A 57141-nucleotide genomic window follows, 5' to 3' on the forward strand; every position below is an offset into this window, starting at 1 on the left:
AGCGGCTGCTGTTAAGAAGCAAGTGGAAGTGACTCCCAAAGAAAAAAAGCGCTTGAATGTTCAGATGGATGAGTTATGGTCATTCGTTGATAGTAAAGGAAATCAGCAGTGGGTCTGGCTGGCATTGGATGCCCAGACTAGGGAAATTGTTGGTGTACATATTGGAGATCGTAGCGCAGTATCGGCTCAATCTTTATGGAATTCAATGCCACCAGTTTACCGTCAATGTGCAGTATTTTATACCGATCACGCTTTGTGCTTATGATTCTGTATTGCCCAGCAAACGTCATCACGCCGTGTAGATAAAGATAGTGGTTTTACTAGCTATATCGAGCGCTTCAACTGTACTATTCGACAACGAGTATCAAGGGTTGGTAAGAAAGAGCTTAGCCTTCTCTAAAAAATTAGAAAATCATATTGCTGCAATTTGGCGCTTTGTACATCATTACAATGATAATTTACAACTCTAAATGTCTACTTTTATTTGAATTCAGTTTTATTCTGTCGATCCTTTCCTTCAGGGCACTACCGGCACGGTGATGCCTTGCAGGGTAAGGCGGCAAAGACGCTGGCTGATGCAATCTTAGATCGTGACGAGGATTAGATGTTAGATGTCAGTGAATTGACGTGTCGTGACAGTTACTGAGAATTAGCTGAGAATCGGCTGAAAGATACATACCCAAAAATTCAGGAAATTATTAAGTTCATTTCAGGCGTGCTTAAAAAACCATTGCGATGATACTAATAACCCAAGTTGCTAGTAGCATTTTTCGAGTGAGAAGTTGGAATTTTGGGAGCATCTATGTTCCCCAGTCCGCCAGTCGAAAACGAACTGCTAACTGACGTTAATAGTCGATCTTCTGCTGTGGATTTATTTTTATGAATGCCAACGATCTATTCTTGCTATTGCATCCTTTTTTCGCCGTTGCCGTAGTTTTCCCCCTCATCGGCATGGTAGTGAGAATGGCATGGCAAACCCGCCAACGACGGCTAGCTGTGGCAACTGGTGGGAAAAGTCAAATTCCTGGAGTTGTAGGCAAAGAGCACGTAGATTTGGGTCGATGGCTGAGCGGCTCGGTTGTAGTGCTGTCCTTAATTGGACTGGCACATCCGATCTTCTCAAAAATACTCGAACAACAAGCTTGGATTAAAGAACCATTTCGGGTGGTATTTATCCTGATGATGTTCGTCGCCACTAGCGGAGCGCTGTTCTTTTTATATCGATCGAGCGAAAAGATTTGGCTGGGCATATTTGCCACATTAACGGGAATGGGCTTAGTAGTGATCGGTTCTCAACCAGAGATCTATCGACGCGAATCTGAATGGTATGTCTCCCATTATTACTATGGGATCGTTGCTGCGATGTTAATGATTTTTTCATTAGCGATTATTCAAGATATTTATCGCGATCGCAGCAATCGTTGGCGCAACGTCCATATCATTCTCAACTGCTTGGCACTACTATTATTTATCGGTCAGGGGTTTACTGGCACGCGAGATTTGTTGGAAATTCCGCTGAGTTGGCAAAAGCCCTATGTAGAATCGCTATACAAATATGAATGTGACAAACAAACCTGTCTGGTACAACCTCAGTCTGCACCATCGATCCCAAAATAGTCGATCTTTATACTCGACTTCACTTCTAATTTTTACAACCCAATTCTAGGATTTACAACATGAAAGCTACTTCTTTTCTGCTGACAACAATCGCTCTGGGTACGATCGCCATCGCCACCGTTCCCTTCCAATCATTCGCTCCTAATTCTCTCCAAGCATCTGCCCAAGAAGTTAAGATCGCTCAAACTGAAACTACGCAAGAAAAGATCGACCAAATTACAGCGGTTAAAGGTAAACCAGGTAGTGGAGACTTACTCCGCAAACTATATCCCAAAGATCTCAATCCAATTGGCGTGCAACCAGGTGGTGCGGGCATGGTAGTTAATCTTTACAGCAAAAACAATGACACTACACTTTCACTCTGTACTGTTTACGATGTGGTTGTGGCAGTCAAAAAAGGCAAAATTGCTAGGTTCAATCCCAGTGAAGTTAAGTAATATCCTCTGCGATCGATTCTAGAATTTAGTATTCTTAGTCTCTCGATCGAACTGGATGGTGGGCATTATCTTAACCAAAATCATCGGGTTTTCCGACGAGCGGGAGCTGTTGCCCACTATCTATATTTTAGCAAAATTTACTGCCATGAAAACTTGGATAAACCTGCTCTGAAGATCGTTGATGCCAACAAGTAATATCTATAACCAAAATAGAATTCAGTCAAATATTTGCCCATTAATTTGATTCTATTGGAAAGAAGCTATACCAACGAGGAATTAGAAAATGCTAGAAAATATACAAAAAATTTCCAATCCCATTATTAGATCGATCGCTGCTGGTATCTTTCTAGGCAGTTTAGTCACAATTCCTGCTGGACTTGCCTTAGAATTACTCAAATCTCCAAAGCAGACAACTCCCGAATCTGCAAGTAAGCTAGTTGTCTACACCTCGTTAGCGAGTTCTGTTATCGGTGCGGCGATCGGTTTGAGTTCGGGTAAGCGTAATAAAGATAATGAAGTTGAGTCTAACGATTTAGGCGATCGAGAATCATTAAATTCGGGATGGCATGATTGGCGAAAATTTATCGTCATGCGGAAAGTAAGCGAAAGCGATAATATTACATCTTTCTATTTACATCCTGAAGATAACGAGCCGATTCCGGCTTTTATGTCGGGACAATTTCTGACGATAAAACTCGATTTGCCAGAGCGAGCCGAGCCAGTAATTCGCACTTATTCTCTATCCGATTATCATCAATCTCCACTTTATTATCGCCTGTCGATTAAGCGAGAAATTGCACCAGTCGGTACCGATCTACCTCCAGGAATTGCTTCTAATTTTATGCACGATCGTATCCAAGAAGATTCGATAATTTGGGTAAAACCTCCGGCTGGCAAATTCGTACTCAATCTTCACCATCCCCAACCTGCGATCTTAATTAGTAATGGTGTAGGAATTACGCCGATGATTAGTATGGCAAAAGCGGCGATGCAACTAAATCCATTGCGACACATTTGGTTTTTACATGGTGCTAGAGATAGCCAAAATCATGCTTTTCGCGATGAAATTAATGCCCTCGCTGCCAGTCATTCTAATTTACATATTATCTACTGCTATAGCCAACCGATGGCAACAGATATCGGACATTATCACCAGCGTGGATATGTCGATGCTGCTCTGATTCAAAATATAGTGGCACCAGAAATGCAGCAATTGTGTGGTTCCACTGAAGCAGATTACTTTCTGTGTGGCTCGGCATCATTTATGGATGCGATTAGAAATGGATTGAGAACGTGGGGGGTAGCAGACGAGCGAGTAATGTTTGAATCCTTTGCCAAGGCAATGCCAAAACCAGCAAAAGCGGGTGAATCTGTAACCACAGCAACTAGCGATACTAAAGAAATTGTCTTCAGTAAATCTGGTCGAACTCATACTTGGAATCCTGCCGATGGGACGATTTTAGAGTTTGCCGAAGCAAATGGTCTGCGACCTGAATATAGCTGTCGTGCAGGGATTTGCGGTACCTGTACGTGCAAGATTGCTGAAGGAGAAGTGGAGTATCAAGAACAACCAAGTGCGACTGTAGAGCGAGGTTCGGTACTCATCTGTATTTCTCATCCCAAAACGGCAAGGGTAGTTCTCGATCTGTAGATTAATCCTATGAAAAAACGTTATTTTTTATCTGCTGGAATTGCGACGATCGGTTCGATTTGGTTGTCGGATTATTTACCGAACAAAGTTCAAGGAAAAACCATAAAAATAGCTGAAAATCATCAGTTTGCAATTATGAAAACAGAGCAAGAATGGCGGAAAATTTTGACACCAGCTCAATTTGAAGTGTTGCGTCAGCATGGCACCGAACGTGCGGGTAGTAGCCCCCTGGATTTGGAGCATGGTAACGGCACTTTTGCCTGTGCTGGCTGCAATTTGCCACTATTTACCTCTACTACTAAATATAACAGTGGTACGGGTTGGCCGAGCTTTTATGCCCCGATCGAGGGTGCTATTGGAACGACGATCGATCGAGCTTTTGCAATGACTCGAACTGAGGTACATTGTCGTCGCTGTGGCGGACATTTGGGGCATGTCTTTGCAGATGGCCCCAAACCGACGGGTAAACGCTATTGCATGAATGGGGTGGCAATGAAATTTATTGCAGCTTGACCAGCTTTTACGCAGTGGGCAGCGGAAGGTGCAGAGACAAATTTGCAGTAAGCTTTGCCCGAATCATACTACTGAGTGTATCAGTCCGATTTGCTGTCAAACTATCAATTCACAATAAAAATCATGAAACTGAATGAAAAAGTTGCTTTAGTCACTGGTAGTAGTGGCGGTATCGGTCAAGGTATTGCAATTCGATTGGCACAGGAAGGCGCGAAAGTTGTTGTCAATTATCGTTCCAATCCTGAAGGCGCGGAACAAACGCTGAAGGCAATTAATGAGATCGGCGGTAATTGCTTGATGGCTGATGGATTTTGCGATCGAGATCGGGGTTATAGTATCGGTGCAGATTTGGGAATGGTTGATGATGTACGGCGTTTAGTTGCTGAAAGTATCGAACATTTTGGCACGATCGATATTTTGGTTAATAATGCTGGGATTGAAAAACATTCTGACTTTTGGGATATAACAGAGCAAGATTTTGATGCGGTTATGAATATCAATTTCAAAGGAGTTTTCTTTGCTACACAGTTTTTCGTCAAACATCAAATCGATACGGGCAAAAATCGCGCCAGTATTATTAATATTAGTTCCGTTCATGAAGAATTACCATTTCCACACTTCACTACTTACTGTGCTAGTAAAGGTGCCGTGAAAATGATGATGCGAAATCTGGCGGTAGAGCTGGGAAGATTGGGTATTACTATCAATAATGTGGCTCCAGGTGCGATCGAAACGCCAATCAATCAACAGCTACTAAATAACCCCGCTCAATTGCAACCTTTGCTTAAAAATATTCCATTAGGTCGATTTGGAAAACCAGATGATATTGCGGCGGTAGTTGCTTTTCTAGCTTCAGATGACGCTCGGTATATCACTGGTTCGACAGTAGTCGTTGATGGTGGTTTGTTGTGGAACTATCAAGAACAATAGAGATGAAAACCATGCTTAACCAACATTACGATGTTATCATTATCGGCACTGGTGCAGGCGGTGGAACGCTGGCACATCATCTGGCTCCTAGCGGTAAAAAGATCTTAATTCTCGAACGCGGCACATTCTTACCTAGGGAAAAGGAAAACTGGAGTGCCTTGGAAGTCTACCAGCGAGAACGCTATCATACCCAAGAACAGTGGTTTGACAAATCCGATCGAGCCTTTCGTCCAGCAACGAACTATTGCGGGCGTTGCTGATTTACGGTATGAAAGGCTAAATATGCCAGTCATAGAAACCAGTATCGACAAAGCTTGGGGATTTTTAACTTATTTTTTTCATACCCTGGACACGGAAATTCGCAGGATGAGGTGAAAATTGAAGTGCGATCGCCGATATGGATTTTCCTCAAAGATATAATGATGGTTGGATCGCACTTTCTTACCCACCACCCAAAAAAACCGTGACCAAAACAGAAATCTTAGCAGCACTCAAAAATCTGACAGCAGAAGAACGCCTAGAAATCATCGAAACAGCTTCGCGGATGATGCGCGACGACATAGAACAAAAAGCCCAGCGCAAAGCCGAGAAAAAGCGCCAACTCAGAGCCGCAGCAGAAGCAGCAGTCAAGGATTATATGCCGGGAGGTGCTTTACATGATTTGTGGTCGCCAGACAGCGAACCATATTTTGAATCCGAGGAAGAATACCTGAACGCTGGGATAAAAACTAATGCGTAGAGGCGAAATCTGGCTGGTTACACTTGAACCTACTGTTGGTGCAGAAATCGGCAAAACCCGTCCCGCAGTTATTGTCAGCGATGAGACGGTGGGAATTTTGCTGCTTGAAGTGATTGTCCCCATCACTGACTGGAAAGAACGATATACAGAGAGAAATTGGATGGTTCGACTAGAACCAAGTAGCGAAAATGGCTTGGCTAAACTCTCAGCCGCCGACACTTTTCAAGTCCGTTCCGTTTCCCAACAAAGATTTGTCCGACAACTCGGAAGCCTTTCGGAAACAATTATGGAAGAAATTGCAGATACACTGACAATTGTGCTGGATCTGGATTGAATAACTAGCCAACAGCGTACAAATAGTGTTATTTATAAATAGATTGTATGGCGCGATGGCCTTAAATGATTCCTATACAACTTACACTCAAAAATTTTCTCAGCTATCGCGAAGCTGCTTTAGACTTTCGCGGACTTCACACTGCTTGCATTTGCGGGCCTAACGGTGCTGGTAAATCTTCTCTCCTAGAGGCGATCGCCTGGTCGCTTTGGGGCAGTTGTCGCAGCGATACAGAAGACGATATCATCCATATCGGCGAAATTGATGTCCGAGTTGATTTCACTTTCTCTACGGGCGGCCAAATCTACCGGGTGATTCGCAACCGCCGGCGCGGACAATCGGGAAGTTTGGAATTTCAAGTTAGCTTGAATTGCGCCGAAACTCAGGATGGACTCAGTTTTCGCACTCTCACTGACAAGGGGCTGAGAAATACTCAGCAGAAAATTCTCGAACATATCAAGCTAGATTACGATACTTTTATTAACTCGGCTTATTTGCGGCAGGGGCGTGCTGATGAGTTTATGCTCAAAAAGCCGATCGAGCGCAAGCAAGTTTTAGCCAACCTCCTCAAACTCGATCGATACGACACTTTATCCGAACAAGCCAAGGAAAAAGCCAGAGATTTTAAAGCCAAAGTCGAAGTCCTAAAACACGGCTTGCAGACAACCCAAGAGCAACTGCAACAAAAAGAAGCGATCGCATCCGAACAAATTCAATTGCAGCAAGCAACCGATTTGCTCTCTTCGCAGCAGCAAGCCGACACAGCACATTTGCAGCAACTGCAACTCCAGCACCACAACCGCCAAACTTGGCAAAAACTCCTCGCCGGCCACCAGCAACAACACTATAATATCTCTCAAGAATGCCGTCGCTTGCAGCAAGAACTCGCAGCCGCCAAGCGGCAGCAACACGAGCTGCAAGCCCTGCTCGCCCAAGAAAATGAGATAACAGCAGGAATTGCCTATTTTCAGAGTTTACAATCCACAGAAGAGACGCAGGCTGGAAAATTCAAAGCTCACCAACAAGCGCAAAATCAGCGCCAAAACTTGCAAGAACAGCAACGGCAAGAATTGAGCCTTTTGCAAAACAAAATTCAGCAGTTGCAAGCTCAATTAGATGTCTTAGAACAAGATGAAAAAGATGTTCTAGATGTTCTCAAGCAGCAGCCGGAGGTTGACAAAGGACTCGCACAGTTGCAAGCAGCCCGATCGCGCCTTAACGAACTAGAACAACTGCAACTGCAAGTTTCGCCGCTACTCCAACAGCAGCAGCAGGCGCAAACTAAGCTCGATCGCGCCCATGCCGGTTTAACCGCCCGCTTAGCCGAAATCAACCGACAGGTGCAAGTTCAGCAACAGCAGCGACAGCCGAAATTGCAGCAGGAAATCTCGGCCATCGCCCATCAAATTGTCCAGTTGGAAAACAAGCGAGTTTATCAGGAACGAGTCCGCGAAAAAGGCCAAGAAAGGCACAGCTTTCTAGAAAATCTGCAAGCTAAAAGCCGCGACTATCAAACCCGACTCGCGGAAATTGACCAAAAACTCCAACTGTTGCGGAAAAATGAAGCAGAAACTAGCGCGGGGGAAGGTAAAGCTGCCCAGTTTGGGGAAACTCAGGAAGCGAATTCGCCTTTAATTGTGCGCGATTCGGGTTTTGGCGCCTGTCCTTTGTGCGATCGACCTTTAGACGAACACTACTGGAATTTGGTAGTCACCAAGCACCACTCCCAACAGCAAGAAATCTGGAATCAACTGTGGGTTGTCCGCGAACAGTTGGCAGTTTCCGAGCGCGAAATTCAAGTCCTCAGACACGAATACCGCGAACTAGAACAGGAATTAGCGCCTTACCAAGAATTGCGGGAACGCCGCAGCCATTTGCAAGCTCAATTGGATGGCCTGGGCCAAGATGAAACTCGACTGCAAAGTATGCGTCAAGATGCTGCCCAAATCGAGCGGTTGTTGCGTACTGGCGAGTATGGATCTGATGATTTGAGGGAACTTCAGCAAATTGAACAGCAACTGCAACAGCTCAATTATAGCGATCGCAGCCACTCCCTCGCCCGCAGCGATGAAAAGCGTTTGCGCTGGGCGGAAATTAAGCAAGCTCAAATCAAAGACGCTCAGCAGAAACTTAATAAAATTAACAGCCGCCGCCCGGATTTGCAAACTCAATTAGCCGCCGTACAGCAACAGTTTGAACAGCAAAAAAATAGCTCGGAAATTCAGCAGCAAATTCTGTCTTTAAATAGATATATCGCGGAAGTTGGCTATAACTTGGAACAGCACGAACACGTCCGTAGCGAAATGCGTAAAACGCAGTTTTGGATCGCCCGTGCTGAAAAATTGCGATCGGCAACTCAGCAATTCCCGCAAGTGCAGCAGCGGGTTAATGAAATCGCCAGTTCGATCGCCGTGCGCGATCGCGATTTGCAAGCTGTCACCGCTCAAACTTCAGCGATGAACCAGCAGTTGCAAGAACATCCCGATCCGATTGCTCAAATAAGTGCGATCGAACAACAAATGGGCCGCCGCCGCCAGCAGCTAGACCAACATTTGGGAAGTCTCGGACGCCTCCAACAACAGCAGCAAAATCTGGAAGCTTTGCAAGTTCAGCTTGTAGCTCAAAAAGAGCAAATGCAGGTTGCTAAACGCCAATACAAAGTTTATCAAGAGTTGGGTCAAGCCTTTGGCAAGAACGGGATTCAAGCTTTGATGATTGAAAATGTTTTGCCTCAACTGGAAGCTGAAACTAATCAGATATTGTCGAGATTGAGCGCGAATCAGTTGCACGTGCAATTTATTACTCAGCGGGCGGCTGCTTCTAAAAAAGCAACTAAATTGATTGACACTTTAGACATTCTCATTGCTGATGCTCGCGGTACTCGTCCCTATGAAACTTACTCGGGTGGCGAAGCTTTTCGGATTAATTTTGCGATTCGGCTGGCGCTGGCGAGATTGCTGTCTCAGCGGGCGGGTACGGCTTTGCAAATGTTGATTATTGATGAGGGGTTTGGGACTCAGGATGCGGAAGGGTGCGATCGCCTAATTGCTGCCATTAATGCGATCGCCTCTGACTTCGCCTGCATCCTCACCGTTACCCATATGCCGCACCTCAAAGAAGCTTTTCAAGCCAGGATAGAAGTCACCAAAACTGCTCAGGGTTCTAGCCTTGCCTTGTCAATCTAGATTGATTATTCGATTTTCGATTTTCGATTTTTGATTGGCGATCGCAGATAATACCAGTTTCAAAAAAGAATGCAACTGCTGTAGATCTGCTCCCCACCCTGAGAATATAAGTCATCGGCGAGAGAAAATCTTAAATCAGAACTCGAAAATGAGATAGCCGTTGAAATTGCCCGATATTATTTGTTTATCGGCTTTTTTTCTGTAGGCTTGGTGGAAAAAGCTAAATTACAATAAGATAATAAATTGACACTCCCCCCTAAAGGGCTAGGATTCTTCGTTCACAGGGAGATGCCTTGTAAAAGCAGTGCCTTTACTTGGTCTTACTCTCCCTCCCGAAGCAGTAACGGTATGCCCTGCCGTCAAAATTCGTAAACCTTCATATAAAATATTCTTAGCAGCATTAATATCTCTATCATGGTTTTCTCCACATTTAGGACATTGCCAACTACGAACATCCAAACTCAAGCTATCCACGCGACTTAAACACTTATTACAAGTCTTAGAACTGGGATAAAACCTATCTACTTCGACATAGGTTTTTCCTGCCCACTGGGCTTTGTACTTCAACATGGTGCAGAATTGTCCCCAACCAGCATCACTAATAGATTTAGCTAGTTTGTGGTTTTTGACCATGTTTCCAACTGCTAGATTCTCGACTACTATGACTTGGTTTTCGTCAACTAATTTACGACTTAGTTTGTGTAAAAAATCTTCGCGACACCGAACTATCTTCGCGTGAACTTTGGCAACTTTAACCCTAGCTTTGTTGCGGTTGCCAGACCCTTTAAGCTTATGACTTAATTGCTTTTGTCTCTTCGCTAATTTCTTTTCATACTTTCGATAGTATTTGGGATTCCCATGTTTGGTTCCATCGGATGTAACAGCATAGTGAGTTAGTCCCACATCTATGCCAATGGCTTTTCCTTCTGTTGATTTCTCAGGTAAGTCTTTGCCGTTATCATAGAGGCAGGCCGCCAAGTATTCCCCCGATGGATTAACTGAAACCGTAACCGACTTTAGAGTCCCCTCTGGTTGTCGTGATACTTTACAACGAACATCACCAATCTTAGGCAGTTTCAATGTATCATCTTTTAATTCACAACCTTGAGGAAATCTAATAGACTGTCTATTTTGTTTCTTTTTGAAGTTGGGATATTTAGCCCTACCCTCGAAGAAGTTCAGGAAAGCACTAGAAAGATTTAAAGCAGCTTGCTGAAGGACTTGTGATGGTGCTTCAGCCAACCACTCATACTCTTTCTTCAGGGAGGGTAGAAGTTTGATTATTTCATTTCTGCTTAACCCCTTCCCCGTTTGCTTGTAAGTTTCAGACGTTAAGTTGAGGGCATAGTTATAGAACCATCTAGTACATCCAAACGACTTGGCAAGCAAAACTGATTGCTCACTTGTCGGATAGATTCTGTACTTGAAGGCTTTTAACATTTTGTTTACCAAACCAGTCTTAACTATGGTAACACAGGACAGCCTAAATGCAAATCAGTCTTAAAAGACGGGTTTTTAGACCCATTTTTTTGATAAAATTTGATAAAATAAGAATGTGTCAAGCTATCGATAAATTTTTATTTTCATGTCCGCTCCCTCGGAGTGTGTGTATTGCCACCGATGACAACAGACTCTTTCCACCTGTCTCTCCTAGAAAGGGCGATCGCAGCGTCGAGCAACAGCATCCTGATCGCAGATGCTGGCAGGCTCGACAGACCTATTATATATTGCAATCCTGCTTTTGAGAAACTGACTGGCTACACCCGGGAAGAAGTCATTGGACGCAACTGCCGGTTTTTGCAAGGCCCGGATACCGATCGCGCCGAATTAGACAGACTCCGCAGCAGTTTGCGATCGGGAACAGAAGTTAAGGTAATTCTCAAGAATTACCGCAAGGATAAAACACCTTTTTGGAACGAATTAACTGTTTCCCCCGTCCTCGATGGCGACGGAAACCTCACTCATTTTATCGGAGTTCAGAACGATATTACCCAAAGAGTCGCAGCCGAAACAGCCCTGCAAGAAAGCGAAGAAAGATTGCGGGCGATCGCTACTGCGACTCCCATTCCTACGATCATTACGCGCCGCTCAGACAGCACAATTTTGTACGCAAATTCTGCCCTCGGAGAAACTTTCGGTTTGAGTTCAGACAAGCTGATCGCTAGCAAAAAGATCGACTTTTATGCTAATGCGGGCGATCGCCATCAATTGCTAGAATCAGTCAAAAAACACGGCTTTAGCGACAGCGATCAAATCTGCCTCAAGAAAGCAAATGGCAGTTGCTTTTGGGCAAAGATGTCGATGCGAGCGATTAATTTTAAGGGCGAAGCATCAATTTTATCGTCATTTTATGATATTACCGATCGCGTAGAAGCAGAAACCGCACTCCGCCAAAGCGAAGCGAGGTTGCAAAAACTAGCCGCCAACGTTCCGGGAATGATTTATCAATTTCAGCTAGCAGCCGACGGCGCTGTGTCATTCCCCTACATCAGTTCTGGCTGTCGCGAACTCTACGAATTAGAACCAGAGGTGCTGCAAAAGTCAGCTATTCCTGCGATCGAAATGATTCACCCAGAGGATGCACAAAACTTCCACGAAACTCTGGCTATCTCAGCTAAAACTTTAGATCCTTGGCGGTGGGAAGGCAGATTAGTGTTACCGGGCGATCGCATCAAGTGGGTTAGCGGGGCTTCCAGACCCGAACTGAGCGAAAAAGGTGACATTATTTGGGATGGTTTGTTGATCGACATTAGCGATCGCAAACTTGCCGAATCAGCACTGCGACAAAGCGAAGCCCGATTCCAAAAAATGGCCGGCAACCTGCCGGGAATGATTTATCAATACTTGCAGCATCTCGACGGTACCAATGAATTCATTTATGTCAGTCCCGGCTGTTGGGAACTCTATGAATTAACTCCAGAAAAAGTTCAAAAAAACTCAAATTCAATGTGGTCGTTGGTGCATTCAGAAGACCTACAACCGATGCAAGAGTCACTCACAATTTGCGGAAAAAATTTACAACCTTGGAAATATGAAGGGCGGATCGTTACGCGATCGGGAAAACTGAAATGGATTCGCGCCATTGCTCGCCCCGAACTGCAACCGGGCGGCGAGATACTTTGGGAAGGGGTGACAATCGATATTAGCGATCGCAAGGTAGCAGAAATCGCCCTCAGCGAGTCAAAAGTTGCCCTGGAACAAGCCAATCAAGAACTAGAAAAGCGCGTCCTAGAACGCACAGAAGCTTTGCAAAAATCCAAAAAAATGCTGTGGTTGGTGATCGACAACATCCCTCAGTTAATCGCCTGGAAAGATCTAGATTCAGTTTACTTGGGAGGTAACAAAAACTTTGCCACAATCGCAGGTTTAAATCATCCCACTGAAATCACCGGTCTCACGGACTACGATATGCCCTGGAAGCCAGAAGAAACAAAATTTTTCCGAGATTGCGATTGCCGGATCATGGCAAAAAATACCGCTGAATATCACATTATTGAACCTCAAATGCAAGCCGACGGCACCCAGCGCTGGATGGATACAAATAAAATACCTTTGCACGACAACTACGGCAATGTCGTCGGCATTTTATGTACTTTGGAAGACATCACCGATCGGCTTTCACTTGAAGCTAAAGTCCGGGCCAGCGAGGAACTATTTCGCAAAATATTTGAAGATGCACCCATCGGTATCTATTTAGCCAATTTAGACGATCGCCAGTTGGTGCGAGTCAATAAAACTTACTGCGAAATGCTGGGATATACAGCAGCAGAATTGCTGAGTACAACATTCATAGAAATTGGGCATCCCGAAGATCGTCAAAACAATCTCGAAGCTGCTGCCGCTCTCAATCGGGGAGAAATTCCGAGCTATCAAATCGAAATTCGCCATATTTCGGCTACAGGTAAAACTGTTTGGGTAAATGTGACAGCTACTTTGATCCGAGACGGGGAAGGAAAAGCTATTTACAACTTAGGGATGATTGAAAATATTACTAACCGCAAAATTTCCGCAGCAGCACTCCAAGCTTCGGAATCTCAATTGAGAAAACAAGCAACTCAATTGCAAGAAGCCTACGAACAACTCCAACATACTCAAATCCAATTAATTCAATCAGAAAAAATGTCTAGCCTCGGGCAGATGGTGGCTGGTATCGCCCATGAAATCAACAATCCTGCAAATTTTATTAACGGCAATATTTCTCACACCAACATCTATTTTAACGACTTAATAGAACTTTTGAATCTCTACCAGCACTATTACCCGTCTCCTGCTCAGCAAATTACCGAAACACTGAAGCAAATAGAGTTTGATTTCCTCAAGGAAGACTTGCCAAAAATGCTAAATTCTATGAAAGTAGGAGTAGAAAGAATTAGTGATATTGTATTGTCGCTGCGGAATTTTGCGCGATTAGATCAATCAGAAATAAAGTTAGCAGATCTTCATGAAGGAATTGAGAGTACGCTGTTAATTGTGCAGCATCGATTGCACCACGACACTCAAGAAAAACGAATTGAAATCATTAAAGACTACGGAACTATATCGAAAATTTACTGTTGTGCGGGGCAGTTAAATCAGGTGTTTTTTAATATTATCAGCAATGCAATTGACGCTGTGGAAAACCGCAAACAACCCCGGACGATCGTGATTCGTACTGAAATGAAAAAAGCTGGGTTGAACAATAGTAAAAGCAATGTCGGCGAGTGCGATCGCGTGGTCATTTGCATCGCCGACAGCGGCCCTGGAATGACCGAAGACGTTAGCAAGCGCCTGTTTGACCCCTTTTTTACCACGAAACCGGTTGGGTCTGGAACAGGTTTGGGATTGTCCATCAGCCATCAGATTGTGGTAGAAAAACATAAGGGAAGTCTGCGGTGCATCTCAGCGCCCGGACAAGGAGCAGAATTCTGGATTGAAATTCCGGTTTCAACAGTTGACAGTTGACAATTGACAGTTGACAGTTTGAGAGCGACCTCTACCCTTAAGTCCGAGGATTGGAGTAATGAATACTCTGATTTTAATTTCTCCCGCTCCGGCGGGCGGGCTTTCAACCAATTCTTTCTGGTAAAGGATGAAAATTTAGATAAAACGTACGGTCTTCTTTTAATCCCCAATTGCCGTCGGTGCTTGAGTTATCAGGGTTTTGAATTAACGGCACTGAGACGCCGAAATTAATCTCATTTGTGCGGTGTGCTCATCTGCTGCCCTTATTCGCTAGGCAATTATGCTGAAAAAACTACCTTTATCCTGGTCTCGCTACATTCCAGCCGGGTTGACACTTGTTTTGGGTGTCGGATTCTCGGCCCTGGCATTTGCCTTGGTTTGGGACTGGGAAGACAGGCGCCACGACTACGAAATGCACCGCCGCATCGACGATATTTCGATCGGCATTGAACGCCAACTCAACTCAGACTTAGACGCAGTTCTCGCCCTCAGCGACTACATGAAAGCGTTTAGCGTCGTCGAACGTTCTTCTTTTGCTCGGTTTGTCGGCCGTCCCCTATCCGTTCACCCCAGCCTGCAACTGCTGGCTTGGGCCCCCCGCGTTCCCAATTCCCAGCGCGCCAACTACGAAGCCCAAGCCAGAACCGAAACTGACTCCAGCTTCCAGATTACAGAGCGCGGCCCCCAGGGAGAACTCCGCAAGGCCGGCCAGCGTTCGGAATATTTCCCAGCTTTTTACGTCGAACCAACGGCGGGAAACGAGACAGCATTGGGATTTGACCTCACCTCCCACCCAGAAATTCGCGCTGCGATCGATCGCGCGCGGGATACTGGAGAAATGATTGTCACCAGCTACGACGGTCTAATTCAGCGCAATTCGCCGGAAGTGGGTCTTTTGGTAATAGTTCCGATTTACGAAAACAGCACTAAACCGACTACCCTGGAATCCCGCCGCCAACTGCTACAAGGATTTGTTCTGGGCGTATTTCAAGGCAAAGATATTTTCCAAACCTCTTTAAAAGGACGCAATACCGACTACCTCACCATTTATCTCGCCAGCGAGCCTCCAGACAAGCCAGAAGCACTGCCGTTGTTACCGCCAACGCCCGACCCCGTTCTGCAAAATCGGGCTGCTGACGGGCAAATTCCGCAATTTGCGGCTTTGTTCCAATCCTCCACCCAACAAGTGTTCACCGCATCGGCCGCTGCGAAAGTAACTCAAAGGTCAAACTGCCCGATTCTGGACAATCCAGGCCCGCAGTATGCAGCTTGCCAAAGGGTGCTGAAAATTAGCGGCAGCCAGTGGTCTTTATACGTGTCTGCAACGCCGGAAATTCGGAAGACTCGCAAGCACTGGCGTTCTTGGGGAACTCTGAGTATGGGGATGTTGTGGACTCTGCTGCCGGTGACATATATGCTGACAGCGTTGAGTCGCACCGCCCAAATCGAAAAGCTAGCCCGAGAAAGAATTCTCCAAACCGAACAGTTGCAGGCTGCTTACCAACAGTTGGAAGTGGAACAAGCGAAATCCGAGCAACTGTTGCTGAATGTTTTGCCGGCGGCGATCGTCCTGCGTTTGAAAGATAATGAACATAATATCGCCGAAAGTTTTGGGGAAGTAACGGTGATGTTTGCCGACATTGTGGGCTTTACAGAGCTTTCGTCGAGAATTTCAGCGACTGCGGTAGTGTCCGTGCTCAATGATATTTTTTCAGCTTTTGATCATTTAGCCGATCGCCACGGTTTGGAGAAAATTAAGACTATTGGTGATGCTTACATGGTTGTCGGCGGTTTACCTACTCCGCGAGAGGATCATGCCGAGGCGGTGGCGAATATGGCGATCGATATGCTACAAGAAATCCGGTTTCTGAGCTTAAATCATTCCGAACCATTCAGCATTCGGATCGGAATTAGCAGTGGCCCTGTAGTTGCCGGCGTCATCGGCTTAAAAAAGTTTATTTACGACCTTTGGGGCGACACAGTAAATATTGCTTCGCGCATGGAATCCCACGGGATTACCGGCTGCATTCAAGTCACCGCCGAAACCTACGAAATATTAAAGAATAAATACACTTTTCAGAAGCGAGGGGCGATTCAAGTTAAGGGCAAGGGATACATGGTTACTTATTTGTTGACTGGTCGTAAATAATAGCAATTTTCCAAATTTATTTTGTAGGGTGTGTCGTTATCGCTCGTACCCGAAAAAATCTAAAATCGAGCTAACGACGCACAGGCGAGAATATTTGAGGAAACAACTTGGACGTTCATTCCACTAAATAATTGTGTTGTAGCAATATTTGTTTGTGCTTGGTATATAGCCTTTTTCAGATAAATGAGGTATGTTGTTGGGCTTGGGCCCTCTTAGGAATGAGAATTAAATAACTTACAATCTTTATTATTCTTGTGGGATGGGCGTCCCGCCCGTCCTTTCTGGACGGGCGGGACGCCCATCCCACTTTCAAGAGTGTAAATTATTCAATTTGCGATCCTTAGTTTAGTTGTTATATAAGCTGTCAGTCATACCTCATCTTTTTGAGAAAGGCTATAATGCCAAGACCCACGCATATTCCAATAAGGTTGAGTTAAGATTTTTTTATGATTGCGAGCGAAAAGCCAAGCAATCAAGTGTGTCTATTTTTCACAGAGTTTTCTAAACCGGACTGTGTTAACTCAAGCTTATTTTTATATATCCAATTTAGTTGAGTAATATCAAATCCGGCAGCATCGGAATTATGAGAGTGCGAGCGTCTCGCTCGCGATCTATGCCACGAGCGAGACGCTCGCACTGATATCATCCAAATATATTATTCCGATGCAGCCGTAAATGATATAATATAGCATTTCGAGCGAAAGATGAGGTATGAATGAAATGGATTTTTTGATGCGAACTCGCTAAGTATATAATCACTATAAGAGGGCTGAAGCCCAACAACATACCTCACTTATCTGAGAAGGGTTATATCGACGTTCATTCTGTTATTTTAGATGAATTAATGTCTCATTTTCCCTACGCCCGATCGCAAATAGCAAATAATTCTACTGCATCCGATCGATCGTCCGATACTGCACCGCCTCCCCCACGTGATTAGTCTTCAAGCTGTCATCCCCCGACAAATCCGCAATAGTCCTAGCAACCTTCAAAATGCGATCGCTAGCCCGCGCCGAAAGCCCCAATTTCCGAATCGCCATCTCCAACAAATTCCGCGAAGCATCATCCAACTGACACCATTGGTTAATGTGGCTGCTTAGCATCTGCGCGTTACACCGCAAGCCAGCTTCTGACTGAAAACGGCGAGTCGCCATCTCTCGCGCCCGCTGCACCCTCACCCGCACCGGTTCCGACTCCTCCCCCGTCGCCTGTCTGGTAATTTCCTCAGGTTTCAAACGATTAACCGCCACTTGCAAATCAATCCGATCCATCAAAGGCCCCGAAAGTTTTGCCCAATATTGTTCCCTCTTTTGGGGCGAACAAGTACACTGTTGGATCGAGTCGCCATAGTAACCGCAAGCGCAAGGATTCGTACTAGCAACTAATGTAAATTGTGCCGGAAACATCACCGATTGTCTGGTTCTAGAAATCGTCACATAACCGTCTTCTAAAGGCTGTCGCAAAAACTCCAAAACATCTCTTTTAAATTCAGTTAATTCATCCAGAAAAAGTATGCCGCGATGTGCTAAGGAAATTTCACCCGGACGCGGAAAACTGCCCCCGCCAACGAGAGAAGGCCCGGATGCTGAATGGTGAGGACTGCGAAAAGGTCGATCGCTCACCAGCATACCCTTATCCTTCAACAAACCAGCCACCGAATGAATTTGAGTCACATCCAAAGCTTCATCAAAAGTCAGCGGTGGCAAAATACCCGGCAAACGTCTCGCCAGCATCGTCTTGCCGCTTCCTGGCGGCCCCACAAAAATCAAATTGTGTCCACCGGCAGCCGCAATTTCCAAAGCCCGCCGCGCGTGAATTTGCCCCTTTACGTCTTTTAAATCTAGACCCTGAAACCTAGTTTTTCCTAACTCTTCTCTACCGTTTACTTGTATCGGTGAATAAACTTGAGGATTGTTCAAAAAATCAGTAACTGCAAATATATTTTCAAAACCGTAAACAGATATTCCTTTTACTAAAGCCGCTTCCTTTGCATTGGCTGCTGGTACAATTAACCCCGAAATACCCATTTTGGCAGCAGCAGCGGCGATCGGCAAAACCCCCGCCACAGGCCGCAAACTCCCGTCCAAAGAGAGTTCCCCCAAAAACAAATAATCTCCCAACAGCTCGGCGCTGACCTGTTCGGATGCTGCTAAAATGCCAATGGCGATCGGCAAATCAAAACTCGGGCCTTCCTTACGCAAATCCGCCGGAGTCAAATTAATCACAATACTCCGCATCGGAAAACCATATCCCGAATTTTTGAGCGTAGCCTTAACCCTTTCTTTAGCCTCTTGCACCGCCGAATCCGGCAACCCCACAACCACAATTTTCGGCAGTCCCCCCGATACATCAGCCTCCACACCCACCTTTACCGCGTCAATTCCTACGATAGATGCACTCCAAACCCTCGCAAGCATTATTTTTTATCCTCAATTTGCCTGTCTTCGATCCATCATCTATTATGATTAACAATGACTAATGAATATCAGAAGAGGCAAGAAAAACTTTTCGTTGCCTCTTCCTTTTCTCCTCTTCTCTTCCTTCTCTCCTCCTGCCTCTTCCCCCTTCCTCCCTCCCCTTGTCCCCTCCGCCTTCCCCCTTCCCTGAAAATTTATCCGTTACATCCCGTACATTGCCCGTTGCCGAACTTCGTTAACACCCATGACAACCCAAGAAACGCTTTTCAGCAAAATCATCCGCAAAGAGATTCCCGCAGACATCGTTTATGAGGACGACTTAGCCCTCGCCTTCAGAGATATCAATCCGCAAGCGCCAGTCCACATCCTCGTCATTCCCAAAAAACCTATTCCCAAATTAGCCGATGCCGAATCGGGAGATCATGCCCTCATGGGACACCTGCTGCTGACTGTAAAACGGGTAGCCGAACAACTCGGACTCAGTAACGGCTATCGCGTCGTGATTAATACCGGCAATGACGGTGGCCAAACCGTAGATCACCTGCACCTTCACATTCTCGGCGGACGGCACATGAAGTGGCCCCCAGGCTAAAGGCTAATTTTTAGGCACAATTTACGAACTCATCCTCAGAAACCCGGTTTATGGCAATTGCAAAGCGCCTTATGAACCGGGTTTTTAGTTGATGAATCCGGTTGATTGCGGATTCTGGAGAATTTAGTGCGATCGCCACATCCGTGAGAACATAAATAACTTCTTGAATAGAGCCGATACTCCTCAAGCATCAATGATTTGATTCTCGTTCTACAACCGTCAACAGTCAACCGTCAACAGTCAACTGTCAACAGTCAATCCACCTAGGATATGTAAACAAATATTAAAATTCATCTGCTCAATCGCCAATTAAGATATGTTTAACTATAAAGAAGTTTGACCTCAACAAAAATAATTTGACTTAACTGCTGAACCAACCTACAGAATAAAGATTCAGCTCTTCTGCCCGCTTTATTTTAACCGTATTTATTCTGTAATATTACTTTGCAAACAGCCACAAAAATTCATCAAGAATCAAGTTATGTAAAGGATTATAAATTTATTCAAATATAAGCACTAATCCCTTTGCAAACTGTTGTGAATAGTGTTACTAATATAAGCGTGGAGATTTCCACAACAGAACGTTGAAAATTCAATTAAGCAATCATAAAACAAATGACAACAACCGTACAGCGTCGCGAAAGCGGCAACGTTTGGGAACGGTTCTGCGAGTGGGTAACTAGCACCGATAACCGGATTTATGTTGGTTGGTTTGGGACAATCATGATCCCAACTCTGCTGACCGCAACCACCTGCTACATCATTGCCTTTGTAGCAGCTCCTCCTGTGGATATTGACGGCATCCGCGAACCAGTTGCTGGTTCCTTGATGTTCGGCAATAACCTGATCAGTGGTGCTGTTGTTCCTTCGTCTAATGCGATCGGGCTTCACTTCTATCCCATCTGGGAAGCAGCCTCTTTAGACGAATGGTTGTACAACGGCGGCCCTTACCAGCTCGTCATTTTCCACTTCCTCATCGGCATTTTTTGCTACATGGGCCGCCAGTGGGAACTGAGCTATCGCTTAGGAATGCGTCCTTGGATCTGCGTAGCCTACTCTGCACCTGTGGCATCTGCTACCGCAGTATTTTTGATTTACCCGATCGGGCAAGGCAGCTTTTCTGACGGAATGCCCCTGGGTATCAGCGGCACATTCAACTTCATGATCGTGTTCCAAGCCGAGCACAACATCCTAATGCACCCCTTCCATATGTTGGGAGTTGCTGGTGTCTTCGGCGGTGCTTTGTTTTCTGCCATGCACGGTTCTTTAGTAACATCTTCTTTGGTTCGCGAGACAAGTGAAAGCGAATCGCTAAACTACGGTTACAAATTTGGTCAAGAAGAAGAAACCTACAACATCGTTGCAGCCCACGGCTACTTCGGTCGTTTGATCTTCCAATATGCAAGTTTTAACAACAGCCGTTCCTTGCACTTCTTATTAGGTGCGTGGCCAGTTGTCGGCATCTGGTTTACCGCTTTAGGTATTTCCACGATGGCGTTTAACCTCAACGGTTTCAACTTCAATCAATCGATTATCGACTCCCAAGGTCGCGTCATCAATACTTGGGCTGATGTCATCAACCGCGCCAACTTGGGTATGGAAGTTATGCACGAGCGCAACGCTCACAACTTCCCCCTCGACTTGGCCGCCGGTGCTGTCACCCCAGTAGCATTGGTTGCTCCTTCCATCAACGGCTAAATTTAGCTGTTGATTAATAAAAAGCGCTCTCTCCAAATGAGGGCGCTTTTTGTTTTGGAAAGCATAAATTAAGAGATTTATTTTTGATATTGTTTCCGCTACACTGACCAGAATCAAATTGGTTTGTAGTGAGGACTTTAGTCCTTTCTTGGATGCAGACTAAAGTCCTCACTACAAACCTTTATGATATGATATATTGATTAAGAATTATTATAGCCTTTATCAAAAAGGTGAGGTATGACTGACAGGTTATATAACCACTGAAACCAAGAGGGCTGAAGCCCAACAACGTACCTTATCTTTCTGAGAACCGCTATATATTTAATTGGTAATCATCAAAGTGGCGATATTTAAAAGACTTACATTTGAAAAACTCGCGGTTGAGAAATCTCAAATATTCGGCGGGGCGATCCTCTTCGAGGGCTTCGCTAACGCATTTTTCAGCGGCATTTTGATGGCATTGACAACAGCACCATTCAATGCTTGGCTATTGGCTTGGGTAGCATTAGCACCCCTGTGGGTTTTGGTTGTCAGTTATGAACGAGCAATAATCACAGAAAAAAAACAAAAAGTTCTTCCTTCTTTCCTATTCATTCTTCCTGCTTCCTTCTTCCTTCTTCCTGCTCTCTGGGGAATCGGCTATCACGGATTAGCCATATCTTGGATTATGGGAATACACCCAATGACTTGGTTGGGAGTTCCTTGGTGGCCCAGTTTGGCGATCGCACTTTTTTGCTGGGCATTCATCACCCTCTGGGGAGCCGGATTAGTCACTGTTTGGGCGTGGCTATTTATAATTCTCAACTCCCTCACTTTACCACGCAAAAATCCTCTTCTTATTCTTAACTCCCCCCCTTTACAAGGGGGGGCAGGGGGGGGTAGATCTAAATTATCAGGGTTGGCCCGCGTGTTAATTGGTACAGCTTTGTGGTGCGCCTTAGAAAGTATTTGGAGTATGGGTTCGCTGTGGTGGACATCACTATCATACACCCAAAGCCCGCACAACTTAGCCATATTGCACCTCGGTCAACTCTCCGGGCCCAGCGCAGTAACAGCGGCAATTGTAGCAGTAAATGGCTTAATTGCTGAAGCTTTTATCGCAGGAAGAAGGAAGAAGGAAGAGGGAAGTTCGGCAACGAGCAATGTACGGGATGTAACGGATGGGAGGAAGGAGGAGGGAAGAAAGAAGAAGGGAGAAGGAAGATGGAAGAAGTGGGTTGCTTATATTTTGCCTGCGGGTTTATTTTTAGTTTTGCATATTGTCGGCTGGAGTTTGTACAATCGCCCGTTAATTCAAGAGGCGGGAACAGGATTAAAAATTGGGATTATTCAAGGCAATATTCCTAACGAGATTAAGTTTGACTCAGGTGGTTGGCGGCGCGCTTTGGAAGGTTACACGGCTGGATATAAGGAGTTAGCTGACAGAGGAGTAGATGCTGTGTTGCTTCCAGAGACGGCTTTGCCTTTTATCTGGACAAACGAGTATCAACGTTCTACTCTTTCTTTTTACCAAGCGATTCTCCAACGCGGTGTTCTGGCTTGGGTTGGAGGATTCGGACAGGAAGGAGATAGCATGACTAATAGCTTATTGGCGATCGACAAAACAGGAGAAATTGTCAGCCGGTATGATAAACTCAAGCTAGTGCCCTTAGGCGAATACATCCCTTTTTACGAAATCTTAGGCGGCATTATTAATCGGCTGTCTCCCTTAGATACTCATTTAGTACCAGGGAACTCAAAACAATGGTTTAATACGCCGTTTGGCCACGCTATTGTCGGAATTTGTTACGATTCAGCGTTTGCTGAAGTTTTCCGATATCAGGCGGCAAATGGAGGTGAATTTATACTCACAGCTTCCAACAATGCCCATTACAAACCGCCAATGCTGGCTCAGCATCACGCTTTGGATGTGATGCGGGCCATTGAAACTGATAGATGGGCTGCGATCGCAACTAATACAGGTTATTCTGCTTTTGTAAATCCTCGCGGCGAGACGATTTGGAAGTCTGGAATTAATACCTATGAAGTCCGAGATGCTACTATTTATCGGCGGCAAACTCGGACTTTGTACGTGCGGTGGGGAGATTGGCTGACGCCTTTATTGTTGGTTTTAGCTGGGTTAATGTGGTTAATTGCTAGAAATTAACGTTAGGCGGAAGCTATAGCATTTCGATCTCCATATGAGGTACTCATGGGCATAGGGCATAGGGCATGAGTTACTGGTTATTGGTTATTAGAACGAACAAGAAACATAAGACAAATAAGCTCCGAGGCATTTAAATTGCACGTCCGAATAAAGTTAAACTTTTGTGGGGCGGGAATCCTGCCCGCCGTAAAAATACAATTTAAATGCACAAAAGCGTAACCAATCACCAATGACTAACGCTCGACAACCAATGACCAATAACCAATAACTAATAACCAATAACCAATAACCAATGACTAATCACTAATGACTTTAATGCTCTTTTGCCCGAGCATGAACGCTAGGAGATAAAGTAATTAAATCGTTGATATTGCGCTGCATAGTAGCACAAATATTATCCAAAGGCAAATCATTGGCATCGTGTCCAAAAGGATTTTCAATTTCAATGCCGATTTCTTCGATACCGAACAAAGCAAAACTAATTAAAGCTACCACAGGGCCTGTCCCCCAAGTTAACTCCTTCACCATTTGAAAAGGCAGTGCCAAGCAGTAAAGCAAGAGTAGCTGTTTGAGATGAATCGCGTAAGCAAGAGGCATCGGAGTTCTCAAAATCCGCTCGCAACCGCTCAAGGCCTCAATCATGTTATTTACTAACTGATTCATCGCAGTTAGCCGATAGACATCGAGGTTATTTGCCTCGTACTGTATCGTCAAATAATCCCCAATCCAAAAAGCAATTTCGAGGGGAGGATTGTTCATCTTTTTGAGATTCTCATACTGTTGGGGTAGTACGTAAGGCTCTATTTCTGAGCTAATTGGTTCTTGGCGCAAGTGCAATTTCATTGCTATGGCAAAAGCCACTAATAATCGCAAAGTAGACTTTTTTTTCGCTAAATCATCCGGTTCTCGATCGCTAATAGATACCCAGATTTGACGTGCCAAATTTCTGACTGCAATAATTAAGGTTCCCCAGCACCTCCGGCCTTCCCAAAATCGATCGTAAGCTGTATTTGTCCGAAACACTAACAATAAGCCGAGGACTATACTGGGAACAATGCTTGATAGGATGGGCAAGGATACTGGGAAGTTAAAAAAGTACAGTACCGAAATCAACAACCCAAAACTAGCGCACAGCATGACGCGGCGCCAAATGAAAAAAATGATCGACCCTTGAAACTGGAAGGCAACTTTAAACCAGGGCCGCTTTTCTGTAATCATCACAATCTCCTGTTAAAATAAAATCCAGCACTGGGGACTGTATGGGCGTGACAAATGCCTGCTAGACATTGTTTTCAGATGCGATCGCACTTTCACCGAATAGCAAGGGTTTGAAGCCCTTACTCAGGTCGGCAGATTGTGATAAGAACCGAGTTTAAATCTCCGTTATTATCACTTCGCTGTCAACTGTCAACTGTCAACTGTCAACTGTTCACCACGCTGCTTTTATCCGCACAACCTTCGGATTTTACCGAAAAAACTCATCTTTGCGATCGATCGCCAATCTAATATTGATTTCATTAGACACTTAATTAGGTAAGATTGGTTATGTATCTTTAGACCTCAGCTTCCGTGCCAGAGCTACCGACATCTGTACCCCCGCATTCTCCCCGATTGCCGAACCAACGGTGGCAAATTTATTCGCCTCAACCACAGCAAGCCGAACAGTTTGCCAATGAAATCGGTTTGTCATGCTTGCTAGCACAGGTACTTATTAATCGCGGTATCGATTCTCTCGAAGAAGTGCAAGGGTTTATCGAACCGGAATCTCTGGTTTTGCCGGCGCCACTGGATGAATTTCCCGATTTGGCTGCGAGTGTCAAATTGTTGCGGGAGGCGATTTCAACAGGGCAGAAAATTGCGATTTGTGGCGACTACGATGCTGACGGGATGACGAGCACGGCTTTGTTGCTGCGAGCTCTGAGGGCTTTGGGCGCGAATGTTGATTATGCGATTCCCAGCCGGATGCACGAAGGTTACGGGATTAACGATCGCATTGTAGAAGAATTTCATGCCGAAGGTGTGGCTCTGATTCTGACGGTAGACAACGGGATTGCAGCCTATGGCCCAGTTGCCAGAGCGCGAGAACTCGGTGTAAAAGTTATTATTACAGACCACCACGATTTGCCGCCAAAACTGCCCCCGGCTGATGCTATTCTCAACCCAAAATTAATTGCGGAATCTTCGCCCTATCGCGGTTTGGCTGGAGTAGGCGTTGCCTATGTTTTGGCGATTACTTTGGCTCAAGATTTGAAGAAAGTTGGCGGGTTGGTGAATCCGCTGCTGGAATTATTTACCTTGGGAACTATTGCAGATTTGGCGCCTCTGACAGGAGTTAACCGCCGCTGGGTAAAGCGGGGTTTGCGACTTTTGCCTCACTCGCAATTAGCCGGAGTTCAAGCTTTGATTCAGGTGGCGGGAGTGCAGCCTGCAAGTGCGGAAAATTTACCTCTTTTTAATTCAAAAACTCAAGCTAACAATACCTTAAAGCCTGAAGATATTGGTTTTCGGCTGGGCCCGCGGATTAATGCTGTGGGGCGGCTGGCTGACCCTCAAATTGTGATAGAGTTGCTGACAACGGACGATCGCGAATTGGCACTCAAAAACGCGATGCAGTGCGAACAAATCAATCAGCGCCGTCAGGAGTTGTGTCAGGAAATTGAGCAGGAAGCGATTGCTTGGTGCGAGAAAAGTGCGCTCAATTTACAGCAGGAACGAGTTTTAGTTGTCGTGCAGCCCGGTTGGCACCACGGGGTGATTGGGATTGTAGCATCTCGGTTGCTCGAACGTTACGGCGTACCCGTTTTTATCGGTACTTTTGAGGATGAGGGTGGCGAAACGGGTAATATCATCCGGGGTTCGGCGAGGGGAATTCCTGAATTTAATGTATTTGACGGGCTAAATTTTTGCGCTGATTTATTAACTAAATTTGGTGGACATAAGGCGGCTGGCGGTTTTTCGATGCCTGCCAAGAATCTCGAACAATTCCGCAAGCAACTGTCAATTTTTGCGAATCAATGTTTGCAGCCGGAACACCTCAAGCCGTTGGTTTCAGTAGATGTGCGAGCGGATTTGGCTGAGATTAATCTTGACCTTTACCGACAAATTGATGCTCTAGAACCTTGCGGGATTGAAAATAAGGCTCCTGTATTTTGGACGCCTAATGTTTGTATTACTGAACAAAAAATTGTTGGTAAGGGAGGTCATGTTAAACTAACTGCAACTCAAGATGAAAAAGGTTCGGCTAGTTTGAAGGGGATTGCGTGGCGTTGGGGCGAATATTTTCCGTTGCCTCGGCGGGTTGATATTGCGTACCGCTTGCGGGAAAATAGTTTTAATGGCAAGACTTCGGTTGAGTTGGAATTGTTGGGTGTCCGCTTAGTGGCCAGTGCTGCTAGTTCGAGGCCGTCGGTGTTTGGAAAAGTTGAGTTTGATTATTGCGATCGCACTTATTCTTGTAGTCTGTCTCCCGCCGGTTCTCAAGAGGAATTGAGAATTCGCAATTCTCAAGGGCAAGTTTTGGTTGTTGAACCTGGACAAAGCATGGGTTTGTTGGGTAACTCCCGCCAGGATGCTAGAGAAGTCGATGTATCTCTACCTTTTTTCGAGAATTTGATTCAAACGGCTAAACACGCCCTCGGTATTTGATCTTCAGTTGACAGTTGACAGTTGACAGTTGACAGCTACCTCTTCCGGTCAGTCCGAGGATTGAAGCAATGAATAGTCTTATTTTAATTTCTCCCTCACTCGTGTTCCGGCTTTCAACCAATTCTTTCTGGTAAACCTAATTCATCGGGGTGAAATTTAGGGAAAATTCGCCCGCACAAAAACAGGTACAAGCCCCCAACACGAAGGTTAGGATCGAATCGACAATTTGAGACCAAAATTCAACGTCGCAGATTTACTGCGCTGCAAGTCAATAGACAAGATTGCAAAAGTCCTTTTAATCAAATTTTGGGACGGGCTAGAAGCCCATCCCACAAGAAAAAAGATTTTTGTGGGATGGGCTTCTAGCCCGTCCTAACTATTCTCAAATTGACTTGAGTGGCGATCGAGCTTTGGGAATTTTGAATTTTAAATTATGCAAAACTCTCAACTATCGATCGCCAGCCGTGGTATAATTACAGGTCGCCGCCTTTAGCTGCCAACAGAAAAATCACGATCGGGCCAGAAAGCACGACTGCTGCCAGTAAAGCTACCTGAACAATAAGTTGCAAGTTTACAGGGCCTCCGCCGTTAAAAAGATCCGTTATAAAGTCCATGTGTCCTCCTGACTGTAGTGAGTAAGTCTAGATTGATGAGAAAATCCGCTTCTGATTTTACCGGGCGATCGGCCCTCTTTTTTAAGGAAGTTTACAAAATTCAACAAAATGTAAAGAACGATCGACCTGCGGGCGATCGCAAATTCGGCTAAAAAACCCTGAGTTTGGGCGATCGTAATTAGTCCGGTTCATCCATGGGGCTGCTTGGAGGCAAACCTGCCCGAAAAATCAACTCGGCAGTCAACCTCAATTCTGGGAAAGCCAGCGATTCAACAGTGTCATCGCCCCGAAACTGCTTTACCTGATACTCCCCATCTACTAACTGGCAAACTGAAAGGGTGGGTTGTTTGGGATTCCCAATGAACTTGCGGCCACCTAAACCCAAATAGTCCACAATCCAGTATTCAGGGATGCCAATTTCTTCGTAATCAGCAAATTTGAAATGGTAATCATCTCGCCAGTTCGTGCTGACGACCTCTACAGCCAGTCGGATCGAAGACCCCATCGTGATGATGGACTCCCTTTCCCAGCGCGGTTCCTTTGCCAGAGATGCTTGATCTAGGACAATTACATCGGGCTGATAACCAGCCTCATCGCGAGTGGGTTTAAGCAGGCAGTCACCAGGGATGCAGTAAGGTAATTCGCGTCGGTCAATTTCAACTCCTACTTTTAAGCTGATAAAACCTGTAACACCGGAATGGCGGCCAGTTCCTAGAGGCATTTCGACAATTACTCCATTGTGTAGTTCGTAGCGGTGAACTGAGTTCTCTGGATACCAGGCTGCGAACTCATCAAAAGTGACTGTTTTGGGGATTGTTTGGGCTTGGATCATGGTGTTGTTCCTCCTTTGCTAGATTTATACTAGATATTAGCCAGCTTCCTTACTTTCCTTGCCCCGCTTAGCTTTGGTAGTTGGCGGGGGTTTGGTTTATGTGAGTCCGGAGCTATCAGGTTCACTCGGAGGTGCGCTGGCTGGATCTGACGATCGTTTATTCCTCTCTATCAAGGCTTTCTTGACCAAGACAAGAACCAGTTGAGGAATGGAACGAAATTCAGAATCAGCCCAAATTTTTAACTCCTTGTACTCGTCAAAGTCAAAGCTGATGGTAGTTCTTGGTCGCTTGGTAGCCATATCGCGCGGTTGTCTATACATATCAACATTATCCGCGACTGTCTACCGAGGCTTCAATTTACCATCAGGTACATCATACTTGACAAGTGATGTACTTGTAGATTTTGATAAAGCTCACAGCCAAAAAAGAGCCAGCCCCAAGCATAAAACAGTCATCCGTACAGGAACCAGGGCTGGATGCCTTTACCGGAGAGTGTTCGCAATCAAAAATCGAACCGTCTTTTCGCGAACTCCTTCTGCGGCGCTGGCACTTGGTATACTTGAAAGGCTTTAATCTCTCTTAAAGTTGGGCATTTTCCAGATAATGCTCCAAATCTAAAATCTAAAATCTAAAATCTAAAATCAAATTATGGCTACTTGGCGTTGCGTAAAGCAGTGCGGTGCTTGTTGTTACCTAGAACCAACAGAGCGCCCTGACCTGGACGAGTATTTATCTACCGAGCAATTGGCGCTCTACTTGAGCTTAGTGGGAGATGACGGTTGGTGTATAAACTTTGACAAAGAAACGAGGGAATGCGGAATTTATGCCGATCGCCCGCACTTTTGTCGGGTAGACGAGGAAGTGTTTCAGGATATGTACGGGATTGAGCCTGCTGAGTTGAACGATTTTGCGATCGACTGCTGTTTGGAGCACATTGAAGATATGTATGGCGATCGATCTTTGGAGATGATTCGCTTCAACTCTGAAGTCGGAATTATCGCCTGAGCTGGCAATTAACCGACTTGATGCCCCTGTGGGCTTTGTGCTTCCGAAGCATTTTTCGAGATCGTATTTCAATCTCAAACCTAAAATCTCAAACCTAAAATCTAAAATCCTCTCCAGGTCGATCGCTCCAGAGAGTGTAAAAATAGACAAATCAAGGAAATATCGCGCAGTTGAGTTGAGCCATGAGCAATCGAGAGGGTTTTACAGGCGGATTTATTGCGGGAGCCGCAGTTGGGGGCTTGGTGGGGGCAGTTTTGGGTGCGGTGCTGTCGAGGCGCGCTGCTGAAGCTTTGCTGAGCGATCCTTCCGATGCCAAGACCAGAAAGATGCGCCAGAGGAAAGCCAGCCAACTCGAAGCCGAAGGGATGGAAGTAGCAAGGCTGAGTTTGGAAGATAAAATTGCCCAGCTAAATCAGGCAATTGATGACGTGCGGCTGCAACTCGGCGATGTCAACGGGAACGCGCCAGCCCACAACAGCGAGGGTTCGATCGCCCCTGACTCCTGAATAAGATTGAATATTTTAGAGCAGTCGGGGAGTAGAATGCGGGCGATCGACCAACTGTCGCACATTTCTCTGTTCAACTTTCCCATTAAAAACCAAGGCAAAAGTAAAAAGGAACCACAAAATTGCTCAGCCTCTACCCTCAGTGCCTTCCCTCTTCCGCAGCTATGCTAAACTCAAAGTTAAAGTGTCTGTAAACTTTACTCAAACGACAACCAAAATTTATGAGTTATTCAATAGGCCTTTTGGCAAACACGCTAGCGACATTTCTGCAAATCTATCTAGTCCTGATGATTATTAGGGTACTGTTAAGCTGGTTCCCCAACATCAATTGGTACGACCCCCCGTTTTCGATTTTGAGTCAGTTAACAGATCCTTACCTCAATCTCTTCCGCTCAATTATTCCCCCCTTGGGAGGTATTGACTTTTCTCCAATGATTGCGTTTTTTGTACTTCAGTTTGGCTCGCAATTTCTGATCGGTCTTTTGGGCAGCTTGCAAACCGCTTTTTAGTTATCAGAAAAATAGGGTTTAAAACTTCCCCCTTATAGGGGGAATTTACATTTATAGCCGTTCTCGAAAAAGTGAGGTATGCCCTATGCCCTATGCCCTATGCCCTATGCCCTATGCCCATGAGCACCTCATATTTCGCTCGAAAGGCTATAGTTTCACTAACGGCGAACCACGCCAGTAAAACCTGTAGCTTTAAACTGCTTGAGCTGCAAAGGTGTTCGTTGATTGGCTGCAACCGAAATTCTGAGCTGAAAATCGCTAATTCCGGGAGGAACTTCTTCGATAGAACCTAAGCGAGTCCGGTTTTGCATCACTGGATTTTCATCTGCATCATAAATACGACCGAAAATATCAGCATCAAAAACAGGTTTGCCGCTAGTATTTTCAGCTTTCCCAGTAATCAAAAAGCAATTAGCTTCCATAGAACTGCCGCTGGTGACTGTTCCTTCTGCCATTTCTGCGGGACATTCGTGATAGGAAAGATCGGAAAGTTTAATCTGTGTGGTAGCCCAAGCTGGTGGAGTGAATACCAAACTCAAAATTGCGATCGCCCAAGTGGCAAAAAGAAGACTGATAGCTCGAAATTTCATAACAATTGCAGCGTAAATATATTTTACTCAGCTTAGCGCGAATTCAAGGTCAAATTCTTAACCTCCTCCGGGAAACGGCACTGCCGTGTCCGGCTCCAGGAGGAGACGGCATTAGTCTAAACCTAAATGCTGGCGCAAGGCTTGGCGCATTACATCCACAGGGACATATTCTGTGTCCAGCCAAATTTTCAAGGCTGCTGCTCCTTGTTGAACTAGCATTTCTAGTCCGTCAATCGGTATTGCACCGCGAAGCTGTGCATCTTTGAGCAACTGAGTAGGATTCGGGGTGTAAATCAGATCGTAAACGATCGCACCTGCGGAAATTCGATCGAGCGCAGCAGCAGCAACCGGCGACTTTTCCCCGTGCGGGTGCATTCCCACAGGAGTTGTATTCACCAGCAAATCGGCCTGCGAAATCAACATTGACAAATTATCCCAAGTATGCACCTGCAAATTCTGCATCGGCATCGGAGAATTCACCCAACTCTGTTGAAATTCCGCTAAATTGGGGGCGTTGCGGCCGACAACGTGAATCTCTGCAAATCCCAATTGAGCGCATCCAGCCACAACAGCCCTCGCCGCCCCGCCATTCCCCAAAATTACCGCTACTTTCTGACTCCAATCGGAAGCCCGCCCTAGGGGGGTTTTTAAACCCGGAGATCCCCCTAAATCCCCCTTAAGAAGGGGGACTTTGAGTGAATTCTCCCCCCTTCTTAAGGGGGGCTGGGGGGGATCGGAATCTGATCGGAAAGTGGGAAAACCCTCTGTTTGCAACGGCGCGAGAAAGCCTTCTACGTCGGTATTTGTGCCGCACCAACCTTTGTCAGTGCGGTAGACGGTGTTGACTGCGCCGATCGCCCTAGCAATGGGAGAAACCTCCGCCAGCAGCGGTAAGATTGCCTGTTTGTGAGGAATCGTGATGCTAAATCCCCGAAGGTCGATCGCGGCAAATCCTGCCAGCGCAGCCTTTAAATCCTCTGGTTTTACCGGAAACGGCAGGTAAACAAAATCGACACCCAAGTGAGAAATGGCAGCATTGTGCATCACCGGGGACAGAGAATGTGCGATCGGATGACCAATTACTCCGAGCAGTTTAGTAGTGCCTTTAATCATAGTTTGAAGTCAGTTGTCAGTTGTCAGTTGTCAGTTGTCAGTTGTCATCAGGAAGAAGTAAGAAACTTATTGTATCAATCAAAGATTTATGCAGAAGCCGCAGATTTAAGGCAGATCGACGCAGATAATTTGAAAGTAATTTATAGCGGTTCTCAAGCGGGGTGAGGTATGTCCTATGCCCTATGCCCTATGCCCTATGCCCTATGCCCATGAGTACCTCATCTTTCTGAGAAGGCTATACATCTTTAATCTTTTACAAATCAAAGCTATTTGGCCGCATTTTCGGTATCCCGAAACTCCTTCGCGTCAGCCAAAATCGGATTGACATCAAACCAGTAATCCTCGCCGTAACGGTACTCAAATACCCAAAGACTGCGGAGCAAAATTTGGTATTTAGTTTCACCATTCACTGTTTTGGTAGCAGATACTTGGCGGAGTAATTGCCACTCATCAGGTTCGATCGCCAAAGTAAGCTGGTGACGGCGTTGGACAATCACATTTTCCAAAGTTTCCCGCGACACAGGAGGGTCTTGTTTTTGCAGACAGCTATAGAGTAGTTGTAACAAATTGCGAACATGACCCCCGCTAACTCGACAGAGGCGATCGAGAGTTTCGGCAGAATCGAAAATTTTGCCAACCAAAGCATAGCGCTGCGACGCCTCCACTGTTGGAAAAGCGCGCGCCAGAACCATCTGTCGCAGCAATTCGACACCCTCTGCACACTCAGAAGCGTCATTCAATTGCACCGGCACCATCGGCAAAACCTTTGGATCTACCCCGAAGCGATTGCTAAGCTGACCCAAGTCGTTAGAGAAAATCAGCACCAAAGGAATTGTATACACGACATGACAGTTCAGTCTTGCCAACTGCTCCCCGCGATCGACAAACAGATATTCCGGCTGCATCCGCCCCGTTGGTTTCGCGCACAGGTGTATGCGATCGAGATTGTCGATAATTACCACAAGTCCCTGTTTACCTTGGCGCTTGAGTTCTTGATTAGCCGGTTCCAGCAACTCCTTATTGAGCGCATCTAAAATTACATTAGTCCGCGGCTCCAAATATTGCCTCAACTCCGATCGCAAATTCGGAGCATCCTTCGCCTTAGCAGTAATTTTGCCAATACCCAAAGACAAAGAAAACTCTCCATCCGTGCTAGCATTTACCTCACCCAAACCGGGGACAGAAGCTCCCGCTTTCAGATCTATTTGAGTTTGAAAAACATCAGCAACGCCCTTGAGCAAAGCTTTAAAACCCGTCGGTTGCAGCTTGATTTTCATTTTCTCAATGCTTTCGCTCACCTGACGCGCCACGCTCAACAAAATGTCAGTGATATCGACATCAGCCATGTCTAAATCTTTACTCGACTCAAAATAAACCACATGAAAACCTTGCTCCTGCAATTGAGCTTGCAGCCGCAGCAATTCTGTGGATTTCCCCGAGCCGATGTGACCGGTAAATAATTGACAGGTAGGTACATCGGGCGAGAGACGGCTGATGGTGCGCTCCAATTGTTCTACGATTGTGCCGCCCCGCACTGACGAAAAATCGATATAGTATTGTCGGTCTTCTTGATTTGCTACTGCCAGGGTGTAGCTGGGATTGCAGGCCGTATAAAATTTCTGTAAATTTAGTTCCATACCCTGTTCTCTGTTTTATAATATTATGCCCTAAGAGCTTCTTCATTGAGCAATTTGACCGCTCCGCACAAATTGCTAGTTGTTTTGATGTTTTATTGGTCTTTCAATATCTAAATGTAGATCGGAATCCGCAATCACAAATCCCACTTATTTTTTGCAGTCACGGAATGAACAAAAGTCAGTAATAACTTGATTGCTTCGAGCGTGAGGACTTGAGTTCTCTCCAAAATCAGAGGACTCAAGTCATCACAACTAACAGATTGATTGCGGAGAATTTGCCGAACAGCATCTGACACAGGCGATCGCGAATTTGTCTGCTAAAATCAAAGACGAACTGTGGGCGGTAATGTTCTCCAGTAAAATTGGGTATTTGAGTAGGGTTAACCGAATGCAGAAAGGGCGAGCACTTGCACTCGCCCCGATGGATTATCCAGTTAAGATTGGCGGGGATCTCCAACCTCAAATCTAATTGCATCAGCGAATCCCGTAACAGATTTATCACCGAGCAAGATTAATTTGCCGAAACTGTTGGCTGTACCGATTCACCAGATTTCAAAGTGCTATTTTGCATTAATTAATTCTACCATTCGTTCGCCTACACCTGCGGCGGAAGCGGGATTTTGCCCTGTGACGAGTCGATCGCTCGCCACAACACAAACTTGAAAATTAGGAACCTTAGTAAAATTAGCCCCACGCTCAATTAACTTCGCCTCCAGCAAAAACGGCACGATATCAGTCAATCCCACAGCCGCTTCCTCTTCATTAGTAAAAGCAGCCACAGTCTTGTTAGCAACCAGGTATGTACCGTCAGACAGCTTAATATTGACTAACGCCGCAGGCCCGTGACAGACAGCACCGACAATTCCGCCTGCTTCATAAATCGCAGCCGCAATCTCAGCAAGTTCCTGGTTATCAGCAAAATCCCACATGGTTCCATGTCCGCCAGCATAGAAAATAGCAGCATATTCTGCGGGTTTAATTTGTGCAGGATTCAGAGTATTTTCGACTCGTGAAACCTGTTCAGAATCATCTAAAAAAGCCTTATTTAGCGGGTCTTCTAAATCAATCCCAACCATTGGGGCTTTGCCACCTTTTGGACTGACAAAATCTACCATTAATCCGGCTTTAGTAAATGCGTCCAAGGGATGGGTTACTTCTGGGAGATAGAAACCAGTTTCTTTACCAGTGTCACCAAGAGTATCGTGGCTGGTTAAAACAATCAGAACTTTTTGGCTAGTCATATTCGATTCCTGTTGTGGGTGTCTTTGTGCTCGTTGTTTTTATCCTAGGTCGAATTCATCTAAAATACAAATTATGAAAGTTTCGTGTAACTATAAATCTAGTTATACCAAATCCCAATGCCGAACTTCCTAACATCCGTTAAATCTGAGATATTTCACCATTGTCAGCAACAGGCTTTCCGGCCTGTTCCACAAAGAGTGCATTTCTTGTGGGGGCTTAGCAACAGGCTTTCCGGCCTGTTCCACAAAAAGTGCATTTCTTGTGGAATGGGCATCTTGCCCGTTCCTAAAATCCATTGCCGAACTTCCTTATGATTAGCTTTGAGTGGTATCGCAGCTTTATCGAGGTTTACCGCGTCGGAACCGTATCCGGGGCAGCCCAAGTTTTGCACCTAACACAACCGGCTGTCAGCCAACACGTCGCAGCCCTAGAGTCAGCTTTGGGAAATCCGTTGTTTCAAAGAACTCCGAGACGGATGGTGCCGACGGATGCGGGAAAAAGACTGTATAGTCAAGTTGCAAGTGCGATCGAGAAACTCGAATCAATTCCCCACAAAAACTCCAGCGCCGAAACACCACAAACCATCAGAATCGGTACACCACAAGAATTTTTTACCGATCGCATCCTCAGTCAATTACCCCAAGACGATCACACTTTTTACACAATCCAATTTGGACTAACATCGGAGTTGATCCAACAACTCAAAGCCGGAAAACTAGACATCGTAATTGCTACCCAAAAAATTACCTTGTCTGACATTGAATATGAACTACTATTCGAGGAAAACTTCTGGCTAGTCGGGCCGCCAAATATGGCGATTCCGATTGCTGAAGGAATCAGTCAAGCAGATTTAAACCCACTTTCTCAATGGCTATTAACTCAACCTTGGATTGCTTACAGCGAAGAATTACCGATCGCCCGCCGCTTTTGGCGCGTCGTGTTTGGCAAAAGAATCGATGTTCAACCCAAACTAATTATTCCCGATTTAAGAGCAATTAGACAAGCCGTTGAATGCGGATTTGGCTTTAGCGTGCTTCCCGATTACTTGTGTGCAGATTGGGTGACAGAAAATCGTTTGACACTTGTGCTTAAACCTACACAGGCTGTTACCAATCGGATTTGGCTGGCTTTTCGGAAATCGGAAAGACAGTTGCCAAAAGTCAAACGGATGTTAGAAATTTGCCAAATCAATGTAAACTAAGTTAGCCTTAGAGTAAACCATCAATATCAATTCCACTTGGAGGTCACTTGTGGTAACATCTGCACCAGAAGCTACAGCAGAACTGCAAAAACCTATTGGCGAACAGCGCGTCGTAATTTGGGGGTTATCTTGGGACGGTTATCTACAAATTCTCAATGCCTTACCCCAGTCACGAGGCTGTCATTTGATCTATGACAACGGGATTCTAGAAATCACCATGCCCTTAGAAGAACACGAATTTTCAAGTCGATTAATCGAGTGTTTTATTCGGACGCTGATTGAACTCATGGGGATGCGGATGAAAACGATGGGTTCAACAACTATGAACTATCCTTTTCTGAAAAAGGGAGCCGAACCAGATAATGCCTACTATATTCAAAATCAACCCCTCGTCAAAGGCCGAAATGTTGATTTTACCAAAGATCCTCCGCCTGATTTAGTGGTAGAAGTAGATATTACTCATACTGATATTGAGAAAAACAAATTCTACGCTGCTATTGGTGTACCGGAGTTTTGGCGGTTCAATGGCAAAGTGTGGCGAATTTATCAATTGCACGAGGGCGAGTATATGGAGGTTGAATCGAGTCCTACCTTTCCTCAAGTGCCGAAAGAAAGGCTAATTGCTTTTCTAGAACAGGCAAAAGAAGATGAAATTGCGGCAATACGCGACCTGCGAGCTTGGTTTTAATGCTGTTTTTCTTGAGTCTTGAGCCACTCCATTGCCGATTTCGATTCAGCCTGCACGTCCTCCGACTGAGTAGCTAGCCACTCCTGATAAGCCTTTTCATCACCACCAAAGGAATCTAGGGATGGAGCAAAGCGATGAGCCTTTTTCATCCAGACATTTTCAGGTGCTAAAGGCTTATAGGCGCAGTAGCAAATGCAAATTGTATCAAATCCTGCACCATAGGGAGGCGGGATTTCAGGGGTGTATTCTTCCACCCGCACAACTTCCCAGCCACTATCTCGAAAGGAGTCCCGGTTTTCTGGCACTGTTTCCGTCAGTCGGTGTCCGATCGCAGGAGCAGGTTTGCCACTAGAGTCGTAGTGTTCGGCAATGGTGTTAGTTAAAGAAGGTACTGAATCCACATTTGCAATGCGGTAAAATGACTTTCCGATTTGTGTCTCAGTTTTCTGACGATACTTTTCAATTTCACCTTTATCCGCTTTGAACAGAATCAGTTTACGCATCTTCTTTGTCCTCCTTGAAATAGTCGCCTTGCGTTAAATCCATGCGAGAGGGTGGAAACTCGCAGTAGCCATCGAAAACGCAATCCACAGGTAAAACATCAGTTGCGACTAGCTCTGCCTGCTTCAGCGTCCACCCGTAATTATCTGCCATATCCTCGCAGCATTCTTCATTCGCTGCCGCATGGCGGGTTTCATCTTTCTCCTCGTCGTATCTGGGTTTTGTCATACTTAAGTTACTCCTAGTTCGGATAGTCGAACTTTGGAGAAGTCGTCTCGGTTGAGTGTGTCCTCACTCACCGGGGCGCATTCACATAATTTATATTATAGAACCCAATTTTTATACCAATTTATTCTATCCATTGTAATTGACACTTTCACGTTGAGGAACACGCGATAAAGGAAACAACTTCCACTACCACACTCTCTCTTTCCTCACTCTGCGCTCTCTGCGCCCTCTGCGGTTAAAAAAATCCAAATTATCCAAAAAAGGGCCGGTAACTATACCAGCCCTTCAACTATTTGAGACGTTAAATTACCAGTAATTTAACATCCAAAAACTCAAATTAATCTAACTTCTGTCAGTAACAGTCGCAGGCTCAAAACTCGGAACCACAACATCAGAATTCTGCTTAGTCAACTGGTTGTACAGCCTTTCAGTATTCGGGAAATTAGCAGCCGGTAGAGTTGGGAAGCGACGATAAGGAACAGTATCCTCACCAAAAGCCTCAGCATATTCAACAGTCAGCAACATCGCATTGATAAAGCCCTTAATCCCTTTACTTGCCAAGATTTGGTTATAAGTCCGAATCTCCGCTTGATTCAGAGGAGCACGGCCCAAGAAGTGCTTCGTACCCAACTCAATCACCTTAGTATTTGGATAAGGTGCATAGAACTGTTTCACGTACAGCGGCGAACAACCTAAACACTCAATGAACTCCTTGAGATTGATTTCATTGTTGCCAAGTTTGCTTTCCAACGCCGTGAATTCATTCTTCACAACATACGAGTTGATGTCACGCTCAAAAATTTGACGGTAAACAGCTTGAATTAAAGTTTTCAAAGCTACCTTATCCGAAGTAGTTGTTAGCTTGAACACCTTAGTTTGTTCACGGCGCTTGCTCACACCTTGAGCAATCCGAGTTTGCAACTGAAGATCTCCGCCATCGATCGCAGTACCCAATTCGATAAACCGAGGTGTTTCAGGAGTCGGCTCAACGTTGGCCTTTTTCTCACCAAAGGAACCCGATCGCATCGTCCGCATCGACAAACCAGCCGGAGTCACATAGCGCTCGTAGGGGACTGTATCTTCCCCGAAAGCTTCGTTGTACTCCATGCTGTCCATGATGCTATCGACCAGCGCGTAGAAACCCTTCTTGGCACAAATGTCAAAGTAAGCGTTCATTTCCTGACGGCCGTAAGTAGGGCGTCCCAGGAGTCGGCGGTGGATGTACTCGATCGCCTTACAAACATAAAGCTTGCTCCAGTACATATTGCGGAACACATCGGATTTCGCCAACATCCGAATAAACTCGCGCATCGGGATGTCGCCGTTTTCCAGCTTAATTTCCGCCACCTTTTGGCGCTGGCCGTCGAACACATCGCGACCAAACACTTGCAGGTAAGCAGCCCGAATCACCGCTTGAGTCGAACTTTCGGTATATTTGACACTGGAAGCATTGCTGTAGCTGCTGGAGGCACCGCGAGCGGTTTTCTTGGAAGCCACATAGTTGCTGGGTAACTGGTCTAGTTTAAAGACCTTGGGGCCCAGAGAACCAGGAGCCGCACCGCGAGCCGCTGGGTTACTCAATTGATTGTCAATCCCCGCACCTTGACGGATCAAGATCCGGCGAGTGTCTTTGCCAAAGGGAGCTGGACGGTTCTTAGGGTTACGAGTTTCTTTCGGGAAAATCGCACCGAACTGAATTTCCAGCGGATCGTTACCAATACCGTAAACGTGCTGATCTGGTAGAGGCTGAGTGTAGCCTGCGAACAAGGTGATGAACTGAGGAACCTTGCGGAAAGGAGCGCTGAAATTGAACAAATCAATTTGCGGGCCCCAGTTGCGACATTCCTGAGCTTCCTGGCCCAAACCGCGCAGGTAAGGGACTGTTTCTTCGCCGAAGTAGTCGGAATATTCCTGAGAATAAACCATCGCGTCTACGAGGGCTGCCAGGCCGCCTTTGGTGACGATCGCAAAATACTTGCTAAATTCTTCCCGCGAGCTCAAACCACGGCCGAGGAAGTGGCGGGCCGCCAGTTCTACAGCGCGACTGTTGACAAACGGCTCGTAGAATTGCTGGCGGTACAGAGGAGATTTGCCAAGGCGGCGAATAAACTCTTTCATGGAGATTTCGCCGTTTTTGACCTTAGATTCCAGGTCAGAAATGCTTTGGCTGTAGGCGCGGGTAATGTCGCGCTCAAAAACTTGGCGGTAAGCTGCTTTGATTACTTCAATCTTTTCAGCCGACGACAGACCCGTCTTCATGACGAATTTCGCCCGATTTTCCGCTGCGTTGAAGTAGATTTGAGGAAGTTGCAGCCCTTGCTGGTCATTGGTTTCGCGCTGACGCACCTTCGGTGAAGGTGTAGGAGCTTTAAATTCGGTAATTGCTACGTCAAAATACTGTGCGACGATCGTGCGTGCGGCCTCATCATTCTTGAAATAGTTCAAGGATGCAGCCTTCATTTCCTGCATTGCCACAATTGTCGCCGCCGACGAGCAAGCATTTTCGATAATTTCCCGCAATCCGCGCACATTCACCGAAATAATGTTCGGGTCGCCAGCAACGATCGCGTAGGTAATGTAACGCAAAAACCAGCTCAAATCCCGCAGAGATTTGGTCATGTTGCTCGGGCCGTAGCGCGAGACATTAATCGGCTGGAATCCTGCTGGAATTGGGCCGCCACCGCCGCCGTTAGTGGAAAACAGATTTCCCAAGCCCAAGAATCCGCCGCCACCTGAGCCTTTGCCGTTACCGCCGCCGCCACCTGCGCGACCTTCAACGTAAGTAACAGTTCCCAGTTTCATGCCTTCAGAGACATTTACCGAGCCGCCGCGAGTTGCGCCAGCCATAGCCATCACTGGTTCTGCTGGTCTTTCCAAAAATGCCAGCGGGGAACCGCCGACAAAAATCCGGTTGGCTGCGCGGGATACTATGAGTTCCGAGTTTCTGGTCAGCGTCTCAGAAATCGCGATCCGAAGAGCACCGGAACTGAAATAACTTGCCAGTTCGCTCAGTTCGCCCCGCTGTAGGAAGCGGTCTTGCTGTTCAGCTTGCGAAATCGTTGCGACTGGTACAGTTTGATATAGTTGCGGACGGGCAACTGAGCTTCCACCACTTGCTTTTACAGTCATTAGACTCCTTCGCTCCCTATCTAAATCGTTGCAGCATTTACCCAGACTAACCTTGCCTTCTCATGCAGGTAAAATTAGGTATTTTTGCTTTGTTTACTTTTTGCCTTGACCTATCACGAGGTTAGGGCGCTTACTTTCTTAGATTAAAATGTTTTGGTTTCATCTTTCGTCCTGCCGGGAAATGTCCGACCCGAAGACACCGACGGGGCACTCCCTCCGCGCTTGCTTCGCCCGTACATTCCTGGAAAAAATACAAAGGCAGGATAGCTGACTCCTGCGACGATCGCAGCAAGAGCCGTGAATTCAGGAAAAAGAAAATCCAAAATTTTCTTCTGCCTTTTTCTGGGCTTTTTACTTTCTGCCGAAAGACGCCGCTGCCTTACCCGAAAGCTCAGCATTGGGTGATGGACAGTCCTCGTTTGTTAAAAAGCCTGCCGAGATTTATTGTATAGATTTAAGAGAGCTTATATGAGAAAAAATGATAAGTTTTATTACGCGGAAGCTGTCAGTAGGCAGTTGGTAGGGGCGGTGCCAAGAGTGCCCGCCCTCAGTTGTCAGTAGGCAGTTGTCAGCCGTCAGTCCAATCCCATCCCGAAGCCCAACTCAACACTTAAAACTCTTCCCTAATCTATGGAAACTTCGCCTGATATCAGTGCTGCCGTGCGTCGGCTTTACGATACTTTTCCTTTCCCGCCCGATCCTTTGTCGGACGAACCACCACCGGGATACAACTGGCGCTGGAGTTGGCCGGATGCTTACAATTTTTGCACTGGCCAAAAGCCGCCAAAACTGGATGTTCGGATTTTGGATGCTGGCTGCGGCACGGGTTCGAGTACGGATTATCTGATTCACTTGAATCCTGAAGCGTCGGTAACAGCGATCGACCTTAGTTCCGGTGCTTTGAAGGTAGCACAAGAACGTTGTAGGCGATCGGGCGCGCGAGAAGCAGATTTTCGGCACCTCAGCCTGTACGATGCCGATCGACTCGAAGGCGAGTTCGATTTGATCAATTGCGTGGGCGTGTTGCATCATTTGCCCGATCCGATTCGTGGCATTCAAGCACTGGCGGCGAAGTTAGCTCCTGGTGGCTTGATGCACATTTTTGTGTATGCTGAATTGGGCCGCTGGGAAATTCAATTGATGCAAAGGGCGATCGCACTTCTCCAAGGAACTCAAAAAGGCGACTATCCCGATGGTGTGAAAGTCGGCCGTGAAATCTTTGCTTCGCTACCAGAAACCAACCGCCTTGTCAAGTACGAAAAACAGCGTTGGGCGGGAGAAAATCTGCGAGACGAATGTTTTGCCGATATGTACGTTCACCCGCAGGAAATTGACTACAACATCGAGACTTTGTTCGAGTTAATTGACGCTTCTGGATTAGAATTTATCGGTTTCTCAAATCCGGGATATTGGCAGTTAGAAAGACTTTTGGGCAAAGCACCGGAATTGATAGAAAGAGCTCAGGGTTTGACGGAACGGGAGCTTTATCGATTAATTGAATTGTTGGATACGGAAATCACTCATTACGAGTTTTTCTTGGGCAAAAAGCCTGTTAATAAAATTGATTGGTCGGATGATAAAGCACTTTTGGCGGCAATTCCAGAGTTGAGCGTTTGTATGCACGGTTGGCCGAGTCAACAAGTGTTTGATTGCAACTACCAATTGCTCAATTTGTCAAGTGCTGAATTTGAGTTTTTGCAAGGTTGTTTACCCCCCCCAGCCCCCCCTTGCCAAGGGGGGGAGAAAGAGGGAAGCCCTTACCAAGGGGGGGAGAAAGAGGGAAGCCCGTCTGGCAAAAGCATAGGGGAGATTTTGGCGGATGTTGAGGTGGGATTGGATGAAGTGCGATCGATCTTATCAAAACAGCTTATTTTGCTAACACCGAATTAATAGCGCTTTTTAATTATTTGAACGAACCGCGAAGACGCGAAGAGCGCGAAGCAAGAACTGCATCTTCTTCTTTCTCTTCCTTCGTGTCCTTCGTGTCTTCGCGGTTCATTTCATCTTACTCCATTAAAGAATCCAGTTAAGTCGTAGGGTGCGTCAGCTTGGATAATTTCCGCTAAAAATTGACAATTTCCGAACTGACACACCGTTAAGTCGTAGGGTGCGTCAGCTTGGATAATTTCCGCTAAAAATCGACAATTTCCGAACTGACGCACCTCACTAATTTCAGTTATTAACTTCAGGTAATATCCAAGATAAAATAGTACAATTTCTCAAATATATTGTCGTCCAAAAAATGTTATCGTTTTTAACGATTATGTGAGGTATGTCACTCAGAGATGGTCGCTATTTTCTTAGAAATTTTCGACGGCGACGCACCCTACAGCTACTAAGAAACGAAAATTAAATAACTTACACTCTTAAAAGTGGGATGGGCGGGACGCCCATCCCACAATAATTAAAATTGTAAGTTATTTAATTCTCATTCCTAAAATAAGTTATGCTAGAATTGGTTTACTAAGCTGTTCTGTATTTAAAATGTATGTCAAGAAATAATCAAAGTATTGTGGGACGTTGCTCTGAGCAGCGTCCCGAATATGCAATTTAAATGCGCGACAGCTTATCAGAATGTGACAACATATATTAAATCCTGAAAACAGAATCAAGTCTTGAAAATAAGGAGCAGTTTAATCAATGCTTAACAAACAAGAGACGATCGCCAAAATAGAAAATGTTTTTAATGCAGCATCCGATCGCTTTGACGCTCCAGCTTTATCTTTCTGGAATCGCTTTGGACAGCAAACAATCGATCGACTCTCGCTGCGTCCGGGCGATCGCATTTTGGATGTTTGTTGCGGAAGTGGCGCTTCTGCGATTCCAGCAGGCATATGTGCAGGCGCTAACGGACAAGTGTTGGGAATAGATTTGGCCGAATCACTTCTAGCACTGGCACGTCACAAGTCACAACAACAAGGGCTTGAAAATATTGAGTTTCGATATGGCGATTTTGAAAATCTAGGTTTCCCCAGCGCCAGTTTTGATGCAATTGTTTGTGTTTTCGGGATTTTCTTTGTTCCAGATATGCTAGCAGCAGTTCAAGAACTTTGGCGTATGCTTCGCCCAGGCGGGAAACTCGCAATTACCTCTTGGGGGGAAAAGGTATTTGAACCTGCCAATCAAATGTTTTGGAGTACAATTGAGGCTGAACGACCAGATTTATATCGGAAATTTACGCCGTGGGATCGGATTAATAATTCTGCTTCGCTGCAAGCACTACTAGAATCAGGTGGTGCAACAAACGTAAAAGTTTTTGAAGAAGTTGGCACTCACCAACTGACTTCTCCAGAGGATTGGTGGACAATAGTTTTAGGTGCAGGATTCCGGGGTACGATCGACCAACTCGATCCAGCTACCAGGGAACGCGTGCGACAAGTAAATCTGCAATTTCTGCGGACAAATGAAGTTTCTGCACTAGATGTAAATGTTTTGTATGCTGTAGCGCAGAAATAATGTATCTACTGTTAGTTAGCACCATCAGGTGCGTAGCGATCGCCCGACATACCGAATCGCCAATCCCAAATTGAAAATCAATCATCGCCCTTCAGTTAGATTGGTTGGTGGAAGGGCGAGATTCCTTGACTGAAATTGGTCAATCAAAGAGTGAGCGATCGCTCTTCTATTTACCTAACTATACTTCAGCAGGTTGCCGATCTTTTTGAGATTCTAACCAAGTTTCGTAGGCTACCCTGTCTCCACCGAAACTATCTATCGACACCTCGCGATCGGGCATTGGTTTGAGCTGTGAGCCGATCGGATTGTAGCGACAATAGCAGATAACTACCATGCCGAATTCGCTCGAACTACCTTCAGTGCCGAATTCGCTCGAACTACCTTCAGTATCAGAGGTGTAGGTTTCCACTCTCGCAACTTCCCAATCTCCGGTTTTGTAATGGGTACTCCAACCGTGGAAATTTGGTTCGTGTTCGGCTTCAACCCTGACAAACTCAGTTGGCCTGTATCCTGGTTGCGGGATCGGGCGATCGGACGAATCAAAGTATTCAGCAAGAATGCGAGTCAGAGAATGAGTGTGAGATAGCATTCTATCTTCCCATCCCGGTTGCCGCCCTTCGGCTCTAAAAACAATGTATTTACGCATCGTCGTCATCTTCCTGTTCGTGAAACGGCTGAGGAAATTCTGTCTTACCCTCGAACACGCAATCGGCCCTCAAGGTGTCACCCTGAAGTTTTTCTATCCTCTTGAGTGTCCATCCATATTTAGCCTCCATTTCGTAGCAGCATTCATCATCGGCGGCTGCGTGACGGGAAATATCCTCATCTGGGTCATAACGCAACCAAGTTGGTTTTTTTGGCATTATTGATATTACTCCGAGTGTTGAGTTGACAACATTGGGGGAATCGCTTTGGTGTAGTGATTCGAGCACTGCGCCAAGGCGTACCCGATATGATAGAGTTATTTCGGAGAATACGTCAATATGACGCGCCAATATTTGACGAAAAAAGATACAAGACCACAAGAGAGCGCATCGCCGATCGAGGCTTTGAGAATTGAGCGAACAAAGCTATCTCAGGCTGAATTTGCCGTGCATTGCGGGATTCCGCTGCGTACTTACCAGCGTTGGATTTCGGGTGAAACGGAAGCAAAACCAACACCCCGTCAGTGGAAACTGATGATGCGCCTATTGCAGATTCAATCTTTTGATGAGGTTCCTGATGATTTTGGCCCGATTAATTTGACAGGAAATGAAGATACGGAAAATAGCTCAATTTTACCTTGAGTTAGAATCGAATAATGTCACAATTATACTTAAGCATGGCCTTAAAAACTTTAGCAATCCTGGAAGGCAAAAGATGATACAAGTCCACCAGTCAAAACTTACCTTTGAAGAATACCTCGCCTACGAGGACGACACCGACAACCGCTATGAACTAATTAACGGAGACTTAGTAACATTGCCGCCAGAATCCGAACCCAACAACGCCATTGTCAGCTATCTGTTTTTAGTGCTTGTTAATACTGGCATCCCTTGGCGGTGTATCAAACTTCACCTGTGCGAAATCCAAGTTCCGATCCTGCGGGAGGGCGACGCAGCTAACCGCTACCCCGACTTAGTGGTTTTGCGCCCCGAACACATCTTGCTGACAGCAACCAGGCTAACCATCACCCAAACTATGCCGCCTCCTCAGTTGGTTGTCGAGGTTGTTAGTCCAGGTAGAGTTGGGCGCGATCGCGATTACATTAGTAAACGAGCTCAATATGCAGCGCGGGGTATCCCTGAATATTGGATTGTTGACCCTCAAGAGGAGATAGTAGCGGTACTACGACTAGAATCAGGTGAGTATGTCGAAGTTGGGGTTTTTCAAGGGGAACAAGCGCTGATATCGCCGGCTTTTCCGCAGTTGAACTTGACGGCTGGACAAGTTTTGGGAGGAGAGTTTTAGTTGTAGAATGCGCCAAATTGCATAATTTTCACCTAAGCTACCTTGGGGCAAATTTCGACTTTGACAGTCATACCTACTTTATTGAGCATTGCAATCAGACTGTCAACGGAAAACTGCCCTATTTTACCTTGAGTTAGAGCTTTGATTCGATCGTTGGACTGTTGGAGATGTTGAGCCGTTTGATCGAGAGTCCAACCGCGCTCTTTAATCTGATGAGTCAGGGCGAGAATTAGTTGCGATCGGATTAGTAAGTTATCAGCTTCTTCAGATGAGAATCCGAGATCTAGAAAAATATTATCGGCTGCTTGGGTAATAGTATTTTCGCTCATTGTTCCGGTTCTCTTGAGTTTAAACGATTTTGTAACAACTCTTGGTAGCGTTTCTGCCCAACTTCGATATTTTTCTGGGCTGTTTTCTGAGTTTTCTTTTGGAAGGCGTGGAGCACATAAATAGCTTCTTCAAATCTAGCAATATAGAAAACCCGATAGGCATTTTCTGTCCGAATCCGAATTTCTTCAACGCCTTTACCTACGATCGACATCGGTTTAAAGTCTGGTGGTTGTATGCCCTGCTGGAGAGTCCAAAGTGAAAAACCGGCTTCTTTTCGGGCCTCTTCAGGAAGAGATTGGATTTCTTCGCGGGCAGGGCCAACCCACCGAATCGGCTTGATGGTCATCGAGTTTGTTGAGAATCGAATACTGTGACAATTATACTCAAGTATTGCCTTAAGTATTTTATTTCTTCAGCGCTCTATGTCGGTTAGTTCAGCCGCCGATTTGAGACATTGTGCGGCTGTAATTTCCTTGAGTAGTTCCCGAATCTCGCTGCTTGAAATTAATCTCCGGTTTAATCTCCAATATCTGCTGCACTCGATCGCGCAATTCAACCGTAGACACCCCATTCCGCAGAGCAGTTTTTAAGTCAATTTGCCCCGTTTCGTTCAGCAGACAAGGCCGCAGCCACCCGTCAGCCGACAAACGCATCCGATTGCACCGATCGCAAAAACACTCCGACATCTGACTGATAAATCCTAAAGTCCCCTTCGCCCCCGGAATTTGAAACACATCCGCCGGCCCATTTCCCCGCACTCCCGACTCGGCTAAACCATATTTATCGCTAATTTGTTGCCGCAATTCTGCCGATGCTACCCAACCTTTATCGCCAAATAAATCGCCATTGCCGATCGGCATAAACTCAATAAATCGAACGTGCCAATTCCGGTTAATAGTTAATTCTGCCAACTCCAATATTTCGCCATCATTCACACCGGGAATCACCACCACATTCAGTTTCAGCGGATCGAATCCAGCTTCATAAGCCGCTTGAATTCCCTGCCAAACTTGCATCCAGCGCGATCGTCCCCGACTACCAATTATCCGATCAAAAGTCTCCGGTTCCAGGGAATCCAAACTAATATTAATCCGGCGCAAACCAGCACTGTAGAGATTTTCCGCCATTCCCGCCAACAAAAAGCCGTTAGTTGTCATTGACAAATCTCGTGTTTCGGGCAAAGATGCGATCGACCCAACCAACTCCACCACCCCAGGGCGCAGCAGCGGTTCCCCACCAGTCAACCGAAACTTAGTAAATCCCACAGGTATGAAAACTTCCCGCAGCAAAGTTAGCAATTCCGAGTGAGTTAGCAACTGCTGCTGCAACACATAGTCCAACTCGCTACCTTCCGGCATACAATAGAGACAGCGGAAATTGCAGCGGTCTATCAAACTAATCCGAAGGTAGTCTACGGGATTCATGTCAATGATTTGTAATATTATTTAATTATAAATGCGGACTCGATTTTCTGCAATTATTGATAGAAAGCAAAAGGGTGCATCTCAATTTGGGAAGGGCGAAGCATTCCGGTAGTCAATCTCTGGCGATAGCTAATAAATCGTCTGCCGGAATGCTTCGCCCCTACGAAGATATTTGCAAAAATGAGATGCACCCAAGAAGCAAAAAAACGACATCGATTTCTCCCTCATCTCTTACTCTGCGCTCTCTGCGCCCTCTGCGGTTAATAAAAAAAATCTAATTTGCAAATCCATATATCTATGACATTTTTTAAATTTGAAGCTGACTTTGTAGAAGCCCTGCGCTGCATCCCAATGCAAGTACGCCTCAAGTTAGATACTTGCGGCATCAAACTCAAGTTGCAAGATTGGAATCATTTTACTCAAGCAGAACGCCAAACACTTGTAGAGCTTCCTTGTGTGACAAGTGCAGAAATTCAAGATTACCGAGAACAGCTAAACCAAATATTAATCCAACATACTGGAAAATGCGGAACCGATTTGGCGATCGACCAAAATCCCCCGTGGATGGATGCTGCAACCATACCAGAATCCGTCACAGCAAAAGCGCAAGAGCTCGGATTGACTGTTACCGATGCCCAGTGGAGCGGTTTGCAGCCGCTACAGCGGTTTGCTTTAATCAAACTTAGTCGATCGAGCCACGAGAATAAAAACTTTCTCCCCGCTGTTCGAGAATTTCACCTCGTTGCATGAGAAGCCGGAATTATTGAATAAGTCCGGCTTCTAGCAGGTTCTAGCCGCGGATTTTACGTTTAACTGCGTCCACCTACTCCTAGCTTCAAGCTTGTTTTTGAGCTAACTTTTGGCGGCGGCGGGCTAAAATAAAACCCCCCAAGGAAAGCAATCCGCCGACTACTGTTGTCGGTTCCGGTACTGCTTCGGAGTTGTCCCAAGTATCCTGTACTATTTCCAGTGGTTGTGACAAGTCGCCGATACTGTCGGATTGATCGATTACGAGCTCCGCGAGAGTAGTTGGGCCAAAGTTTGAGCTAGTTCTAGGTAAGCTATTGAGCACTCCTGTTCCAGCTAATCCGCTGATGGCATTCCGAATCCAGTTGTATTGCGACGAGACGCGAGTAGTAGCAGAAATATCGCCGTAGTCAGCCAACCTCTGGTTGTTCTGGCTGGTAATAAAAGAGTTGACACCGGCCAGGAGTCCGCCGATGAACAGTGCTCCACCGCTATCGCCCCGGGCTAATTGGTATTCTAGGTTGAGAGGGCGAGTCAATGGCTGTGAGGGATCGACCGATCGAGGATCGTCGAAATCTGACACGAGTATTCCGTTGGAATAACCTAATCGACTACCCAGGCCGATCGTATTCTGACCAGCTCGTTTTGTTTTGTATGTTCCTACATTTTCGCCACTTAAGCCATTGCCTGTATTTCCGAACCCGACGTAGCTGCCGACTTGCAAATCTTCGTTAGTACCGGAGTACAGGGTGGCCGGATTAATGTTCGAGATTGAACTGCTGAGCCGATACAAGCCTATGTCAGCGCCTGCACTCGCGTTCCGGTTGCTACTGGCCCATCCTCCGTTCTGAAGTCCCAAATTGATTGAATAGCTGCGCCCGCCAATTGAAAAACCTGCACCAGCAAGACTTTGTTGACCGTTTTCAAAACAGTGCGCTGCGGTTAGTACCCAGTTGGCACTGATCAGGGTTCCCGAACAAAGGGTGAACGTGTTGTTAGCAAATCTCATGTCGAGGCGGCCGACGCTGGCAAATTGGTTTTGGTTGGCGAAGTTTATGTACTGGGCGTCGGATCGATCGTGCCGAATCGTACCGGCGATCGCGCTGCCACTGAAACCTGCTGCTGCCACAAAGGCTGTTAGCGTTGATGTAATTAGGTTTTGAGTTTTCACAGTAAGCACCGAGATCGATGTTAAATTTGTTGTTCTATTGACCTATCTGGTGCAAAACTCGATTTTTATGCAAAATGTTGGGCTTTGTTACAAATCTTTATATTCGCCAAAAAGCTCCCGTTTTTTTATACTAAGTAAGAAAGATTTTGTGCGCTTCAGGCGATATAAAGTGTGAGTTGGTGCGATCGGGCGGTGGGAGATGTAGAATTATGTCGATCGACCAAAAAGATTTCCGAGTCGCTCGACAACGACAACATGATAAATATTCAGAGAATCTCCGGCTGTCTGCATAAAACCCTTCTAGCTTCTGGTTTCGGAAAGGTTCGGCACGCTTACCTGGGTTCGGTAACTCAGCCAGACTTTTCTCAGAAACCAATCAAAAAATTCATTTTTTTTTAAGTTATGTTACCTGCGCGTGGTATTATTCGATCTGAAGTGTACGAGCTGTAGCTTTTGTCACACTTGTCGCTACAAGACGGTTTCAACCGAATTAATTGTAGTGGGAGTCAACTAACACCGACTGCTTTAAAAGTCAAGTAACCTTGTCAGATCAATCTCGCGCATCCATCGCTGAAACGGGGGACATCTCTCAGACAGGTTCGTCCGAACCGGAGTCCACCGACACTATGCAAGATTTCTACAAACTTCAACAACAGTTGTTTGTGGTCACTCTCGCTTTCACGGGAATAATTTTTATCTCGGTGTGGATTTTTTATTCACTCAACATTGCCCTAAATTATATGCTTGGGGCGATCGCCGGTGTGGTTTACTTGAGAATGTTGGCTAAAGACGTTGAACGCATCGGCCCGCAAAAAACGAGTCTGAGCAAAAATAGGTTAGCTGTATTTATTGGGTTGATTGTAGTATCAACTCAGTTGAAAGAGCTACAGATTTTGCCCATATTTTTGGGATTTCTGACGTATAAGGGCGCGATCGTCTTTTATATGCTGCAAAGCCTGTTTGTTACCGACCCTGCCAATGGGTCAGGCAGTCGGTGAACCCTCCACTGTGTGAACTTCTTGTGAATGGAAATGCTAAATGTCTTAAATGCCTTTAATGCTTTTCCCCTCGCTGAGTTGGAAGTAGGAAAGCATTTCTACTGGCACATAGGCAGTCTCAAAGTTCACGGACAGGTATTTATTACCTCCTGGATTGTGATTGCTCTCCTCCTGATAGCTTCCCTCGCGGCAACTCGCAATGTGCAGAGAATTCCGAGCGGAATGCAAAATTTCATGGAGTACGCCTTAGAATTCGTTCGAGACTTGGCTAGAAATCAACTCGGCGAGAAAGAGTACCGTCCTTGGCTGCCATTTATTGGCACATTGTTCCTGTTTATTTTTGTATCGAATTGGTCGGGCGCTTTAGTTCCTTGGAAGCTAATTAAGTTGCCAGCGGGCGAACTAGCTGCTCCGACTAATGACATCAACACGACGGTAGCACTCGCATTGCTGACTTCTTTGGCATATTTTTATGCAGGTTTCAGTAAGCGGGGTTTGGGTTACTTTAGTAAGTACATCGAACCGACCCCAATTTTGTTACCGATCGCGATTTTAGAAGATTTCACCAAACCTCTTTCCCTGAGCTTCCGTTTATTTGGTAACATCTTAGCGGATGAATTAGTGGTGGCGGTGTTGGTGTTATTAGTTCCCCTGTTCGTACCTTTGCCCGTAATGATGTTGGGTCTGTTTACCAGTGCGATTCAAGCTTTGGTATTTGCCACCTTGGCAGGAGCTTACATTCACGAAGCATTGGAAGGACACGGCGACGAACATCACGATTAACTCTCTAAAATTGGGTAAAGGCGAATAGCGAACAGTCAAAAGCCAGCGGTCTAATGACTAATGACTAATGACCAATTACCCAACATCTCTCTTGAACTCTGTACACAAAGATTAAGGAAATTTATCATGAATCCGACAATTGCTGCTGCTTCTGTTATCGCCGCCGGTCTAGCTATTGGTTTAGGCGCGATTGGACCTGGTATCGGTCAAGGTAATGCCGCAGGTCAAGCAGTAGAAGGTATTGCGCGTCAGCCGGAAGCAGAAGGCAAAATTCGCGGCACTCTCCTGCTGAGCTTAGCATTCATGGAATCCTTGACCATCTACGGTCTCGTTATTGCATTGGTGCTGCTGTTTGCTAATCCCTTCGCTTAATATTGAAGGATTGCAAAAAAGGGGCGGATGTCTTTCCGCCCCAAAAACAAGGAGGAACTAAAAGTGTTTGATTTTGATGCAACTTTGCCATTTATGGCATTGCAGTTCCTAGTTTTGACGGTAGTCCTCAATGCGGTTTTCTATAAGCCCATGACTAAGGTTCTGGACGATCGGGACGAATACATTCGTACCACTCAAGTGTCAGCTCAGGAACGCTTGGCAAAAGCCCAGAAATTAGCGCAGGAATACGACCAAAAACTGGGAGAAACTCGCAAACAGTCTCAGGCAGTAATTGCTACGGCTCAAGCGGATGCCAAAAAAATCGCGTCGGCAAAAGTAGCTGAGGCTCAAAAAGAAGCTCAAGTTTCGCGAGAAAAGGCAGGCCAAGAAATTGAGCAGCAAAAACAAGAGGCAATGCGCTCGCTAGAACTAGAGGTAGATACTCTGAGCCGACAAATTCTTGAAAAGCTATTGGGCACAGCACTGGCCAAATAGCTCGATCGAACAGTTTTAGATTTTGGGTGAATTCTCAAATCTTAAATCGGTTCATCCAACCTGCACGCGCAATTATGGAAGAGAATCATGGGGACTGTTTTATTGCTAGCCACAGAAGCTAGCACAGAAGGTGGTTTCGGTTTAAATTTCGATATTTTAGAAACCAACCTGATTAACCTGAGCATTGTTATTGGATTGCTGTTTTACTTCGGGCGCGGCTTCTTAGGAAATATCCTAGGCGAAAGACGCTCCGCCATTGAAGAGGCGATTAAAGATGCAGAAACTCGCCAAAAAGATGCAGCGGCAGCTTTAGCAGAACAACAGCAAAAATTGACTCAGGCTCAAGCAGAAGCGGAACGAATTCGCTCCGCTGCTGAAGCAAATGCGATCGTAGCAAAAGAAGCAATTCTAGCTCAAGCGGCGCAGGAAGTTGAACGCATGAAAGCAACAGCAGGTCAAGAGTTGGAAGCGGAGCGGGAAAGAGCGATCGCCCAACTGAGATCGACGGTTGTATCTTTGGCATTAGCAAAAGTGGAAGGTGAGTTGAAAACTCGCTTGGACGACAACGCCCAAAACCACTTAATCGATCGCAGCATTGCGTTACTGGGAGGCTAAAAAGTGAGTATCGTTAGCACAGCAGTCTTACAGCCTTACTCATCTGCCTTGATGTCACTGGCTCAGTCCAGCAATCTCTCAGAAAAGTTCGGCGAAGACATTCGTTCTTTGCTTAGCCTGCTAGAAGGTTCGGAAGAATTACGTCAATTTTTAGCCAATCCGCTGATCAAAGCGGATACTAAAAAAGCTGTAATTAAGCAAATAGCGGGTGAAGAAATGAGCCCCTTGATGCACAACTTTCTGAAGCTTTTAGTAGACAAAGGAAGAATTCTTTTTTTAGAAGGGATTGGCCAACAATACTTGGCAAAGCTCCGAGAACTCAACCAAACAGTATTGGCTGAAGTTACATCGGCAGTCCCACTTTCAGACGCTCAACAGCAGACTGTTCGCGAGAAAGTGCAGGCGATGACCAGCGCTCGTAGCGTAGAAATTGAAACAAAAATAGACGCAGATTTAATCGGCGGTGTGGTAATTAAAGTAGGCTCTCAAGTAATTGATGCTAGCCTGCGGGGACAATTGCGCCGTCTCGGAATTCGCTTGAGTTCCTGATTTAAGGAAGAAGGAAGAAGGAAGAAGGAAGAAAGAATAAGGGAAGAATTAAACAGGAGGCAGAAATCAATGAATTTCTGTTTTTGAGTTGTTAGTCCCAAATACTTACTGCCAAATCTCAATTCTTTCTTGCCAAAAACATCCACCCGCCCAAAAATGGGTACAAGCACTAGACTTAAAGTCGTGGAAAGATCAAAATTTTAGACTAAGAGTTCAAACTCCCAGATTCAATGCTGCGAGTAAATCTAAAATCTAAAATCTAAAATCTAAAATCGACTGACCGACAACTGACAACTGACAAATAATAACTGACATGGCAGCAATCAGACCTGACGAAATTAGCAGCATTATTCGCCAGCAAATTGAACAGTACGACCAAGATGTAAAAGTCTCTAACGTCGGTACTGTTTTGCAAGTAGGCGACGGCATTGCCCGGATTTATGGCTTGGATAAGGCTATGTCCGGCGAATTGCTAGAATTTGCCGACGGCACCGTGGGTATTGCACTGAACCTCGAACAAGATAACGTGGGTGCAGTGTTGATGGGCCAAGGCCTAGGCATTCAAGAAGGTTCGGCAGTTACTGCTACTGGCAGAATTGCTGAAGTCCCCGTTGGTGAAGCAATGTTGGGCCGCGTAGTTGATGCTTTGGCCCGTCCAATCGACGGTAAAGGCGAAATCAAAACTACTGAGTCTCGCTTGATTGAATCTCCGGCACCTGGTATCGTTTCTCGCCGTTCTGTTTACGAACCGATGCAAACAGGGATTACCGCTATTGATGCGATGATTCCTGTGGGAAGAGGACAGCGGGAATTGATTATTGGAGACCGCCAAACAGGTAAAACTGCGATCGCGATCGACACAATCATCAACCAAAAATCGGAAGATGTAATTTGCGTGTATGTGGCGATCGGTCAAAAAGCTTCTACCGTAGCTAACATCGTCAACGTCCTGCAAGAAAAGGGCGCGATGGCCTACACAATCGTCGTAGCAGCCAACGCTAGCGACCCCGCAACCCTGCAATATTTGGCACCTTACACAGGCGCCAGCTTAGCTGAGTATTTCATGTACAAAGGCAAGCACACTTTGGTCATTTATGATGACCTTTCCAAGCAAGCACAGGCCTACCGCCAAATGTCCTTGTTGCTACGCCGTCCTCCCGGTCGCGAAGCATATCCTGGAGACGTTTTCTATCTGCACTCTCGCTTGCTAGAACGCGCTGCTAAATTAAGCGATGAATTGGGCGAAGGCAGCATGACAGCTTTGCCAATCATTGAAACCCAAGCAGGCGACGTTTCTGCTTACATTCCAACCAACGTAATTTCGATTACCGACGGTCAAATCTTCCTTTCTTCTGACTTGTTCAACTCTGGTTTGCGTCCAGCAGTAAACCCCGGTATTTCGGTATCGCGGGTAGGTTCTGCGGCTCAAACTAAGGCAATGAAAAAAGTAGCCGGTAAGGTGAAATTGGAATTGGCGCAGTTTGAAGAACTGGCAGCATTTTCTCAGTTTGCTTCTGACTTGGATAAGGCTACTCAAAATCAATTGGCCCGCGGTCAACGCTTGCGGGAACTGTTGAAACAGGCGCAAAGTTCTCCTCTGCCGATGAACGAACAAGTTGCTGTAATCTATGCCGGTATTAACGGCTACATGGATGACATCGATGTAGACAAAGTAACCAAGTTTACTCTTGGTTTGCGCGACTATTTGCGGACTAGCAAGCCGAAGTACGGCGAAATCGTTCAAGGCGGTAAGGCTTTGACTGATGAAGCTGAGAAGCTGCTGAAAGAAGGCATCACAGAATACAAGCAAACTTTCTTGGTTTCTGCGTAATTAGTCCTGCCGTCATCAGTGATTAGTCATTAGTTAAGTCGCAGATCCCCCTTAGGCGTGTTTTAAACCCGGAGATCCCCCCTAGCCCCCCTTAATAAGGGGGGGACAAGATCGTTCAAAGTCCCCCTTCTTAAGGGGGATTTAGGGGGATCGAGACTTTGAGAAAAACGATAGAGACATCTGGTTTCAGTCTGAAAATTGATACCAATAGAAAATGCCGTGTCTCTACCGTAGCTAAACTTAAAAACTGATGGCTGGGAACTAAGAACTCAGAAATAAAAGCTAAGGAAAAAGGAGAAAGTTATGGCAAATCTGAAAACTATTCGCGATCGCATTAAGTCGGTCAAGAACACTAAAAAGATTACAGAAGCAATGCGCTTGGTGGCTGCTGCTAAGGTGCGCCGCGCTCAAGAACAGGTGACTGCTACTCGTCCTTTTGCCGATCGCTTGGCAGAAGTATTATACGGTTTGGCAGAACGCTTGAAGTTTGAAAGCCAGGATTTACCGCTGCTGAAAAAACGCGAAGTCAGAACAGTGGGAATTTTGGTTGTTTCGGGCGATCGGGGTTTGTGCGGTGGCTACAACGGTAACATCATTAGATACGCCGAAAATCGCGCTAAGGAAATCAAAGCTGAAGGCTTAAACTACAAATTCGTGTTAGTAGGACGCAAAGCTACTCAGTATTTCCAACGTCGCGAACAGCCGATCGATGCTACTTACACTAACTTAGAACAAATCCCAACAGCACCGGAAGCAGCGCTAATTGCTGACGAATTGCTGTCTTTGTTCCTGTCGGGAACTGTGGACAGAGTTGAGCTAATTTACACCAAGTTTGTGTCACTAATTAGTTCGCGTCCAGTAATTCAAACCTTGTTACCCCTCGATCCTCAAGGTTTGGAAACTCCAGATGATGAAATCTTCCGCTTGACATCGCAAGGCGGACAGTTTCAAGTATCGCGGGAGAAAGTTGGTACACCTATGAAGAGTTTGCCACGCGACATGATTTTCGAGCAAGATCCGGCGCAAATTCTGGAGGCACTTTTGCCTTTGTATTTGAACAACCAATTGCTGCGGGCTTTGCAAGAATCTGCTGCTAGCGAGTTGGCTGCACGGATGACGGCGATGAATAATGCTAGTGAGAATGCTAGCGATTTGATCCGTAGTTTGACGTTGACTTATAACAAGGCGCGGCAAGCGGCAATTACCCAGGAAATTCTGGAAGTTTCCGGCGGTGCTGAAGCCTTAAACGGTTAAGTTAGGGTTGACAATTTGTAGATTTTATGGTATGCGTCTGGGGGAACTCAGGCGCTATTTTTTTAGTAAATATAGGAACAAATTGGACGATCGGGACTTACACAGCCTCTATAATATAATGCTTTATAATTAAAGTAGGGTGCGTCGCTGTGACTATTTTGGCTATTGACAACGATTCAATAGCGACGCACCGGGATAATCTCCCGGAAGTCACGACGACGATCGCGAGCGGGGACAGCACTGCACTGGTAAAAATTATGATTCCGATGCCAGCTTCCACAATATTACTCAGATGAGTTTCGCACAGCTAGATGAATATTTAAATCAAGAATTTTCGCCGGATAATTGGTCAGATCATGCTGTTATATATGCTATT

Annotated in this window: 59 protein-coding genes (1 of these 59 only partly in view); 37 read left to right on the top strand and 22 right to left on the bottom strand. The window is 45.8% G+C overall.

Annotated elements, in window-relative coordinates; genetic code table 11:
• From JGK36_RS12465 to sbcC, 10 genes are all read left to right on the top strand, one after another.
• Positions 1-265: IS1 family transposase (locus JGK36_RS12465; RefSeq protein ID WP_293197028.1), on the top strand; the 265-nt coding region annotated here is incomplete at its 5' end.
• Between the two features lie 614 nt (positions 266-879).
• Positions 880-1617 (top strand): DUF4079 domain-containing protein, encoded by a 738-nt coding sequence (locus JGK36_RS12470; protein ID WP_293180524.1) that lies wholly within the window; start codon positions 880-882, stop codon positions 1615-1617.
• Between the two features lie 59 nt (positions 1618-1676).
• A complete protein-coding gene (locus tag JGK36_RS12475) occupies positions 1677-2054 on the top strand; it encodes a hypothetical protein (RefSeq protein WP_293197029.1) in 378 nt (125 codons plus the stop codon).
• A 283-nt stretch (positions 2055-2337) separates the two neighbouring features.
• Entirely contained in the window at positions 2338-3705 is a 1368-nt protein-coding gene (locus JGK36_RS12480) for a 2Fe-2S iron-sulfur cluster-binding protein (protein ID WP_293197030.1), read from the top strand.
• Positions 3706-3714: 9 nt separating this feature from the next.
• Positions 3715-4218, top strand: a complete 504-nt coding sequence (gene msrB, locus JGK36_RS12485) for a peptide-methionine (R)-S-oxide reductase MsrB (protein WP_363319228.1) — start codon at positions 3715-3717, stop codon at positions 4216-4218.
• A gap of 123 nt (positions 4219-4341) precedes the next feature.
• Positions 4342-5148 carry an SDR family NAD(P)-dependent oxidoreductase gene (locus tag JGK36_RS12490; protein ID WP_293180515.1) on the top strand — a complete coding sequence of 269 codons (807 nt, stop codon included), beginning with the start codon at positions 4342-4344 and terminating at the stop codon, positions 5146-5148.
• An 11-nt stretch (positions 5149-5159) separates the two neighbouring features.
• A complete protein-coding gene (locus JGK36_RS12495; RefSeq protein WP_293197031.1) occupies positions 5160-5408 on the top strand; it encodes an NAD(P)-binding protein in 249 nt (82 codons plus the stop codon).
• Between the two features lie 137 nt (positions 5409-5545).
• On the top strand, positions 5546-5887 hold the full coding sequence (locus tag JGK36_RS12500; RefSeq protein ID WP_293180509.1) for a hypothetical protein: 342 nt from the start codon (positions 5546-5548) through the stop codon (positions 5885-5887).
• On the top strand, positions 5880-6221 hold the full coding sequence (locus JGK36_RS12505; protein WP_293180505.1) for a type II toxin-antitoxin system PemK/MazF family toxin: 342 nt from the start codon (positions 5880-5882) through the stop codon (positions 6219-6221). Before JGK36_RS12500 ends, JGK36_RS12505 begins: the two co-directional genes overlap by 8 nt.
• A 65-nt stretch (positions 6222-6286) precedes the next feature.
• Positions 6287-9406, top strand: coding sequence for an exonuclease subunit SbcC (sbcC, locus tag JGK36_RS12510; RefSeq protein WP_293180502.1), 3120 nt, complete (start codon positions 6287-6289; stop codon positions 9404-9406).
• 264 nt (positions 9407-9670) lie between these two features.
• Here sbcC and tnpB read toward each other — a convergent pair whose 3' ends face one another.
• Positions 9671-10846: an IS200/IS605 family element RNA-guided endonuclease TnpB gene (gene tnpB / locus JGK36_RS12515; protein WP_293197034.1), complete on the bottom strand. Its 1176-nt coding sequence runs from the start codon at positions 10844-10846 to the stop codon at positions 9671-9673.
• 180 nt (positions 10847-11026) lie between these two features.
• Between tnpB and JGK36_RS12520 the strand changes: the two genes are divergently transcribed.
• Positions 11027-14347, top strand: a complete 3321-nt coding sequence (locus JGK36_RS12520; protein ID WP_293197035.1) for a PAS domain S-box protein — start codon at positions 11027-11029, stop codon at positions 14345-14347.
• A 280-nt stretch (positions 14348-14627) separates the two neighbouring features.
• Positions 14628-16496, top strand: coding sequence for an adenylate/guanylate cyclase domain-containing protein (locus JGK36_RS12525; RefSeq protein WP_293190959.1), 1869 nt, complete (start codon positions 14628-14630; stop codon positions 16494-16496).
• A gap of 887 nt (positions 16497-17383) precedes the next feature.
• On the opposite strand, the gene JGK36_RS12530 is transcribed toward JGK36_RS12525, so the two are convergent.
• Positions 17384-18913: a YifB family Mg chelatase-like AAA ATPase gene (locus tag JGK36_RS12530; protein ID WP_293190961.1), complete on the bottom strand. Its 1530-nt coding sequence runs from the start codon at positions 18911-18913 to the stop codon at positions 17384-17386.
• A gap of 244 nt (positions 18914-19157) precedes the next feature.
• On the opposite strand from JGK36_RS12530, the gene JGK36_RS12535 reads away from it, so the two are divergent.
• From JGK36_RS12535 to lnt, 3 genes are all read left to right on the top strand, one after another.
• The gene (locus JGK36_RS12535; RefSeq protein WP_293180488.1) at positions 19158-19505 is read left to right on the top strand and encodes a histidine triad nucleotide-binding protein; all 348 of its coding nucleotides are present in this window, start codon (positions 19158-19160) and stop codon (positions 19503-19505) included.
• A 615-nt stretch (positions 19506-20120) separates the two neighbouring features.
• A complete protein-coding gene (gene psbA / locus JGK36_RS12540; RefSeq protein ID WP_293180485.1) occupies positions 20121-21203 on the top strand; it encodes a photosystem II q(b) protein in 1083 nt (360 codons plus the stop codon).
• A 454-nt stretch (positions 21204-21657) separates the two neighbouring features.
• A complete protein-coding gene (lnt, locus tag JGK36_RS12545) occupies positions 21658-23349 on the top strand; it encodes an apolipoprotein N-acyltransferase (protein WP_293197049.1) in 1692 nt (563 codons plus the stop codon).
• Positions 23350-23661: 312 nt separating this feature from the next.
• Here lnt and JGK36_RS12550 read toward each other — a convergent pair whose 3' ends face one another.
• Positions 23662-24567, bottom strand: coding sequence for a bestrophin family protein (locus JGK36_RS12550; protein WP_293197036.1), 906 nt, complete (start codon positions 24565-24567; stop codon positions 23662-23664).
• A 351-nt stretch (positions 24568-24918) separates the two neighbouring features.
• Here JGK36_RS12550 and recJ point away from each other — a divergent pair, with 351 nt between their 5' ends.
• Together recJ and JGK36_RS12560 are read left to right on the top strand one after the other, a co-directional pair.
• Positions 24919-26994, top strand: coding sequence for a single-stranded-DNA-specific exonuclease RecJ (gene recJ, locus JGK36_RS12555; protein WP_293180477.1), 2076 nt, complete (start codon positions 24919-24921; stop codon positions 26992-26994).
• A gap of 347 nt (positions 26995-27341) precedes the next feature.
• Positions 27342-27467 carry a hypothetical protein gene (locus JGK36_RS12560; protein WP_293200952.1) on the top strand — a complete coding sequence of 42 codons (126 nt, stop codon included), beginning with the start codon at positions 27342-27344 and terminating at the stop codon, positions 27465-27467.
• On the opposite strand, the gene JGK36_RS12565 is transcribed toward JGK36_RS12560, so the two are convergent.
• The 3 genes from JGK36_RS12565 to JGK36_RS12575 all read right to left on the bottom strand — a co-directional run bounded on the left by JGK36_RS12565 (position 27468) and on the right by JGK36_RS12575 (position 28761).
• Positions 27468-27608, bottom strand: a complete 141-nt coding sequence (locus JGK36_RS12565; protein ID WP_293180474.1) for a photosystem II reaction center protein Ycf12 — start codon at positions 27606-27608, stop codon at positions 27468-27470.
• A 178-nt stretch (positions 27609-27786) separates the two neighbouring features.
• Positions 27787-28440 carry a Uma2 family endonuclease gene (locus JGK36_RS12570; protein WP_293180471.1) on the bottom strand — a complete coding sequence of 218 codons (654 nt, stop codon included), beginning with the start codon at positions 28438-28440 and terminating at the stop codon, positions 27787-27789.
• A gap of 96 nt (positions 28441-28536) precedes the next feature.
• Positions 28537-28761, bottom strand: coding sequence for a hypothetical protein (locus tag JGK36_RS12575; RefSeq protein ID WP_325315843.1), 225 nt, complete (start codon positions 28759-28761; stop codon positions 28537-28539).
• A gap of 328 nt (positions 28762-29089) precedes the next feature.
• On the opposite strand from JGK36_RS12575, the gene JGK36_RS12580 reads away from it, so the two are divergent.
• The 3 genes from JGK36_RS12580 to JGK36_RS12590 all read left to right on the top strand — a co-directional run bounded on the left by JGK36_RS12580 (position 29090) and on the right by JGK36_RS12590 (position 30461).
• A complete protein-coding gene (locus tag JGK36_RS12580; protein WP_293197037.1) occupies positions 29090-29446 on the top strand; it encodes a YkgJ family cysteine cluster protein in 357 nt (118 codons plus the stop codon).
• 182 nt (positions 29447-29628) lie between these two features.
• Positions 29629-29952, top strand: a complete 324-nt coding sequence (locus JGK36_RS12585) for a hypothetical protein (protein WP_293197038.1) — start codon at positions 29629-29631, stop codon at positions 29950-29952.
• A 221-nt stretch (positions 29953-30173) separates the two neighbouring features.
• Positions 30174-30461, top strand: coding sequence for a YggT family protein (locus JGK36_RS12590; protein WP_293180462.1), 288 nt, complete (start codon positions 30174-30176; stop codon positions 30459-30461).
• Positions 30462-30619: 158 nt separating this feature from the next.
• On the opposite strand, the gene JGK36_RS12595 is transcribed toward JGK36_RS12590, so the two are convergent.
• The 6 genes from JGK36_RS12595 to JGK36_RS12620 all read right to left on the bottom strand — a co-directional run bounded on the left by JGK36_RS12595 (position 30620) and on the right by JGK36_RS12620 (position 35339).
• Positions 30620-31051, bottom strand: a complete 432-nt coding sequence (locus JGK36_RS12595) for a hypothetical protein (protein ID WP_293180459.1) — start codon at positions 31049-31051, stop codon at positions 30620-30622.
• Positions 31052-31162: 111 nt separating this feature from the next.
• A complete protein-coding gene (locus JGK36_RS12600) occupies positions 31163-32164 on the bottom strand; it encodes a shikimate dehydrogenase (RefSeq protein ID WP_293180456.1) in 1002 nt (333 codons plus the stop codon).
• Positions 32165-32430: 266 nt separating this feature from the next.
• On the bottom strand, positions 32431-33801 hold the full coding sequence (locus JGK36_RS12605) for a P-loop NTPase fold protein (RefSeq protein ID WP_293180453.1): 1371 nt from the start codon (positions 33799-33801) through the stop codon (positions 32431-32433).
• Between the two features lie 238 nt (positions 33802-34039).
• The gene (locus JGK36_RS12610; protein WP_293180450.1) at positions 34040-34276 is read right to left on the bottom strand and encodes a hypothetical protein; all 237 of its coding nucleotides are present in this window, start codon (positions 34274-34276) and stop codon (positions 34040-34042) included.
• A gap of 85 nt (positions 34277-34361) precedes the next feature.
• Positions 34362-35042, bottom strand: a complete 681-nt coding sequence (locus JGK36_RS12615; RefSeq protein ID WP_293197039.1) for a type 1 glutamine amidotransferase domain-containing protein — start codon at positions 35040-35042, stop codon at positions 34362-34364.
• Positions 35043-35171: 129 nt separating this feature from the next.
• The gene (locus JGK36_RS12620; protein ID WP_293180444.1) at positions 35172-35339 is read right to left on the bottom strand and encodes a hypothetical protein; all 168 of its coding nucleotides are present in this window, start codon (positions 35337-35339) and stop codon (positions 35172-35174) included.
• Positions 35340-35353: 14 nt separating this feature from the next.
• Between JGK36_RS12620 and JGK36_RS12625 the strand changes: the two genes are divergently transcribed.
• Both JGK36_RS12625 and JGK36_RS12630 read left to right on the top strand, forming a co-directional pair.
• Complete coding sequence (locus JGK36_RS12625) at positions 35354-36244, top strand: LysR family transcriptional regulator (RefSeq protein WP_293180441.1); 891 nt, start codon at positions 35354-35356, stop codon at positions 36242-36244.
• A 49-nt stretch (positions 36245-36293) separates the two neighbouring features.
• Positions 36294-36932 carry a Uma2 family endonuclease gene (locus tag JGK36_RS12630; RefSeq protein WP_293180438.1) on the top strand — a complete coding sequence of 213 codons (639 nt, stop codon included), beginning with the start codon at positions 36294-36296 and terminating at the stop codon, positions 36930-36932.
• Here the strand turns inward: JGK36_RS12630 and JGK36_RS12635 are convergent.
• The 4 genes from JGK36_RS12635 to JGK36_RS12650 all read right to left on the bottom strand — a co-directional run bounded on the left by JGK36_RS12635 (position 36929) and on the right by JGK36_RS12650 (position 41113).
• Positions 36929-37435, bottom strand: a complete 507-nt coding sequence (locus tag JGK36_RS12635) for a hypothetical protein (protein WP_293180435.1) — start codon at positions 37433-37435, stop codon at positions 36929-36931. The genes JGK36_RS12630 and JGK36_RS12635 overlap by 4 nt on opposite strands.
• Complete coding sequence (locus JGK36_RS12640; RefSeq protein ID WP_293180433.1) at positions 37428-37661, bottom strand: hypothetical protein; 234 nt, start codon at positions 37659-37661, stop codon at positions 37428-37430. Before JGK36_RS12640 ends, JGK36_RS12635 begins: the two co-directional genes overlap by 8 nt.
• Before the next feature lie 342 nt (positions 37662-38003).
• On the bottom strand, positions 38004-40790 hold the full coding sequence (locus JGK36_RS12645; protein ID WP_293180431.1) for a phycobilisome rod-core linker polypeptide: 2787 nt from the start codon (positions 40788-40790) through the stop codon (positions 38004-38006).
• A gap of 143 nt (positions 40791-40933) precedes the next feature.
• The gene (locus tag JGK36_RS12650) at positions 40934-41113 is read right to left on the bottom strand and encodes a hypothetical protein (protein ID WP_293180428.1); all 180 of its coding nucleotides are present in this window, start codon (positions 41111-41113) and stop codon (positions 40934-40936) included.
• Between the two features lie 307 nt (positions 41114-41420).
• On the opposite strand from JGK36_RS12650, the gene JGK36_RS12655 reads away from it, so the two are divergent.
• Both JGK36_RS12655 and JGK36_RS12660 read left to right on the top strand, forming a co-directional pair.
• Positions 41421-42680 carry a bifunctional 2-polyprenyl-6-hydroxyphenol methylase/3-demethylubiquinol 3-O-methyltransferase UbiG gene (locus tag JGK36_RS12655; protein WP_293180425.1) on the top strand — a complete coding sequence of 420 codons (1260 nt, stop codon included), beginning with the start codon at positions 41421-41423 and terminating at the stop codon, positions 42678-42680.
• A gap of 750 nt (positions 42681-43430) precedes the next feature.
• Positions 43431-44246 carry a class I SAM-dependent methyltransferase gene (locus tag JGK36_RS12660; protein WP_293180422.1) on the top strand — a complete coding sequence of 272 codons (816 nt, stop codon included), beginning with the start codon at positions 43431-43433 and terminating at the stop codon, positions 44244-44246.
• A 178-nt stretch (positions 44247-44424) separates the two neighbouring features.
• On the opposite strand, the gene JGK36_RS12665 is transcribed toward JGK36_RS12660, so the two are convergent.
• Positions 44425-44892 carry a hypothetical protein gene (locus JGK36_RS12665; RefSeq protein WP_293180419.1) on the bottom strand — a complete coding sequence of 156 codons (468 nt, stop codon included), beginning with the start codon at positions 44890-44892 and terminating at the stop codon, positions 44425-44427.
• Positions 44885-45109, bottom strand: coding sequence for a hypothetical protein (locus tag JGK36_RS12670; protein WP_293180416.1), 225 nt, complete (start codon positions 45107-45109; stop codon positions 44885-44887). Before JGK36_RS12670 ends, JGK36_RS12665 begins: the two co-directional genes overlap by 8 nt.
• A 120-nt stretch (positions 45110-45229) precedes the next feature.
• On the opposite strand from JGK36_RS12670, the gene JGK36_RS12675 reads away from it, so the two are divergent.
• Together JGK36_RS12675 and JGK36_RS12680 are read left to right on the top strand one after the other, a co-directional pair.
• Positions 45230-45532 (top strand): helix-turn-helix domain-containing protein, encoded by a 303-nt coding sequence (locus tag JGK36_RS12675; protein ID WP_293180413.1) that lies wholly within the window; start codon positions 45230-45232, stop codon positions 45530-45532.
• A 73-nt stretch (positions 45533-45605) separates the two neighbouring features.
• Entirely contained in the window at positions 45606-46196 is a 591-nt protein-coding gene (locus JGK36_RS12680) for a Uma2 family endonuclease (RefSeq protein WP_293197040.1), read from the top strand.
• A 32-nt stretch (positions 46197-46228) separates the two neighbouring features.
• Here the strand turns inward: JGK36_RS12680 and JGK36_RS12685 are convergent, their stop codons facing one another.
• The 3 genes from JGK36_RS12685 to moaA form a co-directional block, all read right to left on the bottom strand.
• Complete coding sequence (locus JGK36_RS12685; RefSeq protein WP_194061433.1) at positions 46229-46525, bottom strand: XRE family transcriptional regulator; 297 nt, start codon at positions 46523-46525, stop codon at positions 46229-46231.
• Positions 46522-46872 carry a type II toxin-antitoxin system RelE/ParE family toxin gene (locus JGK36_RS12690; RefSeq protein WP_293190979.1) on the bottom strand — a complete coding sequence of 117 codons (351 nt, stop codon included), beginning with the start codon at positions 46870-46872 and terminating at the stop codon, positions 46522-46524. Before JGK36_RS12690 ends, JGK36_RS12685 begins: the two co-directional genes overlap by 4 nt.
• Positions 46873-46960: 88 nt before the next feature.
• A complete protein-coding gene (gene moaA, locus JGK36_RS12695; RefSeq protein WP_293180402.1) occupies positions 46961-47950 on the bottom strand; it encodes a GTP 3',8-cyclase MoaA in 990 nt (329 codons plus the stop codon).
• Positions 47951-48247: 297 nt separating this feature from the next.
• Between moaA and JGK36_RS12700 the strand changes: the two genes are divergently transcribed.
• The gene (locus tag JGK36_RS12700) at positions 48248-48700 is read left to right on the top strand and encodes a nitrate reductase associated protein (RefSeq protein ID WP_293180399.1); all 453 of its coding nucleotides are present in this window, start codon (positions 48248-48250) and stop codon (positions 48698-48700) included.
• 85 nt (positions 48701-48785) lie between these two features.
• On the opposite strand, the gene JGK36_RS12705 is transcribed toward JGK36_RS12700, so the two are convergent.
• Positions 48786-49868 carry a trypsin-like serine protease gene (locus JGK36_RS12705; protein ID WP_293180395.1) on the bottom strand — a complete coding sequence of 361 codons (1083 nt, stop codon included), beginning with the start codon at positions 49866-49868 and terminating at the stop codon, positions 48786-48788.
• Positions 49869-50039: 171 nt separating this feature from the next.
• Here JGK36_RS12705 and JGK36_RS12710 point away from each other — a divergent pair, with 171 nt between their 5' ends.
• The 10 genes from JGK36_RS12710 to JGK36_RS12755 form a co-directional block, all read left to right on the top strand.
• Positions 50040-50267, top strand: coding sequence for a hypothetical protein (locus JGK36_RS12710; RefSeq protein ID WP_293197041.1), 228 nt, complete (start codon positions 50040-50042; stop codon positions 50265-50267).
• A 227-nt stretch (positions 50268-50494) separates the two neighbouring features.
• Positions 50495-50866 carry an ATP synthase subunit I gene (locus tag JGK36_RS12715; RefSeq protein WP_293180536.1) on the top strand — a complete coding sequence of 124 codons (372 nt, stop codon included), beginning with the start codon at positions 50495-50497 and terminating at the stop codon, positions 50864-50866.
• Between the two features lie 27 nt (positions 50867-50893).
• Positions 50894-51649, top strand: coding sequence for a F0F1 ATP synthase subunit A (gene atpB, locus JGK36_RS12720; protein WP_293154916.1), 756 nt, complete (start codon positions 50894-50896; stop codon positions 51647-51649).
• Between the two features lie 126 nt (positions 51650-51775).
• Positions 51776-52021, top strand: coding sequence for an ATP synthase F0 subunit C (atpE, locus tag JGK36_RS12725; protein ID WP_193972048.1), 246 nt, complete (start codon positions 51776-51778; stop codon positions 52019-52021).
• Positions 52022-52048: 27 nt separating this feature from the next.
• Positions 52049-52516 carry a F0F1 ATP synthase subunit B' gene (locus JGK36_RS12730; RefSeq protein ID WP_293180392.1) on the top strand — a complete coding sequence of 156 codons (468 nt, stop codon included), beginning with the start codon at positions 52049-52051 and terminating at the stop codon, positions 52514-52516.
• 87 nt (positions 52517-52603) lie between these two features.
• Positions 52604-53131, top strand: a complete 528-nt coding sequence (locus JGK36_RS12735; RefSeq protein ID WP_293180389.1) for a F0F1 ATP synthase subunit B — start codon at positions 52604-52606, stop codon at positions 53129-53131.
• A 3-nt stretch (positions 53132-53134) separates the two neighbouring features.
• Positions 53135-53680 (top strand): ATP synthase F1 subunit delta, encoded by a 546-nt coding sequence (gene atpH / locus JGK36_RS12740; RefSeq protein WP_293180386.1) that lies wholly within the window; start codon positions 53135-53137, stop codon positions 53678-53680.
• 313 nt (positions 53681-53993) lie between these two features.
• The gene (atpA, locus tag JGK36_RS12745; protein ID WP_293180383.1) at positions 53994-55511 is read left to right on the top strand and encodes a F0F1 ATP synthase subunit alpha; all 1518 of its coding nucleotides are present in this window, start codon (positions 53994-53996) and stop codon (positions 55509-55511) included.
• A 303-nt stretch (positions 55512-55814) separates the two neighbouring features.
• The gene (locus tag JGK36_RS12750; RefSeq protein WP_293180380.1) at positions 55815-56765 is read left to right on the top strand and encodes a F0F1 ATP synthase subunit gamma; all 951 of its coding nucleotides are present in this window, start codon (positions 55815-55817) and stop codon (positions 56763-56765) included.
• 292 nt (positions 56766-57057) lie between these two features.
• Positions 57058-57141, top strand: the beginning of a protein-coding gene (locus JGK36_RS12755) for a hypothetical protein (RefSeq protein WP_293197042.1). 330 nt of this gene lie beyond the right edge of the window; only the first 84 of its 414 coding nucleotides appear in the window; it begins with the start codon at positions 57058-57060; the stop codon falls past the right edge of the window.

Origin of the sequence: Microcoleus sp. PH2017_35_SFW_U_B, from assembly GCF_020737865.1 — a bacterium.
Taxonomy (GTDB): Bacteria; Cyanobacteriota; Cyanobacteriia; order Cyanobacteriales; family Microcoleaceae; genus Microcoleus.

Bases quoted from the DNA above. Each gene is read 5' to 3' on its own strand.
- psbA (WP_293180485.1), top strand. From the start codon at position 20,121: ATGACAACAACCGTACAGCGTCGCGAAAGCGGCAACGTTTGGGAACGG.
- JGK36_RS12530 (WP_293190961.1), bottom strand. From the start codon at position 18,913: ATGCTTGCGAGGGTTTGGAGTGCATCTATCGTAGGAATTGACGCGGTA.
- JGK36_RS12680 (WP_293197040.1), top strand. From the start codon at position 45,606: ATGATACAAGTCCACCAGTCAAAACTTACCTTTGAAGAATACCTCGCC.
- JGK36_RS12670 (WP_293180416.1), bottom strand. From the start codon at position 45,109: ATGCCAAAAAAACCAACTTGGTTGCGTTATGACCCAGATGAGGATATT.
- JGK36_RS12495 (WP_293197031.1), top strand. From the start codon at position 5,160: ATGCTTAACCAACATTACGATGTTATCATTATCGGCACTGGTGCAGGC.
- JGK36_RS12600 (WP_293180456.1), bottom strand. From the start codon at position 32,164: ATGATTAAAGGCACTACTAAACTGCTCGGAGTAATTGGTCATCCGATC.
- JGK36_RS12535 (WP_293180488.1), top strand. From the start codon at position 19,158: ATGACAACCCAAGAAACGCTTTTCAGCAAAATCATCCGCAAAGAGATT.
- JGK36_RS12690 (WP_293190979.1), bottom strand. From the start codon at position 46,872: ATGACCATCAAGCCGATTCGGTGGGTTGGCCCTGCCCGCGAAGAAATC.
- JGK36_RS12660 (WP_293180422.1), top strand. From the start codon at position 43,431: ATGCTTAACAAACAAGAGACGATCGCCAAAATAGAAAATGTTTTTAAT.
- JGK36_RS12685 (WP_194061433.1), bottom strand. From the start codon at position 46,525: ATGAGCGAAAATACTATTACCCAAGCAGCCGATAATATTTTTCTAGAT.
- JGK36_RS12500 (WP_293180509.1), top strand. From the start codon at position 5,546: ATGGATTTTCCTCAAAGATATAATGATGGTTGGATCGCACTTTCTTAC.
- JGK36_RS12565 (WP_293180474.1), bottom strand. From the start codon at position 27,608: ATGGACTTTATAACGGATCTTTTTAACGGCGGAGGCCCTGTAAACTTG.
- moaA (WP_293180402.1), bottom strand. From the start codon at position 47,950: ATGAATCCCGTAGACTACCTTCGGATTAGTTTGATAGACCGCTGCAAT.
- JGK36_RS12620 (WP_293180444.1), bottom strand. From the start codon at position 35,339: ATGGATTTTAGGAACGGGCAAGATGCCCATTCCACAAGAAATGCACTT.
- JGK36_RS12575 (WP_325315843.1), bottom strand. From the start codon at position 28,761: ATGTATAGACAACCGCGCGATATGGCTACCAAGCGACCAAGAACTACC.
- JGK36_RS12750 (WP_293180380.1), top strand. From the start codon at position 55,815: ATGGCAAATCTGAAAACTATTCGCGATCGCATTAAGTCGGTCAAGAAC.
- JGK36_RS12645 (WP_293180431.1), bottom strand. From the start codon at position 40,790: ATGACTGTAAAAGCAAGTGGTGGAAGCTCAGTTGCCCGTCCGCAACTA.
- JGK36_RS12580 (WP_293197037.1), top strand. From the start codon at position 29,090: ATGGCTACTTGGCGTTGCGTAAAGCAGTGCGGTGCTTGTTGTTACCTA.
- JGK36_RS12585 (WP_293197038.1), top strand. From the start codon at position 29,629: ATGAGCAATCGAGAGGGTTTTACAGGCGGATTTATTGCGGGAGCCGCA.
- JGK36_RS12475 (WP_293197029.1), top strand. From the start codon at position 1,677: ATGAAAGCTACTTCTTTTCTGCTGACAACAATCGCTCTGGGTACGATC.
- JGK36_RS12700 (WP_293180399.1), top strand. From the start codon at position 48,248: ATGACATTTTTTAAATTTGAAGCTGACTTTGTAGAAGCCCTGCGCTGC.
- atpB (WP_293154916.1), top strand. From the start codon at position 50,894: ATGGAAATGCTAAATGTCTTAAATGCCTTTAATGCTTTTCCCCTCGCT.
- JGK36_RS12730 (WP_293180392.1), top strand. From the start codon at position 52,049: ATGTCTTTCCGCCCCAAAAACAAGGAGGAACTAAAAGTGTTTGATTTT.
- JGK36_RS12570 (WP_293180471.1), bottom strand. From the start codon at position 28,440: ATGATCCAAGCCCAAACAATCCCCAAAACAGTCACTTTTGATGAGTTC.
- atpE (WP_193972048.1), top strand. From the start codon at position 51,776: ATGAATCCGACAATTGCTGCTGCTTCTGTTATCGCCGCCGGTCTAGCT.
- JGK36_RS12625 (WP_293180441.1), top strand. From the start codon at position 35,354: ATGATTAGCTTTGAGTGGTATCGCAGCTTTATCGAGGTTTACCGCGTC.
- JGK36_RS12615 (WP_293197039.1), bottom strand. From the start codon at position 35,042: ATGACTAGCCAAAAAGTTCTGATTGTTTTAACCAGCCACGATACTCTT.
- lnt (WP_293197049.1), top strand. From the start codon at position 21,658: ATGGCATTGACAACAGCACCATTCAATGCTTGGCTATTGGCTTGGGTA.
- JGK36_RS12735 (WP_293180389.1), top strand. From the start codon at position 52,604: ATGGGGACTGTTTTATTGCTAGCCACAGAAGCTAGCACAGAAGGTGGT.
- JGK36_RS12505 (WP_293180505.1), top strand. From the start codon at position 5,880: ATGCGTAGAGGCGAAATCTGGCTGGTTACACTTGAACCTACTGTTGGT.
- JGK36_RS12470 (WP_293180524.1), top strand. From the start codon at position 880: ATGAATGCCAACGATCTATTCTTGCTATTGCATCCTTTTTTCGCCGTT.
- JGK36_RS12590 (WP_293180462.1), top strand. From the start codon at position 30,174: ATGAGTTATTCAATAGGCCTTTTGGCAAACACGCTAGCGACATTTCTG.
- msrB (WP_363319228.1), top strand. From the start codon at position 3,715: ATGAAAAAACGTTATTTTTTATCTGCTGGAATTGCGACGATCGGTTCG.
- tnpB (WP_293197034.1), bottom strand. From the start codon at position 10,846: ATGTTAAAAGCCTTCAAGTACAGAATCTATCCGACAAGTGAGCAATCA.
- JGK36_RS12595 (WP_293180459.1), bottom strand. From the start codon at position 31,051: ATGAAATTTCGAGCTATCAGTCTTCTTTTTGCCACTTGGGCGATCGCA.
- JGK36_RS12665 (WP_293180419.1), bottom strand. From the start codon at position 44,892: ATGCGTAAATACATTGTTTTTAGAGCCGAAGGGCGGCAACCGGGATGG.
- JGK36_RS12640 (WP_293180433.1), bottom strand. From the start codon at position 37,661: ATGACAAAACCCAGATACGACGAGGAGAAAGATGAAACCCGCCATGCG.
- JGK36_RS12635 (WP_293180435.1), bottom strand. From the start codon at position 37,435: ATGCGTAAACTGATTCTGTTCAAAGCGGATAAAGGTGAAATTGAAAAG.
- JGK36_RS12610 (WP_293180450.1), bottom strand. From the start codon at position 34,276: ATGCAATTAGATTTGAGGTTGGAGATCCCCGCCAATCTTAACTGGATA.
- JGK36_RS12550 (WP_293197036.1), bottom strand. From the start codon at position 24,567: ATGATTACAGAAAAGCGGCCCTGGTTTAAAGTTGCCTTCCAGTTTCAA.
- JGK36_RS12655 (WP_293180425.1), top strand. From the start codon at position 41,421: ATGGAAACTTCGCCTGATATCAGTGCTGCCGTGCGTCGGCTTTACGAT.
- sbcC (WP_293180502.1), top strand. From the start codon at position 6,287: ATGATTCCTATACAACTTACACTCAAAAATTTTCTCAGCTATCGCGAA.
- JGK36_RS12675 (WP_293180413.1), top strand. From the start codon at position 45,230: ATGACGCGCCAATATTTGACGAAAAAAGATACAAGACCACAAGAGAGC.
- JGK36_RS12605 (WP_293180453.1), bottom strand. From the start codon at position 33,801: ATGGAACTAAATTTACAGAAATTTTATACGGCCTGCAATCCCAGCTAC.
- JGK36_RS12715 (WP_293180536.1), top strand. From the start codon at position 50,495: ATGCAAGATTTCTACAAACTTCAACAACAGTTGTTTGTGGTCACTCTC.
- JGK36_RS12480 (WP_293197030.1), top strand. From the start codon at position 2,338: ATGCTAGAAAATATACAAAAAATTTCCAATCCCATTATTAGATCGATC.
- JGK36_RS12525 (WP_293190959.1), top strand. From the start codon at position 14,628: ATGCTGAAAAAACTACCTTTATCCTGGTCTCGCTACATTCCAGCCGGG.
- atpA (WP_293180383.1), top strand. From the start codon at position 53,994: ATGGCAGCAATCAGACCTGACGAAATTAGCAGCATTATTCGCCAGCAA.
- JGK36_RS12520 (WP_293197035.1), top strand. From the start codon at position 11,027: ATGACAACAGACTCTTTCCACCTGTCTCTCCTAGAAAGGGCGATCGCA.
- JGK36_RS12490 (WP_293180515.1), top strand. From the start codon at position 4,342: ATGAAACTGAATGAAAAAGTTGCTTTAGTCACTGGTAGTAGTGGCGGT.